General features: G+C 52.1%; 61 protein-coding genes and 1 other annotated feature (2 of these 62 only partly in view). Of the genes, 42 read left to right on the top strand and 19 right to left on the bottom strand.

All coding sequences use genetic code 11. The features are described from left to right. From Q0Y65_RS07630 to Q0Y65_RS07605, 6 genes are all read right to left on the bottom strand, one after another. Positions 1-370: the 5' end (the start) of an ABC transporter ATP-binding protein gene (locus tag Q0Y65_RS07630; protein WP_297958611.1), read on the bottom strand. Its footprint begins 872 nt before the window's first position; only the first 370 of its 1242 coding nucleotides appear in the window; its start codon is at positions 368-370; the stop codon falls past the left edge of the window. Continuing rightward, complete coding sequence (locus Q0Y65_RS07625; protein ID WP_297958610.1) at positions 370-1146, bottom strand: ABC transporter permease; 777 nt, start codon at positions 1144-1146, stop codon at positions 370-372. The genes Q0Y65_RS07630 and Q0Y65_RS07625 overlap by 1 nt, the downstream gene beginning before the upstream one ends. Positions 1147-1307: 161 nt before the next feature. Then, entirely contained in the window at positions 1308-1781 is a 474-nt protein-coding gene (locus tag Q0Y65_RS07620) for a 23S rRNA (pseudouridine(1915)-N(3))-methyltransferase RlmH (protein ID WP_297958609.1), read from the bottom strand. Next, positions 1781-2566 carry an MBL fold metallo-hydrolase gene (locus tag Q0Y65_RS07615; protein WP_297958608.1) on the bottom strand — a complete coding sequence of 262 codons (786 nt, stop codon included), beginning with the start codon at positions 2564-2566 and terminating at the stop codon, positions 1781-1783. Before Q0Y65_RS07615 ends, Q0Y65_RS07620 begins: the two co-directional genes overlap by 1 nt. A gap of 34 nt (positions 2567-2600) precedes the next feature. After that, a complete protein-coding gene (gene cysS, locus Q0Y65_RS07610; RefSeq protein WP_297958607.1) occupies positions 2601-4016 on the bottom strand; it encodes a cysteine--tRNA ligase in 1416 nt (471 codons plus the stop codon). Between the two features lie 138 nt (positions 4017-4154). Next, on the bottom strand, positions 4155-4532 hold the full coding sequence (locus tag Q0Y65_RS07605) for a hypothetical protein (protein WP_297958606.1): 378 nt from the start codon (positions 4530-4532) through the stop codon (positions 4155-4157). 440 nt (positions 4533-4972) lie between these two features. Between Q0Y65_RS07605 and htpG the strand changes: the two genes are divergently transcribed. Next, positions 4973-6874, top strand: a complete 1902-nt coding sequence (gene htpG, locus Q0Y65_RS07600; RefSeq protein ID WP_297958605.1) for a molecular chaperone HtpG — start codon at positions 4973-4975, stop codon at positions 6872-6874. Positions 6875-6957: 83 nt separating this feature from the next. Here htpG and Q0Y65_RS07595 read toward each other — a convergent pair whose 3' ends face one another. The 12 genes from Q0Y65_RS07595 to Q0Y65_RS07540 form a co-directional block, all read right to left on the bottom strand. Next, positions 6958-7692 (bottom strand): dockerin type I domain-containing protein, encoded by a 735-nt coding sequence (locus tag Q0Y65_RS07595; RefSeq protein WP_297958604.1) that lies wholly within the window; start codon positions 7690-7692, stop codon positions 6958-6960. Between the two features lie 333 nt (positions 7693-8025). Continuing rightward, complete coding sequence (locus tag Q0Y65_RS07590) at positions 8026-8409, bottom strand: metal-dependent transcriptional regulator (protein ID WP_297958603.1); 384 nt, start codon at positions 8407-8409, stop codon at positions 8026-8028. Positions 8410-8456: 47 nt separating this feature from the next. Continuing rightward, a complete protein-coding gene (gene pgsA / locus Q0Y65_RS07585) occupies positions 8457-9041 on the bottom strand; it encodes a CDP-diacylglycerol--glycerol-3-phosphate 3-phosphatidyltransferase (RefSeq protein WP_297958602.1) in 585 nt (194 codons plus the stop codon). Continuing rightward, entirely contained in the window at positions 9038-10369 is a 1332-nt protein-coding gene (rimO, locus tag Q0Y65_RS07580; protein WP_297958601.1) for a 30S ribosomal protein S12 methylthiotransferase RimO, read from the bottom strand. The genes pgsA and rimO overlap by 4 nt, the downstream gene beginning before the upstream one ends. Position 10370: 1 nt before the next feature. Then, on the bottom strand, positions 10371-11012 hold the full coding sequence (locus Q0Y65_RS07575; protein ID WP_297958600.1) for a regulatory protein RecX: 642 nt from the start codon (positions 11010-11012) through the stop codon (positions 10371-10373). Beyond that, on the bottom strand, positions 11012-12193 hold the full coding sequence (gene recA, locus Q0Y65_RS07570) for a recombinase RecA (protein WP_297958599.1): 1182 nt from the start codon (positions 12191-12193) through the stop codon (positions 11012-11014). The genes Q0Y65_RS07575 and recA overlap by 1 nt, the downstream gene beginning before the upstream one ends. 71 nt (positions 12194-12264) lie before the next feature. After that, positions 12265-13119 (bottom strand): peptide chain release factor N(5)-glutamine methyltransferase, encoded by an 855-nt coding sequence (gene prmC, locus Q0Y65_RS07565; protein ID WP_297958598.1) that lies wholly within the window; start codon positions 13117-13119, stop codon positions 12265-12267. Next, the gene (locus Q0Y65_RS07560; protein ID WP_297958597.1) at positions 13113-14150 is read right to left on the bottom strand and encodes a DUF1385 domain-containing protein; all 1038 of its coding nucleotides are present in this window, start codon (positions 14148-14150) and stop codon (positions 13113-13115) included. Before Q0Y65_RS07560 ends, prmC begins: the two co-directional genes overlap by 7 nt. A 34-nt stretch (positions 14151-14184) precedes the next feature. Beyond that, complete coding sequence (locus Q0Y65_RS07555; RefSeq protein ID WP_297958596.1) at positions 14185-15588, bottom strand: ATP-binding protein; 1404 nt, start codon at positions 15586-15588, stop codon at positions 14185-14187. Then, complete coding sequence (locus Q0Y65_RS07550) at positions 15588-16289, bottom strand: response regulator transcription factor (RefSeq protein ID WP_297958595.1); 702 nt, start codon at positions 16287-16289, stop codon at positions 15588-15590. The genes Q0Y65_RS07555 and Q0Y65_RS07550 overlap by 1 nt, the downstream gene beginning before the upstream one ends. Before the next feature lie 59 nt (positions 16290-16348). Beyond that, a complete protein-coding gene (locus Q0Y65_RS07545) occupies positions 16349-17671 on the bottom strand; it encodes a hypothetical protein (protein WP_297958594.1) in 1323 nt (440 codons plus the stop codon). Between the two features lie 11 nt (positions 17672-17682). After that, a complete protein-coding gene (locus Q0Y65_RS07540; RefSeq protein ID WP_297958699.1) occupies positions 17683-19041 on the bottom strand; it encodes a citrate synthase in 1359 nt (452 codons plus the stop codon). Between the two features lie 132 nt (positions 19042-19173). Between Q0Y65_RS07540 and spoIID the strand changes: the two genes are divergently transcribed. The 33 genes from spoIID to Q0Y65_RS07375 all read left to right on the top strand — a co-directional run bounded on the left by spoIID (position 19174) and on the right by Q0Y65_RS07375 (position 47955). Then, complete coding sequence (gene spoIID, locus Q0Y65_RS07535) at positions 19174-20196, top strand: stage II sporulation protein D (protein ID WP_297958593.1); 1023 nt, start codon at positions 19174-19176, stop codon at positions 20194-20196. Positions 20197-20364: 168 nt separating this feature from the next. Beyond that, a complete protein-coding gene (locus Q0Y65_RS07530; RefSeq protein ID WP_297958592.1) occupies positions 20365-21753 on the top strand; it encodes a sugar transferase in 1389 nt (462 codons plus the stop codon). Next, entirely contained in the window at positions 21750-22814 is a 1065-nt protein-coding gene (locus Q0Y65_RS07525) for a mannose-1-phosphate guanylyltransferase (RefSeq protein ID WP_297958591.1), read from the top strand. The genes Q0Y65_RS07530 and Q0Y65_RS07525 overlap by 4 nt, the downstream gene beginning before the upstream one ends. Before the next feature lie 40 nt (positions 22815-22854). Beyond that, positions 22855-23892, top strand: coding sequence for a GDP-mannose 4,6-dehydratase (gmd, locus tag Q0Y65_RS07520; RefSeq protein WP_297958590.1), 1038 nt, complete (start codon positions 22855-22857; stop codon positions 23890-23892). Positions 23893-23919: 27 nt separating this feature from the next. Next, positions 23920-24192 (top strand): hypothetical protein, encoded by a 273-nt coding sequence (locus Q0Y65_RS07515; protein WP_297958589.1) that lies wholly within the window; start codon positions 23920-23922, stop codon positions 24190-24192. A gap of 22 nt (positions 24193-24214) precedes the next feature. Then, positions 24215-24727 carry a hypothetical protein gene (locus Q0Y65_RS07510; RefSeq protein WP_297958588.1) on the top strand — a complete coding sequence of 171 codons (513 nt, stop codon included), beginning with the start codon at positions 24215-24217 and terminating at the stop codon, positions 24725-24727. Positions 24728-24750: 23 nt separating this feature from the next. Then, complete coding sequence (locus Q0Y65_RS07505; protein ID WP_297958587.1) at positions 24751-25902, top strand: glycosyltransferase family 1 protein; 1152 nt, start codon at positions 24751-24753, stop codon at positions 25900-25902. Further along, complete coding sequence (locus tag Q0Y65_RS07500; protein WP_297958586.1) at positions 25895-27019, top strand: glycosyltransferase; 1125 nt, start codon at positions 25895-25897, stop codon at positions 27017-27019. Before Q0Y65_RS07505 ends, Q0Y65_RS07500 begins: the two co-directional genes overlap by 8 nt. A gap of 12 nt (positions 27020-27031) precedes the next feature. Continuing rightward, positions 27032-27982 carry a GDP-mannose 4,6-dehydratase gene (locus tag Q0Y65_RS07495; protein ID WP_297958585.1) on the top strand — a complete coding sequence of 317 codons (951 nt, stop codon included), beginning with the start codon at positions 27032-27034 and terminating at the stop codon, positions 27980-27982. A gap of 34 nt (positions 27983-28016) precedes the next feature. Beyond that, the gene (locus Q0Y65_RS07490; protein ID WP_297958697.1) at positions 28017-28343 is read left to right on the top strand and encodes a hypothetical protein; all 327 of its coding nucleotides are present in this window, start codon (positions 28017-28019) and stop codon (positions 28341-28343) included. A 215-nt stretch (positions 28344-28558) separates the two neighbouring features. Then, positions 28559-29281, top strand: a complete 723-nt coding sequence (locus tag Q0Y65_RS07485) for a F0F1 ATP synthase subunit A (protein WP_297958584.1) — start codon at positions 28559-28561, stop codon at positions 29279-29281. Positions 29282-29283: 2 nt separating this feature from the next. Beyond that, complete coding sequence (gene atpE / locus Q0Y65_RS07480) at positions 29284-29511, top strand: ATP synthase F0 subunit C (RefSeq protein ID WP_297958583.1); 228 nt, start codon at positions 29284-29286, stop codon at positions 29509-29511. Positions 29512-29541: 30 nt separating this feature from the next. Then, positions 29542-29769 (top strand): ATP synthase F0 subunit C, encoded by a 228-nt coding sequence (gene atpE, locus Q0Y65_RS07475; protein ID WP_297958583.1) that lies wholly within the window; start codon positions 29542-29544, stop codon positions 29767-29769. Positions 29770-29801: 32 nt separating this feature from the next. After that, complete coding sequence (gene atpF, locus Q0Y65_RS07470; RefSeq protein WP_297958582.1) at positions 29802-30290, top strand: F0F1 ATP synthase subunit B; 489 nt, start codon at positions 29802-29804, stop codon at positions 30288-30290. Continuing rightward, positions 30287-32317 (top strand): F0F1 ATP synthase subunit alpha, encoded by a 2031-nt coding sequence (gene atpA, locus Q0Y65_RS07465; protein ID WP_297958581.1) that lies wholly within the window; start codon positions 30287-30289, stop codon positions 32315-32317. The genes atpF and atpA overlap by 4 nt, the downstream gene beginning before the upstream one ends. Positions 32318-32331: 14 nt before the next feature. Continuing rightward, positions 32332-33243, top strand: coding sequence for an ATP synthase F1 subunit gamma (atpG, locus tag Q0Y65_RS07460; RefSeq protein ID WP_297958580.1), 912 nt, complete (start codon positions 32332-32334; stop codon positions 33241-33243). A 72-nt stretch (positions 33244-33315) separates the two neighbouring features. Then, positions 33316-34710, top strand: a complete 1395-nt coding sequence (gene atpD / locus Q0Y65_RS07455; protein WP_297958579.1) for a F0F1 ATP synthase subunit beta — start codon at positions 33316-33318, stop codon at positions 34708-34710. A gap of 15 nt (positions 34711-34725) precedes the next feature. After that, entirely contained in the window at positions 34726-35136 is a 411-nt protein-coding gene (atpC, locus tag Q0Y65_RS07450; protein WP_297958578.1) for an ATP synthase F1 subunit epsilon, read from the top strand. 258 nt (positions 35137-35394) lie between these two features. Beyond that, positions 35395-36807, top strand: a complete 1413-nt coding sequence (locus tag Q0Y65_RS07445) for a preprotein translocase subunit SecD (RefSeq protein WP_297958577.1) — start codon at positions 35395-35397, stop codon at positions 36805-36807. Further along, complete coding sequence (gene secF, locus Q0Y65_RS07440) at positions 36804-37793, top strand: protein translocase subunit SecF (protein ID WP_297958576.1); 990 nt, start codon at positions 36804-36806, stop codon at positions 37791-37793. Before Q0Y65_RS07445 ends, secF begins: the two co-directional genes overlap by 4 nt. Before the next feature lie 130 nt (positions 37794-37923). Beyond that, entirely contained in the window at positions 37924-39051 is a 1128-nt protein-coding gene (locus Q0Y65_RS07435; protein WP_297958575.1) for an FHA domain-containing protein, read from the top strand. Positions 39052-39072: 21 nt separating this feature from the next. Further along, entirely contained in the window at positions 39073-39840 is a 768-nt protein-coding gene (locus Q0Y65_RS07430; RefSeq protein WP_297958574.1) for a PP2C family serine/threonine-protein phosphatase, read from the top strand. A gap of 18 nt (positions 39841-39858) precedes the next feature. Then, entirely contained in the window at positions 39859-40092 is a 234-nt protein-coding gene (locus tag Q0Y65_RS07425; protein ID WP_297958573.1) for a hypothetical protein, read from the top strand. A gap of 68 nt (positions 40093-40160) precedes the next feature. After that, entirely contained in the window at positions 40161-40532 is a 372-nt protein-coding gene (locus Q0Y65_RS07420; protein WP_297958572.1) for a hypothetical protein, read from the top strand. Positions 40533-40559: 27 nt separating this feature from the next. Continuing rightward, positions 40560-41222 (top strand): hypothetical protein, encoded by a 663-nt coding sequence (locus Q0Y65_RS07415; protein ID WP_297958571.1) that lies wholly within the window; start codon positions 40560-40562, stop codon positions 41220-41222. 164 nt (positions 41223-41386) lie between these two features. Beyond that, complete coding sequence (gene purB, locus Q0Y65_RS07410; protein ID WP_297958570.1) at positions 41387-42826, top strand: adenylosuccinate lyase; 1440 nt, start codon at positions 41387-41389, stop codon at positions 42824-42826. A 419-nt stretch (positions 42827-43245) separates the two neighbouring features. Then, positions 43246-43851 (top strand): helix-turn-helix domain-containing protein, encoded by a 606-nt coding sequence (locus Q0Y65_RS07405; protein ID WP_297958568.1) that lies wholly within the window; start codon positions 43246-43248, stop codon positions 43849-43851. Positions 43852-43887: 36 nt separating this feature from the next. After that, the gene (locus Q0Y65_RS07400) at positions 43888-44646 is read left to right on the top strand and encodes a hypothetical protein (RefSeq protein WP_297958567.1); all 759 of its coding nucleotides are present in this window, start codon (positions 43888-43890) and stop codon (positions 44644-44646) included. Positions 44647-44659: 13 nt separating this feature from the next. After that, positions 44660-45163: a ribosome maturation factor RimM gene (rimM, locus tag Q0Y65_RS07395; protein ID WP_297958565.1), complete on the top strand. Its 504-nt coding sequence runs from the start codon at positions 44660-44662 to the stop codon at positions 45161-45163. Position 45164: 1 nt separating this feature from the next. Beyond that, positions 45165-45755, top strand: a complete 591-nt coding sequence (locus Q0Y65_RS07390) for a hypothetical protein (protein ID WP_297958563.1) — start codon at positions 45165-45167, stop codon at positions 45753-45755. Between the two features lie 56 nt (positions 45756-45811). Beyond that, positions 45812-46534: a hypothetical protein gene (locus tag Q0Y65_RS07385; protein ID WP_297958561.1), complete on the top strand. Its 723-nt coding sequence runs from the start codon at positions 45812-45814 to the stop codon at positions 46532-46534. A gap of 85 nt (positions 46535-46619) precedes the next feature. Beyond that, positions 46620-47318, top strand: a complete 699-nt coding sequence (gene trmD, locus Q0Y65_RS07380; protein WP_297958559.1) for a tRNA (guanosine(37)-N1)-methyltransferase TrmD — start codon at positions 46620-46622, stop codon at positions 47316-47318. A 364-nt stretch (positions 47319-47682) separates the two neighbouring features. Further along, positions 47683-47955 (top strand): HPr family phosphocarrier protein, encoded by a 273-nt coding sequence (locus tag Q0Y65_RS07375; protein WP_019679940.1) that lies wholly within the window; start codon positions 47683-47685, stop codon positions 47953-47955. Between the two features lie 58 nt (positions 47956-48013). Here Q0Y65_RS07375 and spoIVB read toward each other — a convergent pair whose 3' ends face one another. Beyond that, complete coding sequence (gene spoIVB / locus Q0Y65_RS07370) at positions 48014-49240, bottom strand: SpoIVB peptidase (RefSeq protein WP_297958556.1); 1227 nt, start codon at positions 49238-49240, stop codon at positions 48014-48016. A gap of 108 nt (positions 49241-49348) precedes the next feature. On the opposite strand from spoIVB, the gene Q0Y65_RS07365 reads away from it, so the two are divergent. The 8 genes from Q0Y65_RS07365 to Q0Y65_RS07330 form a co-directional block, all read left to right on the top strand. Continuing rightward, positions 49349-49867, top strand: a complete 519-nt coding sequence (locus Q0Y65_RS07365; RefSeq protein ID WP_297958555.1) for a hypothetical protein — start codon at positions 49349-49351, stop codon at positions 49865-49867. Positions 49868-50022: 155 nt separating this feature from the next. After that, a complete protein-coding gene (locus Q0Y65_RS07360; protein ID WP_297958554.1) occupies positions 50023-51006 on the top strand; it encodes a biotin--[acetyl-CoA-carboxylase] ligase in 984 nt (327 codons plus the stop codon). 54 nt (positions 51007-51060) lie between these two features. Beyond that, on the top strand, positions 51061-51735 hold the full coding sequence (locus Q0Y65_RS07355; RefSeq protein ID WP_297958552.1) for a TIGR00266 family protein: 675 nt from the start codon (positions 51061-51063) through the stop codon (positions 51733-51735). Continuing rightward, the gene (locus tag Q0Y65_RS07350; protein WP_177243939.1) at positions 51735-51878 is read left to right on the top strand and encodes a WxxxWxxW domain-containing protein; all 144 of its coding nucleotides are present in this window, start codon (positions 51735-51737) and stop codon (positions 51876-51878) included. Before Q0Y65_RS07355 ends, Q0Y65_RS07350 begins: the two co-directional genes overlap by 1 nt. Before the next feature lie 10 nt (positions 51879-51888). Then, positions 51889-52146 carry a hypothetical protein gene (locus Q0Y65_RS07345; protein ID WP_297958549.1) on the top strand — a complete coding sequence of 86 codons (258 nt, stop codon included), beginning with the start codon at positions 51889-51891 and terminating at the stop codon, positions 52144-52146. A gap of 64 nt (positions 52147-52210) precedes the next feature. Beyond that, positions 52211-52460 (top strand) — a binding site (T-box leader). A 75-nt stretch (positions 52461-52535) separates the two neighbouring features. Next, the gene (locus Q0Y65_RS07340) at positions 52536-54200 is read left to right on the top strand and encodes a 2-isopropylmalate synthase (RefSeq protein WP_297958547.1); all 1665 of its coding nucleotides are present in this window, start codon (positions 52536-52538) and stop codon (positions 54198-54200) included. Between the two features lie 254 nt (positions 54201-54454). Further along, positions 54455-56137, top strand: a complete 1683-nt coding sequence (ilvB, locus tag Q0Y65_RS07335; protein ID WP_297958545.1) for a biosynthetic-type acetolactate synthase large subunit — start codon at positions 54455-54457, stop codon at positions 56135-56137. 172 nt (positions 56138-56309) lie between these two features. Next, positions 56310-56683: the 5' portion of a CPBP family intramembrane glutamic endopeptidase gene (locus Q0Y65_RS07330; RefSeq protein ID WP_297958543.1), read on the top strand. It continues 556 nt past the right edge of the window; only the first 374 of its 930 coding nucleotides appear in the window; the start codon lies at positions 56310-56312; its stop codon lies off the right edge, out of view.

The following is a 56683-nucleotide window of genomic DNA, read 5'->3' as shown; positions in this document are numbered from 1 at the left end:
TCTTGTTAAGTCCGAATATAGCGGCGTTGGTGTAGATGTTCTCCCTGCCGCTCATATCGGGGTGGAAGCCCGCTCCCAGCTCGATGAGGCTGGACACTCTTCCCTTCAGCTTTATGGTACCCGAATCGGGATACATTATCCTTGTGAGGAGCTTCAGCGTAGTGCTCTTGCCGCAGCCGTTATGGCCGATAAGGCCGATGGCCTCGCCCTTCTTTACCGTGAAGCTTATGCCGCGGAGCACCTTGCGCTCCTCATAGCGGCTCCTCTTGCGGAAAAGCAGTCTTTCCTTCAGCTGCGAGCCCTTGTCCAGGTACACCTTGAAGCTCTTGGTGATATCCCTGACCTCTATTGCAATTTCATTTTCAGCCATTACAGTTCCTCCGCAAAATGCTTCTGGAGCCTGTTGAATACCAGAGCTCCGACTATAAGGAAAAATACTCCCAGACCTGCCGCCCACAGAAGTGTGGTAAGGTCGGGTACCCGCTTGTCGTACAGTACCGTCCTGTAGCAGTCGATTATATGGGTCATGGGGTTGAGATTGAACAGGGGCAGGTACCTTTCGGGAACGATGGACTTGGAGTAAACTACGGGAGTAAGATACATCCACGCCATTGCAACGATGCCCAGAATATGCTCTAAGTCCCTGAAATAGACCGTTATGGCAGAGGTCATCATGGCCATGCCCAGTGCCAGCACATACTCAACTATCATTATGATCGGCAGAGTGAGCACAGCAAGGAAGTTTATGCCTGCTCCCGTCACTATTATCACCGCGAATATGACTATGAAGCACAGCAGCATATTCACAAAACAGCTGGTCACATAGGATATGGGGATGACCATTCTGGGGAAGTATATCTTCTTGATGAGATCCTTCTGCGCCACGATAGAGGCTGCGCCCACGGTTATGGACGAGGAGAAGAATATCCAGGGTATCAGCGCCACGAAAAGATAGAGGTAATACCTTGGTATATCGTTGCGAAGTATCTTCGAGAAAACTATCGTGTAGACTATCAGCTGGAAAAGAGGGTTTATGAACGTCCACAGGAAGCCCAGGACAGAGCCCTTGTAGCGTCCTCTCAGGTCTTTCTTCACAAGGCTGAATATCATCTGCCTGTAATCGTAAAGCTCTTTGATCGTACTCATTTAATGCTCCTTGAAAGGCGCCTCGGATGGTGTTATCCGCCGTCAGCGCATAAAAATCCATAGTATCATTTAATTATATCACAAGCCGTTTTTGCTGTCAAGTAAAATACTGCTTATTCGGCGGTATAATGCAAAAAACGGACCTTTTCGGTCCGTTTTTGTCACTTATGGTATTTTCCGCCCTCCGCTATCTGGAATGCGCGGTAGATCTGCTCCAGCAGCATTACCCTTGCCAGCTGGTGGGGGAAGGTCATTTTGGACATGGAAAGCTTCAGGCTGCCCATGGACTTTATCCCGGGATCGAGGCCGTAGGAGCTGCCTATTATGAAGGTGACGGTGCTCTGACCGTTTACCCCTGCCTCTGTGATCTTCTCCGAGAGCTCGGGACTTGTCAGCTGCCTGCCCTCTATGCACATGGGGATTATCATGCCCTTTGCATAGCGCTTTATCTGCTCTGCCTCCTTTTTCAGCGCCGCAGCTATCTCCTTGTCGGAGGGATCATCGCCGAGGCGGCACTCGTCCAGCTCATGCAGCTCAAAGGTACAGTACCTTCCCAGCCGCTTTATGTACTCTGCGCAGGCGCTGCGGAGGTATTCCTCCTTCAGCCTGCCTATTACGATAAGATTGATATTCATCAGAAAACCACTGCTCCTCCCCTTGTCTCCACGGGAGCCACTCCCAGAAGGTAGTCGCGCCCTCTTGAATAGCGTTCAAGGCTGCGCTGCACCGTACTGTCGGCAGTCTGAGGACGGTTGTTGTCCTGACTGAGATGTCCCAGCAGGAAATGGGTAGTTCCCCGCTCTATGAGCCGCCCCACCTGCAATGCGCAGTCGTCGTTGGAAAGGTGGCCGTTCTGCGAGAGTATCCTCTCCTTCAGATAAAGGGGATAGGGACCCGTGCGCAGCATATTCTCGTCATAGTTGGCCTCGATGAGCACCATGCGGCAGCCCGTGAGCGCCTGATCCACCTCGGGCGTTACATGGCCCAGGTCCGTGCATACGGCGCAGTATTTGTCATCGGAGGTATGTATCCTGTAGCCGCAGCTCTGTATGGTGTCATGGGGCGTATCAAAGCAGCTGACCTCGCTGCCGCCGCAGCTTATGGTCTTGCCCGTGATATCTATGACATGGGAGGAAACGGCTATCCTGCCGCTGTCGCAGAGCCTTTGCAGGGTGCGCTTCTGACCGTATACGGGCATACCCGTCTTTTTGGTCAGCATAGCCAGTCCTGCGATATGATCCGAGTGCTCATGGGTAATGAACACTCCCTGCACTGCACTCAGGGGGATATTATTTGCCTCAAGAGCGGCGCACAGCCTCTTCATGCTGACTCCGCAGTCTATAAGTATCCCACCCTTTTCAGTTCCTATGAATGTGGAGTTGCCCTTGCTGGAGCTGAAAAGCGGATAAAGTCTTGCCATTGGATATTCTCCGTTCCGTTTATTTAGTTCACAATCAGAGTTTATTTATCTCCGTGCCCTGTCTTGTTTCCTTTATCTCGTAGCCCAGAGCTGCTATCTTGTCGCGGAGCTCGTCTGCAAGCGCGAAATTCTTGTCCTTGCGGGCTGCCTTGCGCTGCTCTGCCAGCTCCATGACCTCAGCAGGTATATCCGCAGAAGCTGCACCTGCATTTTCTGCAAGCTCCTTTGCATTGGCGATAAGGTCAAGTCCCAGCACCTCGTCAAACTTCGCAATAAGCGCCAGCTTTGTTGCGGCATTTGCCTTGGACTTCATAACGTCATATACCACGGTAATAGCCATGGCTGTGTTGATATCGTTGTCCAGAGCCTCCCTGAAAGCGGTCATAAGGCGGTCGTACTCAGCCCGGTCGATATCGCCGCTCTCCTTAGTGAGGGGAGCTATCTTCTCAATGAGCTTGTTGTAGGCAACTACTGCGTTGTCAAGGTTCTCCCATGTGAATACCAGGGACTTCCTGTAGTGGGACTGCAAGCAGAAGAAACGGTATACCACGGGCTTGTAGCCCTTTTCCTCCAGGAGAGAAACGGTGAGGAACTCGCCCTTGCTCTTGCTCATCTTGCCGCTGTTGGTGTTGAGATGGAGCACATGGAACCAGTAATTGCACCACTTATGGCCTAAATAAGCCTCGGACTGCGCTATCTCGTTGGTGTGGTGGGGGAAGGCGTTGTCGATGCCGCCGCAGTGTATATCCAGGTACTCGCCGTTGTTCTTCATGCTAATGCATGAGCACTCGATGTGCCAGCCGGGATAGCCTATGCCCCAGGGACTGTCCCATTTGAGCTCCTGATCGTCAAACTTGGACTTGGTAAACCAGAGCACGAAATCCGCCTTGTTGCGCTTGTTCTCGTCTGCCTCAACGCCCTCGCGGACGCCTACGGCAAGGTCCTCCTCGTTGAAGTCGTTGAAAACATAGTATTTCTCCAGCTTAGAGGTGTCGAAGTAGATGTTTCCGCCCGCCTCGTAAGCGTAGCCCTTGTCCATGAGCACGCTGATAACACGGATAAACTCGTCAATGTAGGTAGTTGCGGGAACAACGGTCTCCGGCTTCTTTATATTGAGCTTTTCGCAGTCGCCGAAGAAGGCGTCCGTGTAGAACTTCGCTATCTCCATGACAGTCTTGTGCTCGCGCTTTGCGCCCTTGAGCATCTTGTCGTCGCCTGTGTCACCGTCGCTGGTGAGGTGTCCCACATCGGTGATGTTCATGACGCGGTTAACGTCGTAGCCCTCAAAGCGGAGAGCCTTTTCCAGTATATCCTCCATGATGTAGCTGCGCAGATTGCCGATATGTGCGTAATGGTACACGGTAGGACCGCAGGTGTACATATTTACCCTGCCCTCCTCATGGGGCACGAACTCTTCCTTTTTGTGTGAAAGCGAATTGTATAACTGCATTTTTATTCCTCCTGTTTGAATTTGAAAGTTGTCTGTAAGGGCGCACAGTGTGCGCCCGCAGGTCTATTGCGAATTTATCGGGCGGATAATATCCGCCACTGCAAAGCTAACGGCTTTCGGGACGCCGTCCCCTGCATATCAGAATTCCCATATCTCGGGCGGCGGGTTCTTTATCTTCAGCTTTGAGAAGTACCCCAGCATTACCAGAAACTCGGGTATCAGCCTAAGTCCGTCGCGGTAATAGGCGCCCATGCGCTCCTTATCGTCCGCGATTCCTCTGTAGCTTTTGGGACATGAGAAGGTCCACTCGGCGGTGATACTGTCGAAGCTGAGCCTGAAGAAGCCCGAGGGATTCTCCTCTCCGACCGCTTCAAGAAGGGCTATATGGTCGCCCGCAGTCTCCGCAGCGGCCGCATAGGCGGTACTGCCGTCAAGACTCACCGCTCCGAGAAAACGGCTGTCGGCCTTCATGGCCTCGTCAAAAGCCTCGTCCGAGGGATATTTCAATATATTCATTTCTGCCCTCCTTTAATATCATACGAAATAACAAAAGCCTCCGAGGGTATACCTCGGAGGCGCATATGCTCGTTTCCACTCCGTCTTGAACTCGTCTTATCCTTAACGCGGACGATACGCCGCGGGATACACACGCATACACGCTTCCCCCACGGAGCTGACAGCCGCACTTCACTTATCCCGACCGTGTGCTCGCACCGACCGCACACTCTCTGAAGATCCGCAGAAAAGCTACTCTGACTGCTATGCCTTTTAAATATCATAACTAAGAATAATTATATACCATTGTATGGCGTTTTGTCAAGGCTATTGGTCAAACTGCAAATATGAACAAATTGTAAACATTTCTGCCTGCCCTTGACTTTACTGCGGTAAAAGTTATATACTATGTTTAGCACTCTAAGAGATAGAGTGCTAATTCTACTACGGAGATGTTACAAATGGAAACCAAACAGTTCAAAGCAGAGTCCAAAAGACTTCTCGATATGATGATCCACTCGATCTATACTCACAAGGAGATATTCCTCCGCGAGCTTATCTCTAACGCCAGCGACGCTATTGACAAGCTTTACTTCAGATCCCTTACCGATGATCAGGTCGGCCTGAACAAGGACGACTTCGCTATATGGATATCCGCCGACAAGGACAGCCGTACCCTGAAGATCACCGATAACGGTATCGGCATGACCGCAGAGGAGCTTGAAAACAACCTGGGTACTATCGCAAACAGCGGCTCATTCAAGTTCAAGAACGAGAACAAGCTGGAGGAGGACAACCAGATAATCGGCCAGTTCGGTGTGGGCTTCTACTCGGCGTTCATGGTAGCCAAGAAGGTCACCGTTATCTCAAAGGCCTACGGCAGCGACAAGGCCTATCAGTGGGAGTCCGAGGGCGTTGACGGCTACACCATTACCGAAGCCGACAAGAAGTCCGCAGGTACCGAGATAATCCTGGAAATGCTTGACGACACCGACGACGAGAACTACAGCGAGTTCCTCGACCAGTACAGGATAAAGTCCCTCATTTCCAAGTATTCCGATTATATCCGCTTCCCCATCAAGATGGAGGTATCACACAGCCGTCCCAAGGAGCAGTCCGAGGAGGACAAGGCTGCAAACAAGCCCCTTGAATACGAGGACTACATCGAGGTGGAGACCCTCAACAGCATGGTTCCCCTGTGGAAGAAGAACAGGAACGAGCTCAAGGAGGAGGACTACAAGCACTTCTACACCGAGAAGTTCTTCGATTACAACGAGCCCCTGAAGTATTCTCACATCAGCAACGAGATGCCTTCATACAACGCTCTGCTCTATATCCCCTCAAAGGCTCCCTTTGACTACTACTCAAAGGAGTACGAAAAGGGACTCCAGCTCTACTCAAACGGCGTCCTCATCATGGACAAGTGCGCAGACCTGCTCCCCGATTATTTCAGCTTCGTGAAGGGCCTTGTTGACAGCGAGGATCTGTCGCTGAATATCTCCCGTGAGATGCTCCAGCACGACAGACAGCTGAAGGTCATCGCAAAGAGCATTGAAAAGACCATAAGCAACGAGCTGAAGAAAATGCTCAAAAACGAGCGTGAGAAGTACGAGGAGTTCTGGAAGGCCTTCGGCTTGCAGCTGAAATACGGTATCTACAGCGACTTCGGAATGAACAAGGAGAAGCTCCAGGATCTTCTCATGTTCACCTCGTCAAACGAGCAGAAGCTGGTAACTCTTGACGAGTACGTTACAGCTATGCGCGAGGATCAGAAGTACATCTACTACGCAACAGGCGAGAGCGCTGCCCGTATCGAGCAGCTCCCCCAGACAGAGCTGGTAAAGGACAACGGCTTCGAGATACTCTATCTTACAGATAATATCGACGAATTCGCAATAAAGTCCATAATGAAGTACAAGGACAAGGAGTTCAAGTCGGTATCCGCCGACGACCTCGGTCTTGACACTCCCGAAAAGAAGGAGGAGCTCAAGGCAAAGGAGGAGGAGAGCGCAGATCTGCTCAAGGAGCTCCAGGAAGCTCTGAACGGCAAGGTAACAAAGGTTGCCCTCTCACAGAGACTGAAATCCCACCCTGTATGCCTCACCAGCGAGGGCGAGATATCACTGGAAATGGAAAAGGTGCTCAACTCCATGCCCACCGACCAGAAGGTACACGCACAGCGCGTTCTCGAGATCAATCCCGACCATGAGATATTCGGCAAACTCAAGTCACTCAGCGACAGCGGCGACAAGGAAAAGCTGGGCAAATACGCAGCTCTCCTCTACGATCAGGCTCTCCTCATCGAGGGCATGAGCATTGAGAATCCCGTAGAGTTCTCAAACCTCATCTGCGAGCTCATGTAAGCAGACGTCATATGAAATTAAATTCCCCCTTTGCAGTAAAACCGCAAAGGGGGATGTTTTTATATATTCAGTTGTAAAAATGATTATCTCCAGATGAAGCAGCGATTACTGATATAATCCATCAGTATCTGAAGATCCTGAGAATCTATGTTGCCGTTGAGGTTAAGGTCAGCTCTTCTGCGACCTGCATCATTTATGTGTGCAGTTCTGTCCTCGGCGAGAAATCTGAATAAAACCATCTGGTCAGCGATATCTACAGAACCGTCATCTGTAACATCGCCCCAGTTTACATAGAGGCTGTTGATACGGCCCAGATCATAACGTGAGATGAGAACATGGTCGAATGTATTTATAACACCGTCGCCGTTAACGTCTGCTGCGATAAGGTTGATGTTGTCTGCACCCAGTCCTGAGCCCAGTTCACCGTGAACATAATCGTATACTGTATAAGCATCGTTCATGTCAACGTCACCGTCATTATCAGCGTCGCCGTACAGATCATTCTGTGCAACAACGTTAGTAACATAGTATTCAAGAGTAAGCTGTGCGTCAGCCTGTGTGATAACGCCGTCAGCGTCTACATCTGCACGGATCTTATCAGCACTGCTTAAATTTGCTCCGTTGTTCTGAGCTGCTCTGAGGATCAGTGTAGCGTCCCAGGCTGAGATCTGCTTGTTATGATCCAGATCGCCAAAGAAGAACTTGGGATCGTCGTAGCCGGCGGGAGCTGCATTTGCTGTAAGTGAACCTGCCATAGGGATTGCTGCGATAGCAGCTGTTGCGAGAATTGCTGTGATCTTTTTCATTGCCTTTTTCATTTTTATTCATTTCCTTTATTGTGTTTTGTAGTATAGTGTTGAGAGTGCGCAATCTCTGCTTTGGATTATACATCACAACTCACATTTTGGGATAAATGTTGCACATGGTTAACTGAATTTTGTGCATAAAGTCAAAACAAGCAGGAACTTGTTGTGAAAACTGCTGCAACAGCAGAATATTCTTTTTACGTTATTTTGGTAATTATTTACATAAGGCCGACAATACAATAAACAAGGTTGCATTAAAAATATAATTTTCCTTCATAGGACAGTGGTATTGCCCCGAAATATCAGCAAAAAAGCGGCACACCCAAGTGTACCGCTCATATGTCATTATTCCTTGCGCTTCAGAGTCCTCCTTACCACGGCCTTCAGTCTCTCGCAGGTGTCCTGCGGAAAGTCGGTGATGAACTTTATTGCCTGCTCGTGAGCTGCTTCGTCCGAAAGCTTCAGGAAGTTATGGAAGAAGGTGTACACCTCATTGAAGGTGCCGAATATCTGGTCTACGGCCTTCTCTCCGTCGGGAGTGAGCACAACGCTGTTGCAGAAGTCCTCGTAAACATACCCGCAGTTTGCCAGACAGCGCAGCATTTTGCTCACGCTTGGGCGGGATACTCCCAGGTGTCGGGATATGTTGACGCAGCGTACATACTCCTCGGTTTCGGTCAGCTCCTTTATTGCTACCAGGTATCTTACCTGGCCGGGACAGTGTTTCATATAGTGCTCCTTTCGATGTCAGATCTGTTGTCTGTTTTGATTTCAGTTTATTTGTCTGAGTCTATCAGGTGCCAGTAGCCCTTGAGGTAAACGGCTCCCGATATGATAGTGAGAATAGTTGATATCCATATAAGAACGGGAACGAGGATATTATCCACGGCGTTCCTGAACGCCTCGGGGAAGTCTATGCTCAGATCAGAGCATAGGAACAGCCAGAATAGTATGGCCACTACAGCCACCATGGTAAAGGCTGTTTTCAGCTTGCCCCAGATGCCTGCGGCAACGACCACGCCGCTGTTTGCGGCAAGAAGTCTCAGTCCCGAGACCATGAACTCTCTTGCTGTTATGATTATAAGGGGAATGGCGCTCATGTTCACCTCTTTCAGCTCCACAAAGACGCTGAGAGCGGCTATTACAAGCACCTTATCAGCCAGAGGATCAAGGAATTTGCCGAAATTCGTTACCAGGTTCCGTGCCCTTGCGATCTTTCCGTCCAGTGCGTCCGTTATGGAGGCTGCACCGAATATCACCAGCGCTATGGCATAGTGGAAGGGGATGTCAACATACATGAAGAACAGGAAAAACGGAATCAGTACGACTCTCAGCAGAGTAAGTTTATTTGGCAGGTTCATTGACTTATCACCTCTCCTATCAGGTCGTAATCAAGGGTGTCGGTGATCCTTATTGTGACATAATCACCGATCTCCAGCGGCTTTTCCGACGTAAAGAATACCTTTCCGTCTATATCGGGAGCGTCGTTTGATGTTCTTCCGAACCAGCATTCGCCGAATCTGTCGAAGCCCTCCACAACAGCGGTGAGCTCCGCTCCCATGAGCTTTTCGTTATTCTCGCAGCTTATTAGCATCTGCTGATCCATGATAATATCGGCGCGGTGAGCCGCTGTCTCCTCGTCGATCTGGTCGGGGAAGCTGTAGGCCTTTGTGCCCTCCTCGCGGGAATATGCAAAGCAGCCCAGCCTGTCGAAGCGTACCCTCCTGACGAACTCCGCCAGCTCCTCGAACTGCTCCACGGTCTCGCCGGGGAAGCCTGTGATAAGGGTGGTCCTGAGTATAACTCCCGGTATCTTCTCGCGGATATGGGCGAACAGCGCTTCAAGCTTCTCCGTATCGCCCCAGCGGTTCATGCGGCTGAGGATATCGCCGTTGCAGTGCTGTATGGGTATCTCAAGGTACTTCACCAGCTTTTCCTCTCTTGCGATAACGTCGAGCAGCTCGTCGGTAATGCGCTCGGGATAGCAGTAAAGGGTGCGTATCCAGCGGAGGCCGTCTATTTTGCAGAGCTCTGTGAGAAGCTCCGCCAGCTTTGGCTCGCCGTAGAGGTCGCTGCCGTACTGTGCAGTATCCTGAGCTATGACTACCAGCTCGGTCACGCCGTTTTCCGCAAGATAACGCGCCTCGGAGAGCACGTCCTCCATGGGTACGCTGCGGAATTTGCCCCTTATCATGGGGATAGCGCAGTAGGTGCAGCAGTTTGAGCAGCCCTCGGCTACCTTCAGATATGTGAAGAATGGCAGAGTGGATATCAGTCTGCCGCCGCTGAGCTCCGCGTCAAGCTTGGGCGAGAAGTGTATTACTCTCTCGTCCGCCATGACTCTGTCCAGTATATCTACTATGTCCTTGGTATCGCCTATGCCGATAACGGCGTCGGCCTCGGGGAACTGCTCGGCAGTCTCCTCCTTGTATCTTTCCACAAGGCAGCCCGTAACGATTATCTTTTTAAGGGTGCCCTCCTCCTTGAGCTTTCCCAGCTCGAGTATGGTCTCTATAGCCTCCTCCTTTGCCGACTTTATGAAGCCGCAGGTGTTGACTACAGCCACATCGGCAAGTCCGGGCTCGGTCACCAGCTTGTAGCCGTGGCTTTTCAGCTTGTAGAGCATACGCTCGGAATCAACAAGGTTCTTTGAACAGCCAAGAGAAACCATTCCCACCTTGATAGCCATATCAGTTTTCCTCCTCAATATCATCTGCGTTCCCGAAGTATTCCTTCACGGCGCGGTTTATCTCTGTATAATCATAGCCGTACCGCACAAGAGCGCTTTTGACCTTTTCTATGGATCTTCTGTCCTCACTGTCTGTCAGATATCTTGAATGCTTTGTGCGCAGGAGCTCCGCAAGGTTTTCCGCAAATACGTCCTCATAGGGCGCAAGTGCGTCCTCGGCCATGAAGCGGCTTATGCCCTTCTGCATCAGCTCCCTCAGCGAGCGCCTGAAGCCGTAGTGCTTTGACTCCACCAGCTTTCTCGCCATGCGCTCGGCATATCTTTCGTCGTCTATGAAGCCGTGCTCCGTCAGTCTTTTCATGACCGCGGTGCACAGGGGCTCGCTCTTGTAGTTGTCGATGAGCTTCTTCAGCATTTCCGAGTAGGTATAGTCCCTGTAGTCCAGCAGATACAGCGCACGCTGATAGGCTCTGCGGAAGTTGGAGGCATATATTATCCTTCTCAGGGTATCGCGGTCGGTGTCCATGCCGGGAGTTATGCCGAAATCGGCGATAATATCCGCATGGAGATAGAGCTTCCGCCCGTCGTCCAGCTCGGCCTCGAAGGTCGAGCCCTTATATCGTTTGACAGAGGTTATCTTCATTATTCCTCGGCGGGAGTGAATTCCTCAAAGTTCTCGTCGAAGCTTGCAAGAACATCTTCGTTCTCTGCCTCTCCGCCGCCGGCTTCAGCTGCTGCGGGAGCGGCCGCTGCCTTATCCTTCTTTCCCTTTTTGGGAGCAGCCTCGGCAAGCTCGTCCCTGCGGGCAAGTATCTGCTCCTCGATCTCCTTCATGAGAGCCTCGTCGTTCTGAAGGAGCTCCTTGACGTTGTCGCGTCCCTGTCCCAGCTTCTGATCCTTGTAGCTGAACCATGAGCCGCCCTTCTTGATGATGTCAAGATCAACGGCAAGATCAAGCACCTCGCCTGTACGGGAGATACCGCTGCCGTACATAAGGTCGAATTCGCACTCCTTGAAGGGAGGCGCCACCTTGTTCTTTACTATCTTGCAGCGTGTGCAGGCGCCTATAACGTCAGTGCCCGACTTTATCACCTCGCCCTTTCTCACCTCGATACGCACCGATGAATAGAACTTCAGAGCGCGTCCGCCGGGAGTGGTCTCGGGATTGCCGTACATAACGCCGATCTTCTCACGGATCTGGTTGATGAATATAGCCACGCAGTTTGACTTTGATATAGCTGCGGTCAGCTTTCTCATAGCCTGTGACATAAGTCTTGCCAGCTGTCCCACATGGAGATCGCCCATTTCGCCGTCGATCTCGGCACGGGTAGTCATAGCAGCGATAGAGTCCAGTACAATAACGTCGATAGCGCCCGAGCGTATAAGAGCCTCTGCTATTTCCAGAGCCTGCTCGCCGCTGTCGGGCTGCGATACCAGAAGGTCGTCGGTGTTTACGCCGAGAGCCTTTGCGTATACGGGGTCGAGAGCGTGCTCAACGTCGATGAATGCGGCCTCGCCGCCTGCCTTCTGAGCCTGGGCCACGATGGACAGTGCAACGGTGGTCTTACCGGAGCTCTCGGGACCGTATATCTCCACGATACGTCCTCTGGGGACGCCGCCTATTCCCAGCGCCATATCCAGCGTCATGGAGCCTGTGGGTATAGCGTCGACGTTAAGGGTCTTGGTCTGACCCAGACGCATTACAGCTCCTGCGCCGTACTTTTTTTCTATCTGCTTGAGAGCACCTTCAAGGGCGGTCTTCTTGTCCTCCTTGGTGGTAACTCTTACAACAGTCGGCTTTTTAGCAAGTTCCTTCTTTGCCATTGGTTTTTCCTCCATATTGTATTATACTGTATTTACCTTTAAATATCCTGAATAAGATTCGTAATTCCCGATCAACGATCCTTTTTTACAGCGGCTGCTGTTCTTATTATACCGCCGCCGTCCCGTCTCAGCTCCACATCGGTGAAGCCGTTATCCTCAAGGATCCTCTTTACGTCACCGTGCTGTCCCATGCCGAATTCATAGGCTATGAAGCCGCCTTCCCTCAGCGAGGGCTTCCACAGCTCCGTAAGTGCGCGGTAGAAGTCAAGGCCGTCATCGCCGCCGAAAAGCGCCTCGGCAGGCTCGTGTCTCACCTCTGTCATGAGCTCGCTCATATCCTGCGACGTAAGGTAGGGGGGATTGCTCACGAGGATATCAAGTCCCCTTATCTCACGGGCGGAGTCCTCATTCAGCACGTCTCCCTGTATTATACGGATATCGCAGCCGTTGAGCTGCGCGTTCTGTCTCAGGTACGTCAGCGCCTTATCCGAAAGCTCCACCGCATACACCTCGGCGGCGGGGAGCTCCTTTTTCAGAGCCACGGCTATACAGCCGCTGCCGCTGCACAGATCGGCTATTTTAGGTGCTGTCATCTTCTCCCTGCGGCAGATATCAATCACCTGCTCCACAAGGGTCTCGGTATCGGGACGGGGTATGAGTACGCCCTCTCCCACCTTGAAATTGCAGCCCCAGAACTCCCACTGTCCCAGCAGATACTGAAGGGGATAGCCCTCCGAGCGCCTCTGCGCAAGGGAGAGTATCTCCTGCGCCTTGTCATCGGGGACGGGAAGCATCGGTGCGAACATGGGGTTGCGCTCTCCCAGAAGGTCCTGAAAGATGCAGCCCGTATCGAATTCGGCAGTCTCCTCATCACGCTGTGCGATGAGTTCCCTGCACTGTGTGAAAAGCTCCCTGCGGCTTACCACCTGTCCTCCTCCTTGTCCTCGGGGATACAGGGCTTCATGGCCGCAATGGCTATCTCTATCATGCTGTCGTCGGGCTCGCGGGTGGTTATGCGCTGCATGGCCAGTCCGGGAGCGGACAGTATCCTTGTGAAAAGGTTATCGTTGTTTCCTGCAAGTCTTATGCACTCGTATGACAGTCCCACCACTACGGGGAGGAGCGCCAGCGAGGCAACTATGCGCTGCCATGTTACCGTAAAGGGCACAAGGCACATTACAAGTATGCTGATTATCAGGACTATGAATATGAAGCTGGTGCCGCAGCGCTTATGGAAGCGCGTCTGCCTGCGGACATTCTCCACTGTGAGGGGAAGCTCCGCCTCATGGCAGGCAATGGTCTTATGCTCCGCACCGTGGTACATATACTGCCTGCGTATATCCTTGGTCAGGCTGACCAGGTACATATACAGCACGAAAAGCACTATCTTGACTATGCCCTCCAGCAGGGAGCGCAGTATGCGGTGCTCCTTGACGGCCGGGATAAGTCCCACCAGCCACTTGGGCAGGAACACGAAAAGTCCGATAGCGATGGCGACTCCCACGAATATGCCGATATACATGAATATATCGAAGGCAGAGCCCTCCTTTTTCTTGCTTGCGGCAGCATCGGCTCCCTCAGCATCGGCTGTAACGGCCTCCGCCGCCTCAGTGACCGCCTCAGCGGCAGTTTCCGTACCGGCCTTCTTTTTGTCCTTCTTGTCCTTTTCTTCCTCCTCGTCCTCGGGTATCTGCTTTTCCGCAGACTTCATCATATATTTGTAGCCCTTGACCAGTGATGTAACGAAATTGGTGCAGCCTCTCACCAGAGGAGTCTTTTTGTACCACGGAGCGTTCTTTCCGTTGTTCTCCTCCCATGTTTCAAGGTCTATGGTGCCGTCGGGGAGCCTGCAGGCCATTGCGCCCGTGGTAGGTCCCAGCATCATTATGCCCTCGATAAGAGCCTGTCCGCCTATCTTTGATTTGAATTTTTCCTGTGATGTGTTGTTCTTTCCCATTTTTTCACCTTGTCGGTCTGTCTATGATATACGCCTACTGCTTTACGGCAGGCAGGGTTATGGTGACCTTTGTACCCTTGCCCTCGCCCTCGCTGTCTATATCCAGCGAGCCGCCGTGCATACTGATTATTTCGTCTGCAACGGCAAGACCTATGCCGGAGCCGCGGCGCGTGTGGTTAGCCTTGTAGAATTTCGTCTTTACCTTGGCAAGGTCGGTCTGCTTTATGCCGCAGCCCGTATCCTTCACGGAAACTATGACGTTCCCGCCCTTTTCGTAAGCCTTTATGGTGACCGTATCCCCGTCCGAGGAATACTTCACCGCGTTGTCTATAACATTGATGAAGACCTGTCTGATGCGGTTCTTGTCTCCGTATACGAAGGGCAGCATCTCCGGCTCATCGTAGATTATCTCCTTGTTCTCGCGCCTTGCCTTGTCGCTGTATATGAGCACGGCGTCGCCCAGCTCCGCAAGAATGTCCATATTGGCATTCTGAAGAGTGAAATGGCCGTTCTGCATACGGGAGAAGTCAAGGAGCTCCTCAACCATCTGTGAAAGACGCTCGGTCTCGTTGACAATAACGCCTACGCCCTTCTTCATGGTGTCGGGACTGCCTCCGCCGTCTATCATGAGGGTCTCCGCCCAGCCCTTGATTGCAGTGAGAGGAGTTCTAAGCTCATGGGACACAGAGGAGATGAATTCGTTCTTCATGGCCTCGGCGGTGGAGAGCTCGTCCGCCATATTGTTTATAGCGGTGCAGAGGTCGCCTATCTCGTCGTCGCTGTCGTTGTCGATACGGGTGGTAAAGTCGCCCATGGCGTACTTCCTGGCGATACCGCTTATCTGCCTTATGGGGCGGACGATGGAGCCTGCGAAGTAAAGTCCCGTTATGACGATGATGAGTATGATTATAAGGCATACTATGGTAACAGCCGCCGTATAGCTCTTGATGGTATTGTCTATCTCCGTAAGGGAGGTGACCATTCTTACCGCGCTGTAATCGTTGCTCATGGAGTTTATGGGCACCGACACTGCCAGCACCTTTTCGCCGCCGCCCAGCCTGTACACATGGGAGCCCTCGTTCTTTTCAAGAGCCTCCTGATAGTCGGGCATGGGGTCGTTCTCGTCGGGTGAGAATCCCGAGGAGGTAAGCACCACGCGGCCTTTTGAGTTTATGGCCATCAGCTCTATCTTGTCCTTCTCGTTGAAGTTCTCGAGGGTGTTCCTCATCTCAGCGGAGAAGTTGGCGGAGCTGTCCTGGGAATGCATACTCAGCACGCTGGTGACAGCGTTTATCTTGGACACCAGGTACTGCTTTGCAGAGCTGTAGAAATAGTTCTGTATCGCATAGACTATGGCCATATCTATTACAAGCAGCGCCAGCACGACAACGCCCAGATTGTTGAATATCCAGCGCTTTGTGATACTCTTTTTAGCCATTACTGCATATCATTCCATTTATAGCCGTAGCCCCAGATAGTAATGATGTACTTGGGGTTTGAGGGCTCTTCCTCTATTTTCATGCGGATACGTCTGATATTGACATCGACGATCTTATCGTCGCCGTAGTAGCTCTCGCCCCATATATGGTTGAGTATGCTTGCGCGGTCGAGGGCTGTGTTCTTGTTGTTCATGAAGAACTCAAGTATCTGGTATTCCACCTGCGTCAGCTCGATGGGCTCGCCGTTTTTGGTGACGGTGCGGCTCTTGAGGTTCAGAACGAAGGGGCCGCTCTCGATGACGGACTGCTTCTCGTTCTTGATGAAGCTCATGCACACACGGCGGTAGATAGCGTCCACGCGGGCGGTGAGCTCCGAGGGCGAGAAGGGCTTGGTGATATAGTCGTCGGCGCCTATCATAAGGCCGCTGACCTTGTCCATCTCCTGAGTCCTTGCGGTGAGCATTATGATGCCGATGGTAGAGCTTTTCTCGCGTATCTTCTTGCATACGGTAAAGCCGTCTATGCCGGGCATCATTATATCCAGCAGGACGATATCGAAGTTGCCGTGCTCGGCCTCGAAGGTCTTGAGCGCTGCCTCTCCGCAGTTGACGTCCACAACGTCGTAGCCTGCTCTCTTGAGGTTTATGACCACGAATTCGCGGATAGTGTCCTCGTCCTCGCATATGAGTATACGTTTCATCTGGTTCCACTCCTTTATTTGTGAGTTTCCTGTTATATCCACAGCCTTGCGGCTGACGTTCAGTCTCTGTATCTGAATCCTGCTGCGACGTCCCCTGCGCTTATGGAGAGCCCGTCCCCGGCGTTATCGGGATCCGGCGGGACAAAGGCGAGATAGGAGGATTCTCCCTTGGTGTGCATAAGCATATAGCCGCCTGTCAGCCTGTCCTCACGGGAGGGCTGATCCTCGGCGCAGAATATGCGCAGGAGCTCCCTGCCCATGCCGTTTTCGCCGTAGGTGCAGAATACTATCTCATCGTTTACGATATCGCGCCTTACGGTGACCTTTCCCTCCCACTTCTCGGGGAACAGGAAGATATATCCGTCGTTGACGCTGTAATAGGAAGTATAGTGCTTCTCCAGCATATAGGAATCGTTTATCTTCATCCAGTCTGTGAGCCTCAGCTGTGAGGACTCCTCCGACACCTCATAGCCCGGAGCTATGACCTGTACCGGTATCTCGGGACTTCCGTCCCTGTCAACGTCAAAGCAGGTACAGCCTGCGGGGCGTATGGTGGCCTCGGACTCTCCCGGAGCGCCGAAGACCTTCTTCATGGCTCCGCTGTCCATATATACCACATCGGTCTGTATGGAGCCCGTACCCGATACGGCGTCGATATACAGTCCCGTACCGTTGCTGCCCACTCTGCCGTAGCTTATATTGTCAAACTCGGTAAACGCAGCGCTCAGAGGCTGAACCACCTTGTGGTATTCCCCGTTGGCGTACACCTTATAGGCCTCCGCCACAGCGTCCTCGCCTCCCGAGGCGCCTGTGAGCCTGAGAAACTCCAGCTCGCCGTCCATATCCAGGTCCATTACGTCGATAAAGGCGTATGAAGCTGAAAAAGTGGGCTCCTGCAGCACTCCGTCCACATAGTTGTATATGGTGACGTTCTTCTCGGAACGGTTCACCATGCTGGTGCCGATGATGAGGTTGATCCTGTCGCTGGCGCCCAGCTTTGAGATCATGACCTTTTCTATCTCGCTGCCCTCGGCGGCCGTATCGAACACCGACTGCCAGCTTTCGCCGTTCTTGTCGAGAATATTGATCCTGAGCGGGTTCTCATCGGCGGCGTGATTGTTCCTCTCGTAGAACACCAGCGCCTCGTTGCCGCCGTCGCCGTCGATATCCTCGATTATGAAGGCCGAGAGATATTTTCCCGACTTGGGGTATTTAAGGCTTATAGAGCCGCCCAGCGAGTCGGTAAGAGCAGTATATATCTGTTCCTGCTCGAGGCTGAGCTTCGGCGGAGCCATCAGTGTATCTATGGTGGCGCCGAAGGTGCAGCCCGTAAGCGCAGCCCCCGCGGAGAGGGCTGTGAAAAAAGCTGATATTTTTTTCATATCCGTAAGCTTCAGCCGCGGTCGGCGAGCCTGATGTATTCCTTTTCCTTTGCGATAGCCTTGTAAGCGGGACGGATTATCCTTCCGCCCGTGAGTATCTCCTCCATGCGGTGAGCCGCCCAGCCTGCCATACGCGCAACGGCGAACAGAGGTGTGAAGAGCTCGTCGGGTATGCCCAGCATCCTGTAAACAAGTCCCGAATACATATCCACATTGGCGCACATGGTCTTGGTGCTGCCCTTCATTTCCAGGAATATCTCGGGAGTAAGCTTCTCTATGGTCTCGAGGAGGCGGAACTCGGCCTCTATCTCCCTGCCCTTAGCCAGCTCGAAGGCCTTCTTTTTCAGTATGACCGCACGGGGGTCGGAGATGGTATATACCGCATGGCCCATGCCGTAAATAAGACCCGAATGGTCGTTTGTCTCCTTGCGGAGGGTCTTGCGCATATAGTCCGCGACCTCGCCCTCGTTCTCCCAGTTCTTTATGTGCTCCTTGAAGTCGTCAAGCATATGTATCACCTGGAGGTTGGCGCCGCCGTGGCGGGGACCCTTCAGCGAGCATATAGCCGATGAGTATGCGGAATAGGGATCCGTGCCCGAGGAAGTCAGCACTCGGCAGGTAAAGGTGGAGTTGTTTCCGCCGCCGTGCTCTGCCTGGAGCATGAGCAGGCGGTCAAGCATCTGTGCCTCTGCCTTGGTGTACTTCCTGTCGGGACGCAGCAGCGAGAGTATGCACTGGGCGGTGTTCTCCTCATAGTTTATGGGGTGCATTATCATGCTCTGGTTGTCGAATACCCTGCGCTTTACCTGATAGGCGTTTGCCATGATGACGGGCATTTTTGCGATAAGGCTGACGGCTGTGCGCATCTCGTTCTCAAGTCCCTTGTTCTCGCACTCGTCGTCATAGGAATACAGAGCCAGCACGGAACGGGCCAGCTTGTTCATGATATTCTTTGACGGAGCTTTGAGTATCATATCCTCAACGAAGCCGTTGGGGAGGTCTCTTTTTACTGAGATATAGGAGCTGAAGGTCTTGAGCTCCTTTTCGTCGGGGAGATGCCCGAAGAGCAGCAGGAAGGCTGTCTCCTCATAGCCGTAGCGGTCGTCCGCCTCAACGTTCTCCACCATATCGTTTATATTATATCCTCTGTATATGAGCTGTCCGGGGATAGGCTCCCTTTCGCCCTCGTTCATGACGTATCCGTGTACGTTGCAGATATTGGTTATACCTGCCATAACGCCTGTGCCGTCGCTGTTGCGAAGTCCTCTCTTGACATGATATTTTTCGTAAAGCGAGGTATCTATTGCGGTATCATCCGCAAGTCTCCCGCATAAATCTGTAATATTGGCGCCTGAAATGTATGACGGCATCATGATCACACTCCTAAAACATATTCATTATTAATTATACACCATATTCCGTTTAATGTCAAATGTTATTTACAATATAAAGAGGACTCGCAAAACAAATGTTCTTGTATATTGTGCCGAAAGGAGAAGCATATGAAAAGATCGATACTCACCGCATTGCTGCTTATCGCCTCAATAGCCCTTATCCCTGCCCTGCCCGCGGTCACGGGGAAAGGCTCCGCAGACAGCGGCGCAAATACCTGTACACAGCCTTTGCCGCACAGCATAAGCAGCGAAAAAAAGTCCGGTTACACCGCCCTTTCGCAGAAGCCCTACAAGGTGCTCGACACGGACAGCGGACAGGTCACGGAGGTGCCCGTCCGCGATTACGTCATCGGAGCAGTCTGCGCGGAGATGCCCGCCTCCTTCGGGGAGGAAGCTCTGAAGGCTCAGGCCGTGGCTGCCCATACCTACGCCGAAAGGCAGCGGCTGCGCTCGGAGGAATCCCCCGACCCCGGCCTGAAGGGCGCCGATTTCTCCGACGATACCTCCAGATATCAGGGCTTTTTCACAAAGGAGGAGATAAAGCAGGCCTTCGGCGACAGATTTGAAAGAGACTACGCAAAGGTGGCCTCCGCCGTAGACGATGTCCTCCCCTACATCATCACCTACGGCGACGAGCCTATTATCGCCGCATTCCACTCCATGTCCCCCGGCTTCACCGAAAGCGCCGAGAACGCCTGGGGAGCTCCTGTGGACTATCTCGTGGAGGTGGACAGCCGCTCCGACCTTACCGCCCCCCATTTCCGCGATGAGAAGCGCTTCACGGCGGCGGAGCTGAAAGCCGCTCTTGAAGCGGCTTTCAACGCTGCGGTCCCCGGGGAGGATATGTCGGAATGGCTGAAAATACTCACGGTATCCGACTCGGGCACGGTGCTGAAAGCTTCCGTCGGGGACCGCAGCGTCACGGGAGGTCAGGTGCGAGACGCACTTGACCTCCGCTCCGCCGCCTTCGATATCAGGTATGAGGGCGGAGAGGCGGTGGTTACCACAAAGGGCTTCGGCCACGGAGTGGGAATGAGCCAGTACGGCGCCGACGCAATGGCGGCGGAAGGCAGCAGCTGGCGCGATATACTCGCCCATTACTACCCCGGCTGCACCGTGACCGAAAGCTAATACCGCAATAAAAGCTGTTCATTTATTGCCCTTTTCCATCAATCCGTATTGACATAATCATAACGATTTGTTATAATAACTCTGTACCGCTTCTTGCGGCTGAGATATAAGAAACAAAACAAAAAGGACTAAAGGAGACTGTGTCCGTCACGGTAACGGATAAGGATTATGAACAAAAACAGAGACCTGTACAAAAGATTTGTCACCTTTATCTCCAGTATGTTCCTGCTCGCCATGATAACGGGCATATTCGCCTTCGTATGGTACAGGAACTACAGCGAGGAGATAATCCTGCCCTACTACAGGCGCGGAAACTGGGTGCTCATTGCGATCTACTGCCTGCTGGTATGGCTGTTTTTCAGAGCCTACGGCGGCTTCAAGCTGGGCTATCTGAAAAAGACGGATATGCTGTATTCGCAGATGATATCCATGATATGCGTGAATACGGTATCCTATTTTCTCATCAGCCTTATCGGACGCCATTTCATGGCGGTTTCCCCGATAATCGTAATGTCCTGCGCGGATATGGGCGTCATCGCCCTGTGGACCCTGCTTGCAGGAAAGCTTTACTTCATGATATACCCGCCGAGAAAGCTGGTAATAATCTACGGAAGCCATCAGGCGGCGGCTCTGGTGCTGAAAATGAGCCAGCGCGTGGACAAGTACATGATATGCGAGTCTATCAGCATAGACGAGCCTGCGGAGAAGATACGCGAGCTCATCATGAAATACGAGGGCGCTATCGTCTGCGATATCCCCGCCGAGCAGAGAAACGACTACCTGAAATTCTGCTTCGAGCACTCGAAACGCGCGTATATTGCCCCGAAGATATCAGATATTATAATAAGAGGAGCCGACGATATACGCCTTTTCGACACTCCCCTCATGCTGTGCCGCAACTACGGTCTGGATTTCGAGCAGCAGCTCATCAAGCGCACCTTCGACATCATTTTCTCACTGATAGCGCTGATACCTGCCGCACCCTTCATGATAATAGCGGCTATAGCGGTGAAGCTCTACGACCGCGGACCCGTTTTCTACAAGCAGAAGCGCCTTACCCTCAACGGCAGGGAGTTCTACGTATACAAGTTCCGCAGCATGATAGTTGACGCGGAAAAGGACGGCAAGGCGCGTCTCGCCACCGAGGAGGACGAACGCATAACTCCCGTGGGAAAGATACTGAGAAAGTTCAGGGTGGACGAATTTCCACAGCTCCTCAACATTCTCAAGGGCGATATGTCCGTAGTAGGACCGCGCCCCGAGCGCCCCGAGCTTACCGAGGAGTACAAGAAGGAAATGCCGGAATTCGGCTTCAGGCTCAAGGTCAAGGCAGGCCTCACGGGCTATGCCCAGGTAACGGGAGCCTATGACACCACCCCCTACGACAAGCTCAAAATGGACCTGATGTATATCGAGAACTACTCGATACGTCTGGACCTTCAGATAATACTCATGACACTGAAGACAATGTTCTTCCCGCCAAAGAACAACGCGGAAATAGACGAAAGCGTACTGGCGCCGAAGATCGCAGATGAAAAGAAGGAGAACAGCAGATGAAGATCACAGCAGTTATCATGGCAGGCGGCAGAGGAGAGCGTTTCTGGCCGAAAAGCCGCAACGCAACACCAAAGCAGTTCCTTTCCCTCACAAAGGACGGCATGACCATGATACAGAAAACGGTGAAGAGGCTCCGCCCCATAGTCGAGGCAGAGGACATATTCATCGTCACCAACGCAGCATACACCGAGCTGGTGCTCGATCAGCTCCCCGATATCCCAAGGGAAAACATACTGGCAGAGCCCTGCGCAAGGAACACGGCTCCCTGCATCGCCTTTGCGGCGGCAGTCATAGGCAGGAAGTACGAGGACGCGATCATGCTGGTGCTTCCCTCGGATCACCTCATCGGCTATGAGGACATATATATCAACACCCTCAAAAAGGCCATAAAGTCGGCTGAAAAAGGCAAGCGCCTCGTCACCATAGGCATAACTCCCGAATATCCCGAAACAGGCTACGGCTACATCAATTTCGGCGAGGAAAAGGGCGATGTCTACGCTGTTGAGCGCTTCGTGGAAAAGCCCGACCTCCCCACCGCCAAGGAGTACCTTGCCTCGGGCAGATATCTCTGGAACAGCGGTATGTTCGTATGGAAGGTATCCTCCATCATGCTCAACATGAAGGAGCTCATGCCCGATATCTACGAGGGCGCCATGCGCATAGGCGAGGCCTTCGGCACCGGGGATTTCAACGAGGTGCTGGCGAAGGAGTTCACCGCCTTCCGCAGCGAGTCCGTGGACTTCGGCATAATGGAAAAGGCAAAGCACATCTACACTATCCCCGGAAGCTTCGGCTGGGACGACGTGGGAAGCTGGCTGGCAGTAGAGCGCATCAACGAAACCGACGATGACAACAACTACATCGACGGCGACGTTATCACCATAGACTCAAAGCGCACTACCGTATGCGGCGGAAAGCGTCTCATAGCCGCAGTAGGCACAAGGGACATCATAATCGTTGACACCGACGACGTTCTGCTGGTATGCTCAAAGAACAACACCCAGGACGTAAAGAAGGTCATTGCTCAGCTGAAAGAGCAGGAAAGAACAGAATTTATCTGATGTATTAAGGATTATTAATTAATTGTAAGGAGTTAATATAATGAAAAACGCACTTATCACAGGTATCACAGGACAGGACGGCTCTTACCTCGCAGAACTTCTGCTGGAAAAGGGCTACAATGTATACGGCATATGGAGAAGAAAGGCTACCGTTGACTACGGAAACATCGCTCACCTCAAGGACAAGGTACACCTTATCTACGCAGATATGACAGACCCCGTGTCCCTCATCTCAGCAATGAAGATCTCTCAGGCTGACGAGGTATACAACCTTGCCGCACAGTCCTTCGTTGCCACAAGCTGGGACACCCCTCTCGGCACAGCAGATATAGACGCTCTCGGCGTTACCAATATGCTTGAGGCTATCCGCATAGTAAAGCCCGAGGCTCGCTTCTATCAGGCTTCCACATCGGAGATGTTCGGTCTGGTACAGGAGATCCCCCAGAAGGAGACTACTCCCTTCTACCCCAGAAGCCCCTACGGAGTTGCAAAGCTCTACGGCCACTGGATAACCAAGAACTACCGCGAGAGCTACGGTCTTTTCGCCTGCTCGGGAATACTCTTCAACCATGAGTCCGAGAGACGCGGAATAGAGTTCGTCACAAGAAAGATCACAGACGCCGCAGTCCGCATAAAGCTGGGCGTTCAGGAATATATGGAGCTTGGCAATATGGACTCCAAGCGCGACTGGGGACACTCCAAGGACTATGTACGCGCTATGTGGCTCATGCTCCAGCAGGACAAGCCCGACGACTACGTTATCGCCACAAACGAGACAAGAACCGTCCGCGAATTCGTTGAGACCGCCTTCAGACACCTTGATATCGAGGTAGAGTGGCAGGGCAGCGGCGTTGACGAGATCGGTATCAACAAGGCAAACGGCAAGACCATCGTCAAGGTAAACAAGAAGTTCTTCCGCCCCGCAGAGGTTGATATTCTCCTGGGCGATCCCTCAAAGGCAGAAAAGGTGCTGGGCTGGAAGCGCGAGATAGACTTCTCACAGCTTGTTGAGCGCATGGTAAAGAACGACCTGGAGCTTGTACAGAACGAGATAAAGGTAAAAGAGATAATCGGCTGACAGACTGCTCCATAAAGGATAAGTGATATGGGAAACGACGTACTCAGACAGGAGAAGGGCGGCTATAATAAGGCCTCCGTTCTCGCAAAATTAGACGCATACAACATTCTGCTCATGATGGCAGAGGAGGGCGTAAGCAGTTCAAAGCTGATACCCGAGCTGGAAAAGGCGCGCGCTCTGCCCCTTGACAGAGTAAAAAGCGGATTTTTCGGCCAGTACGGCTTTTCGACGGAGGATACGGACAATTGCATTGCCGATCTTGAAGAAAAGATCGCTGCCGCAATGGCGGCAGCCCGATAAAAGCATCAAAGGGTAAACGGCTATGGATGAACGCAGGATACTGTTCAGGGTGGGACACGGCTATGACAGAGAAGCCTTTTATGAAAGGTTCCACGAATACCGCGATCTTCTCGCAGGTCTGAGATATGACGGCCTTACCGGGGAAGAGGTGCGGAAAAGGGTGGAGGAACTGAAGGCCGCGCCTCTGCCCGAAAGCGTCAACGGCTTTGAGATGGATAAGGTGGATTTTCTCCTTGACGAATGGGAGACCAGGCTCACCATGTACAGAGCCGGGGATTTCGCCAAGCTTGACCGCGTGAGATCAGGCTATGACTGCGAGAGCGTAGAGACTAAGGTATTCGCCTACAACAAGGTGACAGCCGCCTTCAATGACGGAATGAACAGGAGCCTTGCAATGGACGAGCTGGAAAAAGCAAGACAGCTTCCTCTGCGGAAAGCAAAATTCCACCTGCTCTGGAAGACAGGCTATGACCGCGGCCGGGTCGACGCTTTTATCGCCGATCTTGACGCCCATGTTTACGATACTATACGATAAATACCAAAGGTGGAGAGTTGGATTTGAAAATAACCTTCGACGCTGTCCCCATATGCAGCGATAAGATAACGGGAATAGGCTGGTGCGAGGTGGGACAGACACAGGCACTGGCGGAGCTTTTCCCCGAAAACAAGTACGAATACAGCTTCTTCACAAGCGGCGACAAGGAGAGAGTAAAGAGAGTGGAGCAATTTGCGGGAAAGCGCATAAAGTTGAACACCTCGGGCTTTTCGGGCTATCTCTACCGTGCCGCCAGCACATTCCTGCCCGTACCCTATTCGTTTTTCTTCGGCAGGAAGTCAGATATAACCCATTTCTTCAACTATATCGTCCCACCGTTCGTACACGGAAAGAAGGTTGTCACCGTCCACGACATGGTGTACAAGGCCTTTCCCGAGACCGTGCGGGGCAGAACGAGATTCATGCTTGAAATGGGACTGAAGCGCTCCATGAGGAGAGCTGACATAATAGTTACCGACTCCGAATTCTCAAGATCTGAGATAATAAAATATTTTCCTCAGCATGAGGGCAAGATAAGAGTAGTCCCCTGCGGCGTGGATCCCGAAAGGTTCCACCCCTGCACGGAGCCTCAGCGCATACCCGAGGTGAAGAAGTCCCTTGAGATAGAGGGCGATTACTTCCTGTACCTGGGTACCATCGAGCCCCGCAAGAACCTTGAACGCCTTATCACCGCCTACGGAGCCTTCGTGAAGAAGGCCGGCGGCAATGCGCCAAAGCTGGTGCTGGCAGGCGGAAAGGGCTGGCTGGATCACGGCATATACGACCGCGTGGAAAAGCTTGGTCTCACAGACAAGGTGATATTCACAAAATATGTCCCCTCTGAGGATATGAACCCCCTGATGTGCGGCGCACTGGCATTCGTGTTCCCGTCACTGTACGAGGGCTTCGGTATGCCGCCCCTTGAGGCCATGGCCTGCGGCGTGCCCGTACTGACGTCGGGAGAGGCATCTCTCCCCGAGGTAACAGGCGACTGCGCCGTGATATGCGACGCTTACGACCCTAAGAGTATAGCTCAGGGACTTTACAGGCTGTACAGCGACGGAGCCCTCCGTCAGGAGCTGGGCAGAAAGGGCATGGAAAGAGCAAAGAGCTTCACCTGGAAGCGCTCTGCGGAAATGCTCATGGACGTATACAGGGAGCTGAAAAATGAGTAAAAAGCTTGAGATACTTGAAGTCAACAAGGCTTATTATCCGCATATAGGCGGCATAGAGACCATAATACGCCAGTATTCACAGGAGCTGGGAAAGACGGGCGGCGCTCATGTGAGAGTCCTTGTCTGCCGCGACGGCAGAGGCAGGACTATCCGCGAAAAGATGCACGGAGTGGATATCACCCGCGCAGGCAGCTTCGGCACATATTTCTCATGTCCCCTGTCGCTGTCGTTTATAGCACATTTCCGCAGAATGGCAAAAAAGGCCGATGTGGTACACATACACGTTCCCTTCCCCCTTGCGGACGCAGCACTGCTGCTTTCGGGCTACAAGGGCAAGGTTGTAGTCTCATGGCACAGCGACATCGTGAAGCAGAAGAAGCTCATGGTGTTCTACAAGCCCTTCATGCGCTATCTGCTGAAAAGAGCGGACGTCATACTCACCGCAACCGAGGGCCATGTGAAGCATTCGCTGTATCTCCCCGAATTCAGGGACAAATGCAGGGTGCTGCCCTACGGCATCATACCCGATGATTACCTTTCCGTACCGAGACGCCCCGTACTGGCAGAAAGAGCCACGGACAGGCGCTGCGTAAAGGTCTTTTTCACGGGAAGATTGGTATACTACAAGGGCGTTGACGTTCTCCTGAAGGCCTTCACAAGAGTGAAGGGCTGCGAGCTGTTCATCGCAGGCACGGGAGAACTTGGAGAGAAGCTGAAAAAGTATGTCTCCGCCCATGTCATGGAATCAAAGGTGCATTTCCTCGGCTTTCTCCCCGATGAGGAGCTGAGACAGGCTTACGCAGACTGCGATATATTCGTGCTGCCCTCCGTAGCGCCCAGCGAGGCCTTCGGGATAGTACAGCTGGAGGCCATGGTCTACGGCAAACCCGTGATAAATACGGCTCTCCCCTCCGGAGTGCCCTACGTCAGCCTTGACGGCGTGACGGGACTGACAGTTGAACCGAACTCGCCGAAAGCTCTGGCAGAGGCCATAAACCGCCTTGCCGGAGACAGAGAGCTCCGCGAGAAGTACGGCAGGGCCGCCGCTCTCCGTGTGAAGGAGGAGTTCAGCGAGGAAGGCATACTGAAAAGACTTTACGATATACTGAGCGAATAAGGAGGCGGACTTTTGAGAGCATTGATAATCGGCGCGGCAGGCTTTGTGGGAGGATACCTCATCAGGGAGCTGAAAAACAGCGGCTGGGACGTCCACGCTACCTGTCTGCCTGCTGAGACCGTGAACGAGGACGTCCCCGTTCACAGCCTCGATATACTGAAAAAAGAAGATATAACGCCTCTCCTTGACGAAGTTGAGCCCGACGTCATCTACCATCTGGCGGCGCAGAGCTCCGTTGCGGTATCATGGAAAAAGCCGCATCTCACCGCCGAGATCAACGTAGTGGGCACAATAAACGTGCTGGAAGCCATGCGTGAAGCCAAAAAGCAGGACTCAAGGATCATACTCATAGGCTCGGGAGAGGAATACGGCTATATCCGCGAGGGTGCCTGTCCGCTGACAGAGGCGGAGCCCCTCAATCCCGGCAATATCTACGCCGCAACAAAGGCCTGTCAGGGTATGCTGGGCGAGATATACGCAAGAGCCTATAAAATGGATATCATCATGGTACGCGCCTTCAACCACTCGGGTCCCGCACAGAGCGAGATATTCGTCATATCCGACTTCTGCCGCCAGATCGCGGAGATAGAAAAGGGTATGAGAGAGCCTGTGATGAAGGTGGGCAACCTTTCGGCAAGGCGTGATTTCACCGACGTCCGCGACGTTGTGAGAGCCTACAGGCTGCTGGGCGAAAAGGGCGTCAGCGGAGCTGTCTACAACGTGGGCAGAGGCAGAGCCGTGGATATTCGGTTCATACTGGATACGGCGCTGTCCTTCGCAAACCGCTCGATAGAGGTCACTCAGGATCCCGCAAGGATGAGAGCCTCGGATATCCCCCTCATAGAGCCCGACGTTTCGCGCATAGCCGCAGATACGGGCTGGTCGGCGGAGATATCCATGGAGCAGACCATAGAGGATACGCTGAACTACTGGCGGAAGAAGCTCATGTCCGCAGATATGTGACACACTGACAGAAGGAGTGATGGAATTGTCCGATATGAAGCTTACAAAGGAAAAAATGCTGACCTTTACGGGTCACGAGAAGGTAGGCACCTTCAAGGCAGGCGAAAAGCTGATGGATTTCGGCGAAAAGCAGAACGCCGCCAACGAGGCTCTTGCCGCAAATCTGAACGACCTTATCAAGAGAGTATGCGCTCTGGAGGACAAACAGCTCCAGAACGAGGATATCATGCGCCGCATAGCCAACGAGCTTGCAGGCCTGAAGAAAGAGCTGGACAGAGTAAGGCTCACGGAGAAACTCAACTCGGGAGCCATAGAGCGTCTCGACCGTGCTATAAAACTGGCCGAGGGCGACGGAAAATAATGAGATTTTTCCTGTGAAATTTTTCTCAAAGTCTTGACAATAAGTCATTTTTGTTATATTATATAAAAGTGTGGACAGGGTATGCCCCGCAGCTTGAAAAAGTCCGTCGGACCCATATCTGTGCCTCATCAAGACTGGATCAACGGAGATTTGTGTAATTGCAGTCTCCGTTTTATTATTATGGCGTAAAAGCCCTGCTGAAAGAAGGTGTTATCATGGCAGAAGAGCTTATGGAACAGCTGGATAATCATACCGCCTTTACGATACCTATATTCGGAGGTATTCCCGTTCCGGATTCCTGTGTGGTAACTTGGATAATCATAGCGGTCCTGGTACTGCTTTCCATCATATTTACAAGGAAGCTGAAAAGAGTCCCCACGGGTTCGCAGTGTATACTGGAATCCTTCATGGACTTCCTGGATAACTTCTTTACCGGGATACTCGGCGAAAAGGGAAGGAAATACATCCCCATACTCGAAACCTTCATCATCTACATAGGCGTGTCGAATATCATCGGTGTATTCGGCTTCGTGCCGCCCACAAAGGATATAAACGTGACCGCTGCCCTGGCAGGCATGGCCATCATACTTGTACAGGCGTCCTTCATAATCGAAAAGGGACCCCTGAAATGGGCCAAGAGCTTCCTCAACCCCATAAACCTGCTTGACCTTGTGACAAGGCCGCTGTCGCTGTGTATGCGACTTTTCGGCAACGTCCTTGGCGCTTTCGTAGTCATGGAGCTCATCAAGCACGTTGTCCCCGGAGGCGTCCCCGTTATCGCAAGCGCATACTTTGATCTCTTCGACGGACTGCTCCAGGCCTACGTTTTCGCATTCCTCACCTCGCTGTATATGGCCGAGGCCCTTGAGGAAGAAGAGCATGAGGGCAAAAAAGTAAAAAAAGCTAAAAAAAGACCACAGCTTCACGGAGGTAAATAAACATGGGAATGATCGCATTAGGCGCTGCTGTTGCCGTTCTTACAGGCGCAGGCGCAGGTATCGGTATAGGTCTGGCAACTGCAAAGGCTACAGAGTCTATCGCAAGACAGCCCGAGGCTAAGGGCGATATAAGAACAGCGCTCCTGCTGGGCTGTGCCCTGGCAGAGGCTACCGCTATCTACGGCTTCGTTATAGCGCTCCTTATAATCCTTTCACTTGGCAGCAAGTAAGCAGAAACATCTACACGGAGGTATATTAAAATGGGAATGATCGCATTAGGCGCCGCTGTTGCCGTTCTTACAGGCGCAGGCGCAGGTATCGGTATAGGTCTGGCAACTGCAAAGGCTACAGAGTCTATCGCAAGACAGCCCGAGGCTAAGGGCGATATAAGAACAGCGCTCCTGCTGGGCTGTGCCCTGGCAGAGGCTACCGCTATCTACGGCTTCGTTATAGCGCTCCTTATAATCCTTTCACTTGGCAGCAAATAAGCCGCTGAAAAAACACCTAAGGAGGGCATAGAATGCTTAAATTTGAATTCTGGAGCATTTTCTGGGCTGTTTTCAACACGCTGCTGCTGTTCGTGCTGCTCAGGATATTCCTTTTCAAACCTATAAATAAAATGAAAGAGGACCGTACACGCACCATACAGGACAACCTCGACTCCGCAGAAAAGGCCAGAACAGAGGCAGAGGAGCTCCGTCAGCAGTATGAGGACTCTATCAGCGAGGCCAGAGAAAAGGCCAACGAGATCATGATAAAGGCTCACGAGGACGCAGAGAACGAACGCGCCGCCATCATCAGGAAGTCCCAGGAGGAGGCCGACAGGATCGTTGCCGACGCCGACAAGACTATCGAAAACGAAAGAAAGCGCGTTCTCCGTCAGGCTCAGTCGCAGATAGCAGATCTGGCTATCGAGGCCGCTTCCAAGATCATCGGCGAGAACGTGGACGACGAAAAGAACCGCCGTCTTGTGGATAAGTTCCTCTCCGAAGAGGAGGGCGGCAAATGAGAGATACAGACAGAGAGTTCCTGAAGGAGCTTGTCCGTCTGGACGTTCCCCAGACAGACTGCACCGCCGTAAGAAAGGTGCTGGAGACCTGCTCCGACGTGGGAGACACCCTCGCCAACCCTCTTGTCACCTATGACGAGAAGCGCGGGATAATCAGCAAGCTCTTCCCCGAGTCGGTACAGAAATTCCTCATGAACGTTGTACGCGGCGGAGCTATCGGCCGCATTGAAGAGATACTTGACGAATACGAGGAACTGCTGCTGGACAGACAGGGCAGCATAAAGGCGGTAGTCCGCTATGTAACGCCCCTTACCGAGGCTCAGCAGGCTGACCTCCGTCAGTTCATCATGGACAAATTCGTCAAGGAGGACGTTGACATAGAGTACAAGCATGACCCCGACATCATCGGCGGCTTCATACTCAATGCAGGCGACCTTGAATACGACAAGAGCTACCGCACAGGCCTGAGACTCATGAAGGACAGCCTCCAGACAAAGGCTGCGGAGTTCGTTGACGGCGATAAAAGCGAAAATACAGGAAAGAACAGCGATATCATATCCGTCCTCAAGACTGAGGTACGCGATTTCGAGGTCAAGTCCGGAGCTACCGAGACAGGCTTCGTAACACGACTCGGCGACGGTATCGCAAGAGTATACGGCATGAACTCCGTCATGTACGGCGAACTGGTAGAGTTCGAGACGGGCATCAGAGGCATCGTCCAGAACCTTGAGGAAAAGTCGGTGGGAGTAGTTCTTCTGGGCGACGACCACGGACTTACAGAGGGCTCTTCCGTTATCAGAACGGGCAAGAGAGCCGGTATCGGCGTAAGCGACGAGCTTCTCGGACGTGTAGTTGACGCTCTGGGCTCACCTATCGACGGACAGGGACAGATCAAGGCCGAGGATTACTTCCCCATAGAGCGCGAGGCTCCCGGCGTTATCGAGCGTAAGCCCGTAAGCGTGCCCCTTCAGACGGGCATACTTGCCATAGACTCCATGTTCCCTATCGGCAGAGGTCAGCGTGAGCTCATCATCGGCGACCGCCAGACAGGCAAGACCTCAATTGCCGTTGATACCATCATCAACCAGAAGAGCCAGGACGTTATCTGCATCTATGTTGCCATAGGCCAGAAGTCCTCCACCGTTGCCCAGATAGTGAACACCCTTAAAAAGTACGGCGCAATGGATTATACCGTTGTGGTATGCGCTTCGGCCAGCGATCCCGCGCCCTTCCAGTATATAGCCCCCTATTCGGGCACTGCCATCGCAGAATACTTCATGTCAAAGGGCAGGGACGTCCTCATAGTATACGACGATCTTTCAAAGCACGCCGTAGCCTACAGAGCCATGTCCCTTCTGCTCCACCGTCCTCCCGGACGTGAGGCATACCCCGGCGACGTTTTCTACCTGCATTCGAGACTTCTCGAACGCTCCAGCCGTCTTGATGACGAGCACGGCGGCGGTTCACTGACGGCTCTCCCCATTATCGAGACCCTTGCAGGCGATATCTCCGCATATATCCCCACCAATGTAATATCCATCACCGACGGCCAGATATTCCTGGAGAGCGAGCTCTTCAACTCGGGTCTGCGTCCTGCGGTGAACTACGGTCTGTCCGTATCCCGTGTAGGCGGTGCCGCACAGACAAAGGCCATGAAGAAGGCTTCGGGCAATCTCCGTATCGACCTTGCACAGTTCAAGGAAATGGAGATATTCACCCAGTTCTCATCAGAGCTGGATCAGTCCACCACGGATCTCCTTGCTCACGGCCATATGCTGACAGAGCTGCTGAAGCAGCCCCTGTACAATCCCCTGCCCCACTATGAGCAGGTAATACTCCTCTATGCAGCTCAGCACGACTTCTTCAAGGGTATCCCTCTTGACGAGCTGAGAGAGTACCGCACCGACCTGATGACCTACATCAGGAGCTACGGTCAGGACATCATCTCCGAGATCGAGGAGAAAAAGGTGCTCACAGACGACCTTGCAGACCGTATCGAGAAGATACTTACAGCCTTCGAGGAATAAGGCGGTGATACTCTATGCCTAATATGAGAGAGATCCGCGAAAGGATCGGAAGCATACAGCAGATACTCAAGATAACCAACGCAATGTACCTCATGTCGTCCTCAAAGCTGAAAAAGGCAAGAGCGTCGCTTGAATGTACAGAGCCTTACTTCTACAAGCTCCAGTCCACTATCGAGAGCGTTCTGGAGCACACTCCCCATACACGCCAGCTCTACTTCGACAGGCGTGAGGATATCCCCGAGAACAAGCGTAAGAAGGGATATATCGTCATCACAGGCGATAAGGGACTCTGCGGAAGCTACAACCACAATGTGCTCAAATACACCGAGCAGAAGCTGAAGGAGGCCGCCGATATCGACAACTGCTACCTCTTCGTCATGGGTCAGGTGGGAAGAATGTTCTTCCAGCGCCGTATCCAGAACGATAAGAAGGGCTACGTTGACGGCGAGTTCCTCTATACCACCCAGAACCCCACCCTTTACAGAGCCAGCGAGATAGCCGAATCGGTGCTGGCAAAGTTTGAAAAGCGCGAGCTGGACGAGGTATGTGTAATATACACCGATATGGTGAATTCAAGCCTTCAGGAGCCGCGGACCCTGCGGCTGCTGCCCTTCGAGAGAAAGCATTTCGGAAAGGCGGCGGACGGTACCATGAAAAAGCTGCCCAAGGCTTCGTTCATGCCCTCTCCCGAGGAGGTTATGAACTACCTTATCCCCCAGTACGCAAAGGGTATAATCTACGGCGCCATGGTAGAGGCCTTCTGCTGCGAGCAGCAGGCGCGAATGACCGCAATGGACGCTGCCACCAACAGCGCAAAGGACATGATAAAGGATCTTTCCCTCATGTACAACCGCGCAAGACAGGCAGCTATCACTCAGGAGATAACCGAGGTCTGCGGCGGCGCCGCTTCTATCAACCAAGAGTAATGCAGGGGACAACGTCCCGAAAACAGACGGCCATAGGCCGTCCCTACAAGTTCTCTTAAAAAGGAGAAGAAAATGGAAAAAGGCAGGATCACACAGGTCATCGGACCTGTTATAGACGTTGAATTCGGCGCAGGAAAGCTCCCTATGATAAGGGACGCCCTCACCGTCGAGGTAGACGGCAAAAAGCGCGTAATGGAGGTAGCTCAGCATATGGGCAACCACATCGTGCGCTGCATCATGCTGGCGTCCAGTGAGGGACTCAGCAAGAATATGGAGGTCACCTCCACAGGCGCGTGCATAAAGGTGCCCGTAGGCGAGCAGACCCTCGGACGTATGTTCAACGTCCTCGGCGAGCCCATAGACAAGAAGGGCGATGTGGACACCGAGGAGAGATGGGAGATACACCGCAAGGCTCCCACCTTCCAGGATCAGAGCCCTGTTGTTGAGGTGCTGGAAACAGGCATCAAGGTCATCGACCTTATCGCGCCCTATGCAAAGGGCGGTAAGATAGGCCTTTTCGGAGGCGCAGGCGTCGGCAAGACCGTTCTCATTCAGGAGCTTATCAGAAATATCGCCACCGAGCACGGCGGCTATTCCATATTCACAGGCGTAGGCGAGCGTTCCCGTGAGGGCAACGACCTCTGGAACGAAATGCAGGAGTCGGGAGTTATCTCCAAGACCGCACTTGTATTCGGTCAGATGAACGAGCCCCCCGGATCCCGTATGAGAGTGGCTCAGACAGGCCTCACCATGGCCGAGTACTTCCGCGACTGCGAGCATAAGGACGTTCTCCTGTTCATCGACAACATCTTCCGTTATGTACAGGCAGGCTCCGAGGTATCGGCACTTCTCGGCCGTATGCCCTCTGCCGTCGGATACCAGCCTACTCTGGCCAACGAGGTGGGCGAGCTCCAGGAGCGTATCACCTCCACAAAGAACGGCTCCATCACATCGGTACAGGCTGTATACGTCCCTGCGGACGACCTTACAGACCCTGCTCCTGCCGTTACCTTCGCACATCTTGACGCTACCACCGTTCTCTCCCGTAAGATAGTCGAGCAGGGTATCTACCCAGCTGTAGATCCTCTTGAGTCCAATTCCCGTATCCTCGAACCCGAGATCGTGGGACAGGAGCACTACACCATAGCAAGACGCACTCAGGAGATACTCCAGAAATACAAGGAGCTTCAGGACATCATCGCCATCCTCGGCATGGAGGAGCTTGGCGAGGAGGACAAGCTGACGGTATACCGCGCAAGAAAGATACAGAAGTTCCTTTCACAGCCCTTCAACGTTGCCGAGAACTTCACAGGCCTCAAGGGCAAGTACGTTCCCCTGAAGGACACAATAGAGGGCTTCAAGGCCATTATCGACGGCGACATGGACAAGTACCCCGAGGCTGCCTTCCTCATGGCAGGCACCATCGAGGACGTTATCATGAAGGCTCGTCAGATAGACGAGGACTAAAGGAGGCGGCGCCATATGGCTAAGACCTTTCACCTTGAGATAATCGCCACCGACCGCATATTCTTCAGCGGAGAGGTGGAGCACCTTGTTATAACCGCTATAGACGGACTTCTCGGTATCATGGCAGGCCATGAGCCCCTTGTCACCTGTCTGCCCACAGGCGAGCTGAAATACCTTGTGGACGGCGAGTGGAAATATGCCGCAATATCCGAGGGCTTCATACAGGTAATGCCCGATTCTTCAATAATTCTGGCGGATACCTGCGAGCTCCCCGAGGAGATAGACATAAAAAGAGCTCAGGAGGCAAAGGAACGCGCCGAGGAGCTCCTCAGACAGAAACAGAGCATAAGGGAATACTACGAGACACAGGCCGCGCTGAACCGCGCAATGAACCGCCTGAAGGTATCCCAGAAACACTTCAAATAAGATAAGAAGGCACTCCTTATACGGAGTGCCTTTTTCAGCCTTGGGTATAATGACTCTATTCGTCAATAACTCCGAATTTTGAGCTGCGTAATTGTGCATATTCTTGAAATGGTAATATTTTCGGCTCATACACTTGACTTTTTTATAAAAATATAGTACAATAATTGTAATTGTCAAAGAGACAGGAAATATGGGCTCACGGCTTATCCGCGTACACGCGTATAAATGAAAAGAAGCCCGAAAATAGGAGGCATGACTGTGAAAAAGACAGGCAAAAAAACTTTCTTCATTGTCGTTGCTTTTATCGCACTGTTCGCTGTTTCGGCTGTGTTTGGTATTGACAAGCTCTTCGCCGATAAGAGAACTACCTACGTCAAGGGCGTTGACGATATCCGCCTTGGTATAGACATCAAGGGCGGCGTTGACGTTACTTTTGGTCCTGCCGACGACTTCGACGCTGACAAGTCTCAGCTCGACGCCGCTACTGCGATCATCAAGACAAGACTTTCGTCTCTCGGTATCACCGATAACGAAGTGTACAGCGATGAAAAAAGCGACAGAATTATCGTCCGCTTCCCATGGCAGGTCGGCGAGACAGACTTCGATCCCGAAACGGCTGTAAAGGAACTCGGTGAAATGGCTGAGCTCACTTTCCGCAAGGGCACCGATGCCGACACCGATGAGGACGGAAACGCTATCCCCACAGGTGAGATCGTTCTCGTGGGCGATGACGTTGCAAAGGCTTCAAGACAGCTTCAGCCCGACAGCGACGGCAAGAACTACGAGTATGTAGTTGCTCTCGAACTCAACGAAGACGGTACAAAGAAATTTGCTGCCGCTACCGCAGAGCTTTCGGGTTCAGAGACTCCCATCTCTATCTGGATGGATAATACAATGATATCTGCTCCCTCTGTAAAAAGCACTATCACAGACGGACACGCTGTCATCTCGGGAAGCTTCGACGCTGACTCTTCCAAGAAACTGGCAGATCAGATCAACTCGGGTGCTCTCCCCTTCAAAATGGAGACCAAGAGCTTCAGGACAATATCTCCTACAATGGGCGAAGGCTCACTGGATGCTATCCTTCTTGCAGCTCTCATAGCTTTCATATTCATAGCTGTATACATGGTATTCCTCTACAGGCTCCCCGGCTTCGTGGCTGTTATCGCTCTCTGCGGACAGGTTGCAGGCTCTATCGCCGCTATCACAGGCTGGTTCGGCTTCATGAACGGCTCTACCCTGACAATTCCCGGTATCGCAGGTATCATACTTGCAGTAGGTATGGGTGTTGACGCAAACATCATCACAGGCGAGCGTATCAAGGAGGAGCTCAGAACAGGAAAGTCTCTCGACGCCGCTATCAAGATAGCTTACAAGAGAGCGTTCTCAGCTATCCTCGACGGTAACATCACAAATGTTATCATCGCCGTTATCCTCATGGGAGCTTTCGGTGTGCCCGACAGCTTCTTCTCGAAGATCCTCAACAAGACTATCTTCTTCGCATTCGGCGCTACTGCTGAGGGCGTTGTTTACTCCTTCGGATTTACCCTGCTCGCAGGCGTTATCTGCAACTTCATCTTCGGAGTATTTGCTTCAAGACTTATGGTAACATCACTCTCCAAGTTCAAGTGCTTCAAAAACAGAAAGCTTTACGGAGGTGACGAGAAATGAGTAAGAAGACAACTCAGAAGGAGACCGTAACACTTCCCAAGAAGGTATACAACTTCTGTTCAAAGAAAAAGCTTATCCTCGGCGTTGTGATAGCCGTACTCGTGGTATTCGTCGCAGGCGCTATAATAAGAGGCATTCACCTGGCTATCGAGTTCAAGGGCGGTACTCTTATCACCTATACTTACCAGGGCGACATCAACACCAACGACGTTGCTTCCAACGTAAAGGACATCGTGGGCTCATCCGTTGTTGTAAGAAAGGGCGAAAGCCTTGACTCCGGCGGAAAGCAGATCACCATCTCCTTCACCTCAGAGGAGGGACTCACTGCCGACAGACAGACAGAGCTCACCTCGACTCTCAGAGAGAAGTTCCCCGATAACGCTCTTGAGATCTACGATTCAAACGATGTAAGCCCCACTTCGGGACATGAGTTCCTGCTAAAGTGCCTCATCGCAGTGCTCTTTGCAGCCCTCATCGTTATCATCTACATCGCTATCCGCTTCAGAAACATCGGAGGCTGGTCCGCAGGCGTATGCTCCATCTTCGCACTCTGCCTCGACCTGCTGGTAGCGTTCACAACTACCGTTGTATGCGGTTTCAGCATCGACTCAAACATCGTTGCCGTATTCCTTACGATACTCGGTTATTCTATCAATAACACCATCGTTATCTACGACAGAATCAGAGAGAACCGCAAGCTCATGCCCAAGGCTTCTCTTAACGAGCTTATCAATGTAAGCTGCACACAGTCGCTTACACGTTCTATCAGAACATCGGTAACAACTATCGGCACAATGCTCATCGTTACTATCGTAGTTCTGGTAACAGGATATGATTCGCTTCTCAGCTTCTCAGTACCGCTTATGATGGGTCTTATCTCCGGTACCTTCTCCTCACTCTTCGTTGCACCTGTTACATGGTCATGGTGGAAGAACAAGAAGGCAAAGAAGACAAAGAGCTCAAAGGAATCAAAGAGCAGCAAATAATACTGACAGACCGTCCCTTACGGGGCGGTCTTTTTTGTGCTTGTGTTTTGGCCGCGGAAGTCCCTTCTGTCTTGACTTTGGCCGCATTATATTGTATAATATTATCAAATGAGCAGAAAGGAGCGGTAACGTGGCTAAGCTTAAATTCACCGAGAAAAACAACGGAGTATGTATAATATGCAGGTTCACAGGCAATGAGACCCTCAACGAGGCCGAATACAGATACTTTACGGATAACCGTATCCGCGGCTGGCTCACGCCCCATGCTGCCGCCGTTGACAAGCTGGAATATACGGGCGCTCAGGGCGTCCCCCTGACAAATGTGCTCAGGCACGGCGTCGACAAGCAGCTCTATTACCATATAGTCGCACAGCTGCTCACCGTACTGGACACCGCCGCGACCTGCGGCTTCAATATGCCCAATATCGTTCTCGATCCCGACTACATAACCTACGATACCGACAGCCGTGAGCTGTGGCTCTTCTATCTGCCACTGTGGTACAACGAGAGCACCAACGACGGCATCGTAAACTGCCTGCGCAGGATCTCAACCTTTGCGGAGTACAGATCCAAAGAGGATTTCAGCAGCGTTGACGGCTTCATGAACTTCGTCTGCCGCGCAGACGGCTTCACCGTAGGGGAGGCTATGGAGTATATCCGCAGGGAGGCTCCCGATGCTGTACCTGCCCCGAAAAGAACTGCCGCACCTGCTTCCGCCCCTGCAAGGCCGCAGGTCAGCAGACCCGAACCCACAAGGATCCCCGAGCCCGTCAGGCAGCGTCAGCCCGATCCGCAGGATATGGTTCAGGCCATAATCAACGGCATAAACGAGGGCTCAAGAGAGTTTATGCAGACGGAGGAGCCCAGACTCCCCGAGCCGAAGATAATCCCCTCGCTCAGCGAGGAGAAACACCCCACCGTGCCTGAGCTGAAAAAGAGGGATATCCCCAGACCTGAGGTGAAATATCCCACCCTTACCAGAAGGGCTACGGGCGTGACTGTAAATATCGACAAGCCTGTGTTCAGGATAGGCAAGGAACGCGACAAGGTGGACTTCTGCGTCACCGAGAACAGGACCGTCAGCCGTCTCCACGCCACTATATATTCAAGGAACGGCTCCTGCTTCGTGGAGGACAACAACTCCACCAACAGGACATACATAAACGGCACTCCCGTTCTTCCCGACAGAGAGATCAAGCTGAAAAGCGGCGACGTGCTGAAGCTTTCCGACGAGGAATTCGATTTTATCGACGGTTAATACCGCCCTATGGGGGTAATTATGGATTACATCACTGCCTGTGATACCGATATCGGTATCACAAAGAAAATAAATCAGGACAGCGTCTGCATAAAGACCGCAAAGACTGCTACGGGCAAGGCGGCTCTGGTACTGGTCTGCGACGGCATGGGCGGACTCTCAAAGGGAGAGCTTGCCAGTGCAGAGGTGGTCCGCAGCTTCGCCGAATGGTTCGACGCAGAGCTGCCCTTCGAGCTGCCCGAATGGGACTGGAAGACAGCCGCAAGAAACGTCATCAGCCGCCTGAGACGTCTCAACGCCGTTCTCATGGACTACGGCGCCCATAACCGCCTACAGCTGGGCACCACCGCTACGGGACTCATAGCCGTCAACAAGGGCTTCATGACCTTCCATGTGGGCGACAGCCGTATCTACAGGATATCAGACAAGCTCAGCCAGATAACCGACGACCATACCTTCGTCAACAGAGCCGTAAAAATGGGAAAGATGACTCCCGAGGAGGCTCTCACCGACCCCCGCAGGAACGCTCTGGTGCAGTGCATAGGCGTTACGGGAGAGGTAGCTCCCGAGGTAAGACTGGGCACATTTGAAAATAATACCAACTTCATGATCTGCTCCGACGGCTTCCGCCATGTTCTCACGGACAAGGAGATCTTCGAGGAGCTGTCTCCCGAAAAAACGCCCGACAGATCAGCAATGAAAAAACAGCTCCGCAAACTCATCGAGACAGTAAAAAGCAGGAACGAAAACGACAATATAACCGCCGCATTGTTCCGCGCAGAGCTGTAACGGCAAAGGAGTGATCCTATGACAAGAGACGAGCTGCTCGTTATCGCAGCAGCCGCTGCGGTTTTCGTCATTATCAATATAATAATGTGGACTATCATAATAAGGAAGGAGCGCAGGGCAAGAGGTAAGGCCGCTGCGCAGGAGAGCTCTGCCGCCGAGGCTATCAGCAGTGTTCCCGATTCCGCCGTTGCAGAGGGCTTCGAGCTCATAGACAATATCGTCATAGTCCACACCGCCGACAGGATAATATAGGGTATCACTGCTTTCCGTCACGGAGGGCAGATATCATAAAACCTTTTCATGATATAGGAGGAAACAACATGAAAACACTATTCAAGGTACTGACTATCTTTATACTGGTAGTCAACACCATCGCAGGTGTCATCGGCATACTCGGTCTCTCTGCCGCCAACAAGGTCACTGAGGGCAAGACAGGCGGAGAAGCAGCCCTCGGAGGAGTAGCCGTTCTGGTCATCCTGTTCTCGCTCATCCCCATTGCAGTCACTATATTCATGGCCATATGCGGACTCAGAGGCAAGTACAATACCTGCTTCAAGATATCCTTCGTGCTCATGGTAGTGAACATAGTTTCATTCGTGCTGTCCGACAACAAGGCAGGCGCAGTATTCTCACTGGCTCTTTCCATATTCTACTGCTTCCTTGCAAAGAAAATGGACGACGGAGCATATTGATAAAAACCATATCAAGGAGATGATAGCATGACTTCACCGGAAGAGCTTTACCGCAACAGAAACGTCAGATCAATGGAATTCGCAAAAAACCTGTCTTTACTCAACAGATGCAAGAAAAGATATTCCTTTATGGGCATAGTCTATATCGTCCCCATGTTCATGTACTTCATAGTCACCCTTATATACGGTATGCTGACGGGCTCGTTCTCGGCTTTCCTCGTGGCCATATTTGAATGTCCCCTGCTGGCCTTCCTGGCCTACAAAAGCTTCTATCATCAGAAGGACCTTGCAGCCATGCTCATCATCGCCATCCTGCTTCTGGTGCAGGGACTGCTCCATGTGCTCTCCAAGTACGAACCCGAGGGCGTGTTGAATTTCGGCATCGCAGGAAAATGCTTCTGGATACATCTTGTTTTCGCCCTTATAGTAGGCGGTATGGCGGCGCTCAACCTGACCACTAACTTCACCTATCACAAGCTGGAGGAGGCCGACGGCTTCCCCCACTTCAACGAGCGCTTCTTCGAGCAGGAAATGGACAGACAGCAGTTCGGCATAAAAAATCCCTTCCAGCAGGAAATGGAAAGGCGCATGAAGACCGCCTCGGACTCCATGTCGGATATCGGCATGAGCGGAAAGAGTATGGAAAAATACACCGAGGTGCATAAGCCTTCGGAAATGGAAGAGCTCTGACATATTATTGCAATGTGTAATTTTCACAGAAAAAGAGGAAAATTTTCTGTAAAGAAAGGCGGCTGTATACCGCCTTTTTTTATTGACATGAGAGAAGTATGATGATATAATTAAATTGATGTTTTATGCAAAAACGCAAATTGATCCAAAGGAGAAATTTTCAGATGAGCGGTAATATAAACAGCTACGAAAGCCCCTTCTGCACACGCTATGCCAGCGAGGAGATGCAGTATGTATTCTCGGCAGACAAGAAGTTCACCACATGGAGAAAGCTCTGGGTGGCTCTTGCAAGAGCTGAGATGAAGCTGGGTCTCCCCGTTACAGAGGCTCAGGTAAAGCAGCTTGAGGAGCATATCAACGACGTTGACTACGAAATGGCTGCCGAGCGTGAGAAGATCACACGCCACGACGTTATGGCGCACGTTTTCACCTACGGTCAGGCCTGCCCCGACGCAGCAGGTATCATACATCTTGGCGCCACATCATGCTATGTAGGCGACAACACCGACGTCATCATCATGCGCGACGCTCTTAAAATAGTACGCAGGAAGCTCATAAACGTTATGAACAACCTGGCAAAGTTCGCAGAGGAGTACAAATCTCTCCCCTGCCTGGCTTATACCCACCTTCAGCCCGCACAGCTCACAACCGTAGGCAAGAGAGCTACTCTCTGGCTCAACGAGCTCCTCATGGACTTCCAGGATCTGGAATACCGTATGTCCACACTGAAGCTCCTGGGCTCAAAGGGCACAACAGGCACTCAGGCTTCATTCATGGAGCTCTTTGAGGGCGATACAGACAAGATCAAGAAACTGGAGCAGATGATCGCCGAGGAAATGGGCTTTGACGCCGTAGTTCCCGTATCAGGCCAGACCTACTCACGCAAGGTGGATTCAAAGGTGCTGGAGCTCCTCAGCGATATAGCGCAGACAGCCAGCAAATTCTCCAACGATATGCGTATCCTCCAGTCCTTCAAGGAGATGGAGGAGCCCCGCGAGAAGAAGCAGATCGGCTCTTCCGCTATGGCCTACAAGCGCAACCCCATGCGCTGCGAGAGAATAACCTCCCTCGCACGCTATGTGATGATAGACAGCCTCAATCCTGCATTCACAGCAGGTACACAGTGGTTCGAGAGAACTCTGGACGACTCCGCCAACAAGCGTATCAGCGTGGCCGAGGCCTTCCTGGGCGTTGACGCTATCCTCAATATCATGATGAACGTCACCAACGGCATCGTGGTATACCCCGAGATGATACGCCGCCGCGTTATGGCAGAGCTCCCCTTCATGGCCAGCGAGAACATCATGATGGACGCTGTAAAGAAGGGCGGAAACCGTCAGGAGCTCCACGATCGTATCATGGATTACTCCATGGAGGCGGGCGCTAACGTAAAGGTAAGAGGTCTGGACAACAACCTCTGCGAGCTCATCGAAGCCGATCCCATGTTCATGGTAACAAAGGAGGAGCTGGACGCTGTTCTCAAGCCCGAGAACTACACGGGCAGAAGCTCACAGCAGGTGGACGAGTTCCTTGCCGAGTGCATAAAGCCTATCCTGGAAGCCAACAAGGATATCCTGGGCGAGAGCTTTGAAATGAAAAACTGATCGTAACTCAACAGGTACTTGAACAATGTTTCACTCTTTCTTCCTTACCTCCTTACTTTTTGTTTATTGCCGATAGTTTTATACTCAAAGTAACAGTGCAAGGGAGAAAGGGAGAAAGGGAGAATATGTGTTTGATTTTCTCTTGAATCATGGCATTTCATTCCTGATGTAAAGTTTATTTCTTTCTTCCTTTACATCTTGCTTATGTATGCAATATACTTTATCAATTTAAATCATTCAAAATAGAAAGACAGAAAGAAATTAAGTGTTTATCGGTTAATGCCTGAGGGCCATCGGCAAATGGCTTAAAACCGCACTCTACGAAGCGTAGACTCCGCTTGATACCGTAATTCTACGACTCATGGGTGTACTTTTTCTCCGCAGCATGATACACTTTTCTCAGAAGGGAGGACACATGAATGGATCAGGTAAAGATCGGCAAATTCATATCTCAGATGAGAAAAGAAAAAGGACTTACACAGAAACAGCTTGGCGAAGAACTCCTTATCAGTGATAAGACAGTTTCCAAGTGGGAGACAGGCAAGGGTATGCCCGAGGTGTCCCTTATGCTCCCCCTCTGTGAAAAGTTAGGTATCAATGTAAACGAGCTCCTCACGGGCGAGCGTATCCCCGACGAGGACTACAAGAAGAAAGCGGAGGAAAATATTATGAATATCATGCGTGAAAAAGAAGAAAGCATCAGAAAGATCGTCATTTCAGTAGCTGTATGCGCTGTTACGCTGCTTGCAGGGGTCACTCTCATAGTAGTTGCAGGCACACTTGAAATGGAGACATGGCTGAGGATAGTTCTGTCGGCAATAGGCGCATTCGTCCTTATCGGCGGTATCGCAGTTGCTGCAATGGAGGATATGAGTGCAGGCACCTACGAGTGCAAAAACTGCGGAACTCGCTTCGTACCGTCTGCAGCGAGCTATCTCTTCGGTGTTCATACTATAACAAGGAGAAGGCTCACCTGCCCCAAGTGCGGCAAGCGTTCATACTGCAAGCGCAGACTTACACATTAACCACGATATATCCGTCCCTATGACCAAGGAGATAAAATGAAAAAAGCACTCACCATCGGCGGCGCCGTGCTGGGCGTCCTGCTGGCAGCTGCACTTGTTATATTTATATTCTTCCCGGGACTTCCCACATATTTAAAGGTAAAGCATAAATATGAGCATATCGACGACAGGGTCGCCGTATTCAAAACCGTATCCGCAGATGCGGATCTCGGAAGCTTTACTTTAAACGGCGTAAAGCTCAAAGCTCCCGCCGACTGGGAACCGAATACGACCGGTCACGGTCTTAGATCGTCAAGTGACAAATCGTCGCTGATGGTAATAAAAAACGATTATCAGAGCTATGAGAAAGCTCTCAGCGATCTGGAAGCTCTCGGGTCCGAATACGATCTCGATCCATGGAGCGGCTATAAATATACCGAAGAGGATTACAGGCATTTCTACAGCACTATCGGCATTGAGCCCCCTCAGTACGGCTTGAATCTCCGTATGCTGTGGTATATGCGTGACGATGTCACTGCAAAGGACTGCCTAAGGCTCCGCGGCAAAGACAGGAAGGTATTCCTTGAGGTAGCCGAGAGCAAGGAGGAATCCGTAAAGATCGAAAATATGTGGAAAATAAAGGGCAGCGGCTTCCTGGCTTATGTAGGACAGATAATGTACCCGGGCTTTGACGGGAACACATGGACGGTGAACATTTTTCCCGACGGAAATGAAAACGAACACTATACCGTGACCGTAAAATGCTCGGACGAAGCCCTGACAAAACAGATAATAAGCTCCATAGAGCTTGAATAACAGAGGAAAACCAATGAAAAAGGAATATCTCGAAGCGGGCAAGATAGTCACCACCCACGGTATACGGGGCGAAGTGAAGATAATGCCCTACACCGACAGCCCCGACCTCCTTGCGGAGTTCGACAGGCTCTTTATGGGCAAAGACCATGAGGAAGTGTTCATCGAGCGCTCCCGCGTGTTCAAGAATACAGTCATCGCCAAGATAGAGGGAGTTGATACTCCCGAGGCGGCGGAAAAGCTCCGCAACAAGGTACTGTATATGCACCGCGACGACCTTGAGCTGGACGATGACACCTACTTCATACAGGACCTCATCGGTCTCGAAGTCCGCGACGCCGATACCGACAAGATATACGGCAAGATAGCCGACGTCATGCAGACAGGCGCCAACGACGTATATGTCATAAAGGGCGACGGCAAGGAATACCTTGTGCCTGCTATCGCAGATGTTGTGGTCTCCACCGATATCGACGGCGGCGTCATGACGATCCGTCCCCTTGACGGACTGTTCGACTGATATGAAAAAGAGCAACGCCCTCGCTCTGACAGCTCTTGCAGCTGCATTCGCAGGGATAGCCGCATGGTCGTGCATGACCTGCGGAGATATAGTGCAGCGCTATCTGAAGCCGCCTAAGTGGGGAGTTTCGGTGACAGGCATAGTCTTTCTGATTATGCTGTTCGTTCCCAATATAATATGGAGCAGGAAACAGCCCGAAGGCTACAGTGAAGCCTCGCAGCGCGAGAACAAAGTGCTCCTCGCCCTTGAACGGGCAGGCGAGGCACTTGTCAGCACATTTGTGCTCATCGACCGCAGACTTGACAGGTTTTCCCTCTCGCCGCGGCTTGGCTACCTGATCCTTGCAGTTATACTCATGATACTTTACGAGCTCTACTGGCGGAAATATTTCCGAAGCAGCCGTACCCTCGGGGATATGTACTCCGATTACTGCGGCTTCCCGCTGGCAGGAGCTTCGCTGCCTGTATTCGCCGTATTCCTTCTGGGAGTATACGCCTGCAATATCTTTCTCATTGCGGCGTCGGTGATACTCGGCATCGGCCATACAGGCATACATCTCATGCACAGAAAAGATATAGAAAAAAAGATATAAAAAGAACAAAGAACAAAAGAAAAAAGGCGTAACAACGCCAAAAGGAGGCACTCACCATGAAAAAATTCTTAGGCATACTGTTTTTACTCATCGTTATCGCTGTAGGAGTCTGCGTATTCTTCTTCCCCGGTATACCCTATTATTATAAGTGTACCCATGAGTTCGGGCTCCTTGAAAATACTGTGTCGGAGCTGCCTGCGGGCTCTGTGCTTCCCGATGACTATGCGGATTACTCCAATCTGGGAGTCCGCGTGACCGCCTGGGGAGACATGGAGGCTCAGCGCACCGACGACAAGAATCAGGGACTGTGGGAGAACAAGGACGGTTCCCATGTCATCTCGGTACATGCGGAAAATCTGGGAGATAATTACGATTTTCTCGACAGGACAGGCATATCCCACGAGGCTCTTGACCGCTACTGCAAGGCAGTGAAAAAGGCCACTCCCGAAACCCCCTACGATTTCATGAAGCTGGTAGGCTCCGTAACCATGGAGGACTTCGATATCCACGACAGCAAGAACGCCAAGACCTTCTACAGAATTATGAGCATGAAAAATGATCTGTACACGGGCGAGGATCATCCTGTTGAACTGTACAGCGTTGACGGCGTGGGCTATCACGGGTACATGGTCATCGCAGAGGCTCCAGAAAACCATACGGAGACCATTATCAACATTTATCCCGAAAAAAACAAGCACAGAAGATACATCATAAGCCTGAGCTTTACCGACAGGGACGATATCCTTGCCATTGCAGAACATATAAAGCTCACAGAATAAGATCTACCCGCGGGGCGATGTCAGCATCGCCCCTTACACTTCAGGACCGCTTCTGCGGTCCTGTATTCTTGAAAAGGAGAAAAATATGCATATCGAGATAGCCACACTCTTTCCCGAGATGTGCGAGGCCGTAATGGGCGAGAGCATTGTGGGACGGGCACGAAAAGCAGGAAAGCTCAGCCTGCACTGCCGCCAGATAAGGGAATACACACAGGATAAGCACCGCCGCGTGGACGACACTCCCTACGGCGGAGGAATGGGCATGGTCATGCAGTGCGAACCCATATACAACTGCTACAAGGCAGTATGCGAGGAGCTTGGCACAAAGCCCCATACCATATATATGTCCCCCAAGGGCAGGATATTTGACCAGAAACGCGCCGTGGAGCTGTCGAAAATGGACAATATCCTTATCATATGCGGCCACTACGAGGGCGTGGATCAGCGCGTCATAGACAAGATAGTGGACGAGGAGCTTTCCATAGGCGACTATGTACTCACAGGCGGAGAGCTGCCTGCAATGGTGGTGGCTGACGCCGTGGCCCGTATGTGTGATGGCGTCCTCTCAGACGAGGTGTGCTTCACCGACGAGAGCATATACAGCGGCCTCCTTGAATACCCTCAGTACACCCGTCCCGAGGTCTGGGAGGGAGAGGCCGTTCCCCCTGTGCTGCTTTCGGGTCATCATAAAAACATCGAGGCCTGGCGCCGTGAACAGAGCATAAAACTGACAGCCGAAAGACGTCCCGATCTTTTAGCTAAATTTAACTCAGAAAATGACTGACCGAAAATTGCGCCGCTCTGAAAAGCTGTATAATTATTGCTGTTCCACACATTAACTGGCTGTATATACAAAAAAACATTCTCCGCTTAGAAAAATTCAACATATTCCTATGTTGAAAAATATGCACTTTCAACAATTACTGTCAACAATTTTTTGTGGTGATAATAAACAAGCAAGCTGATAAAATTTCATTCACATTTAATCTAAATGTAGAATTTAATGAAATCAGGGGTCATAATCGCAAAAATCCGTTGACGAGGTGACAAAATGATTGTATAATGATATCAGCAAGTGAATCAATTTGCAAACGGCAACACAGTCCTGTTGAGAGGGGCTGTAATTACAGAGAATAGGAGAGTTGTGTATGTTTGTAAGAGAAGTAATGGTGAAGAATCAGGTTGGACTTCATGCAAGACCTGCAACCTTCTTTATTCAGAAGGCTAATGAGTTCAAGTCCTCAATCTGGATCGAAAAAGAAGAACGCAGAGTAAACGCTAAGAGCTTACTCGGAATTCTGTCACTGGGTATCGTAGGCGGTACAAACGTAAAGGTTATCGCTGACGGTGCAGATGAGAAGGCAGCAGTTGACGCTCTTATCGAACTCGTTGACAGCGGTTTCAGCGAAGAAAACAGATAATCTAAGAAAAAAACTTGGGGCGTTACTTTTGTAACGCCCGCTTTTATTGCCGGAAAAACTATCTCAGGTCTTCCGCCATGTTTTCCGCGAATATACCGTAGCCCTGAGCAGGATCGGCTACAAAAACATGAGTCACGGCTCCCGCAAGCTTGCCGTTCTGGATTATGGGACTGCCGCTCATGCCCTGCACTATGCCGCCTGAAAGCTCAAGAAGCCTCTCATCGGTTATGCGTATCACCATATTCTTGGAGGTCCCGCTGCTGCCGTAGTCAACGCTGACTATCTCGGCAGAATATCTTTCGGGAATACCGCCCTCCACCGTGGCATATATCTCCGCTGCGCCTGTGCAGACCTCCTGCCGGCGTGCCATCGTGAGCTCCTCACAGTCCTGCGAGAGCCGGTCCAGCGCCTCATTTGAGAGCTGTCCGTATATGCCGCTGACCTTGTTATGATCGAGTATGCCGTAGCTTCCGCTCTGTGCGAAGCTGCCGCGGAGCTCTCCGGGGAGACCTCTTGCACCGCGCTTTACTTCGGTGATGTCAACAGGAACAGCCTCGCCGCTGTGAACGGGAACTATACCGCCCGTGTCGGAATCGCATATGGGGTGCCCAAGTCCGACAAAACGTCCTGTTGCCTTGTCAAAGAAGGTCATGGTGCCTATGCCCGCAATACTGTCGCGGACCCACATACCGCCCTTCCAGCCGCCGCTCCGCCGCGAGAGGACAGGCTGAAGACAAGCGGTGAATTCCTTTCCGTCACGCTCTGCGGAGAGCTCTATGGCCTTTCCGCAGGACGACGAGATCAGCTCCTGAAGCTGATCGTTGGAGGTAAGCTCCTCGCCGTCTGCACGGCGTATGACGTCGCCCTTGCGTATGCCCGCCTCTTCGGCAGGACAGGAACAGCTTCCGTCAGCTCCCTCCACATCGCCCAGACCCGTTACCATAACCCCCTCCATGAGGAGCTTTATGCCGAAGGGTCTGCCGCCAACTGCAAAAACAGGAGCCTGCGCTCTGTGGACCTCAACATTCTTAACGGGAATAGCCCCGAAAAGCGAAAAAGTCACACGTTCCGCACCCGAACAGGTCTGTGCGGCAGGAATTGCCGTATCTGCCGGGGGCGAACAGCTCAGCTCGGGAAATCCCGCTATTTTTATATCCTCGTAGCTCTCTGCGGTCAACACATCGGGAAGCCGCGAGGAATAATATCCTGCTGTGCCGAATAATCCTAAAAAAGCCGCAGATAATAATGCCGCAGCAGTTTTTATAAGCTTTCTTTTAAACAACATTTTTTCTTTTCCTTTCGTGTTCCCGGGGGAACATATATATTATGCTTCGGCGGTGCGGGATTATGATTGAGAATCAGTCACAGCCGAAAAATACATATGGAGTCAGAAATGAACACAAAAAATATGAAAAAGCTTCCGCGGAAAAGATCTCCGCTGCTTACGGCCGCAAAAGCCGTCATGCTCGTGCTGAGTCTGTGGTTTTCCTGCGCAATGCCTGCCCTCACGGGAGCGGGACTCATCTCCAACCGCGCAAGCTACGGCGAAGAAATGGAAAAAACAGGCATTTTTTTCATAGCAGCCGCTGCTCTTATGACCGCGGGAGCCTTCCTGTGCCTTATACGCAGGGATCTTCCCGATATACTTGCGATAGCTTTTTCCCTAAGCGGACTTGCCCTGTGCATGGTCATGCTGAAGAAGCTCGCCGACCACGCCGACCGCAGCGGCTGGACGGACAAATATACCCTGCTGCCCATAAGCGAGATGTATACCTCAAGGATAATGCCCTGTATCATACCTGCCTTGCTGTGTGCGGTTCTGGCGGCAGTACAGCTGTGCTCATACGGACAGAGGGAGCAGCGCCGCAGGAAAAAGGCGGAGAAGGACGCTCCTGCACCGCCGATCATATGAGGCCGACAGCTCAATTATACATCGGAAAAGACGGGAAAACCGTCTTTTTTTGTTGCCTGTCAGCTTATTTTTATAACTTTTTCTGTTTATATCTTGCATTATCTCTTTTTTTGTGGTAAAATATTGTTAATATTACCGAAAGGAACATCCGTAACATGAACGTCAAGTCCGAACTGCTCTCTACCCTCGCCGAGGCTAACGGCGAATTCATTTCGGGCGCCGCTCTTGCAGAAAAGCTGGGCGTAAGCCGCAACGCTGTCTGGAAGGCCGTTAAATCTCTCGAAGCAGAGGGCTTCTCAATAACATCAGTGACCTCAAAAGGATACAAACTCAATCACGACAACAACATTCTTTCGGAAAACCTCATCTCCCCCTATCTCAATACCCGTAAGATAGGCAAGGTGCTGAAGGTGTTCGGTACCGTCGATTCCACCAATAACATCGCCCGTGAGCTGGAGACCGAAAAGTCCCCCCACGGCACTGCGGTGGTAGCTGACAGACAGACGGCAGGAAGGGGTAGGATAGGTCGGAAATTCGAGTCTCCGTCGGGTACGGGGCTCTATGTCAGCATACTGGTGCGACCCCATTTCGATCTCAGCTTTGCGCCCATGATAACCGCCGCAGCCGCCTGTGCGGCAGCCGAGGCCGTCGAGACCTTCTGCGGGAACCATGTCATGATAAAATGGGTCAACGACCTGTATATGAACGGCAAGAAGATATGCGGCATACTCACCGAGGCCTCTCTCGGCCTGGAAATGCGCGTTCTGGACTGCGCCGTTATCGGTATAGGCATAAATGTCAGGAGCATAAAGGACTGCTTCGACAGCGAGCTGAAAAAGAAAGCCACCTCCATCGAGGACGAAACAGGCCTTGTCATCAACAGGAACAGGCTGTGCGCGGAGCTTCTCAACAAGCTGGAGGTATACCTGGGCATGATCGAGGACAGGAGCTTCCTCATAAAATACAGGGAGCGCGAAATGCTCACAGGCAATATAATCACCGCCAATATCGGCACCGAGGCCATTATAGGCGAAGCTCTCGGCATCGACGACAATGCCAACCTCATCGTAAGGCTCCCCTCGGGGGAAATAAGGGAGCTTAGCTCGGGAGAGGCGAATCTGTGCAGGATAAAAGCGTAAAGGCTACCGCGCCTTCGCTTTAATATAATTTTTATGTAAGGAGGGTATGTCCGTATGAGATATACTATAATCGGTCAGACAGTTCCCGCTGTTGAATGTGAACTCAATGCAGGAGAATCAATGTTTACACAGTCAGGCGGTATGATCTGGCAGACACAGGGCATCAAGATGTCGACAAACGCAAGGGGAGGACTCGGCAGAAGCCTTGGAAGAATGTTCACAGGCGAATCGATATTCATGGCCAACTACACCGCCGAGGTGGCAGGAGCAAAGATAGCTTTCGGCTCCACAGTGCCCGGCTCGGTAGTTCCCGTTAATATAACACAGGGCGGTCTTATCTGCCAGAAGGGCGCTTTCCTCTGCGCAGAGCAGACTGTAGACCTGAAAGCAGTATTCACAAAGAAATTCACAGCAGGCCTTTTCGGCGGCGAGGGCTTCATCCTTCAGCAGCTCTTCGGCCAGGGCATGGCTTTCCTTGAAGTTGACGGCGATATGGTAGAGCGCACTCTTGCTCCCGGCGAGATACTCAAGGTAGATACAGGCAACGTCGTTGCCTTCGAGCCCACTGTTCAGTACGAGATCGAGACCGTAAAGGGCCTCAGCAATATATTCCTCGGCGGAGAGGGACTCTTCCTCACACGCCTTACAGGTCCCGGAAAGGTAATACTCCAGACCCAGAACTTCAACGACTTCGCAGGCAAGATCCTCGCACTGGCTCCCAAGCGCTGATGAAACACTGGCTCATAGCCGCAGCCGTTGCCGCGGTATACCTGCTTTTCAGCGTATTTACGGGACTGTGGGCTATATCATGGATAATCTGGGTGTTCTACGGTATATACAGGATAGCCGACTATATAAAGTCACAGCAGTGAGGTGTAGCTTATGTTTATCTACGGTTTTCCCGTTATGGGACTTCAGTATATGACAAGAGCCGACGAGCTCTTCCGCATGGCTGCCGACAACAGACAGCCCCGCGTATGGAACGGCGATAAATGGCTGTGCCTGTGCGGTATGGAGAACAGCACCAATTTCTGTCCCGAGTGCGGAGCAAAGGCTCCTCCAAAACCCTGGAAATGCTCCTGCGGCAGGGACTGCAATACCAATTTCTGCCCGGACTGCGGCAGTAAAGCTCCCGTTTGACTACTTGGACATAAATCGGAAACGGGTCTTGACAAATGCACTTTTATGCGGTATAATACAAATAATAAATGCGATGAAGGGAATAAAAGCTTGTATGGGTCTTCACAGAGAGCCGGCGGCAGGTGAAAGCCGGCAGACAGGTACAGGTCATAACTCCTCCCCGAGCAGCCGACCAAAAGAAGCACGCTTCAAGTAGGCTCGGACGGGCGCTCCCGTTACAGAGATATGCGTTGATCCGACGCAGATGAGTGGGTGTAGCTTTTTACATCAAGAAGAGTGGTACCACGGAGTGCTGAAGTAACTTCGTCTCTTCCATGCCAATGCATGGAGGAGACTTTTTTATTACCCTCCTGCTGACAGGCAGTACGGATCGGAATGGAGGTAATCATATGAAAAACGTCAACAAGTACACAAGACAATTCTTTGAAGCGCCGAAAACCGCGATGAAATGGACTCAGAGATCCTATATCGACAAGGCGCCCATATGGTGCAGCGTGGATCTCCGCGACGGAAATCAGGCACTCATAATCCCCATGAGCCTTGGGGAGAAGCTGGAATTCTTCCAGATGCTGGTGGATATCGGCTTCAAGGAGATCGAGATAGGCTTCCCTGCCGCCTCGGAGACCGAGTACGACTTCTGCCGCACCCTCATCGAGCAGGATCTCATTCCCGACGACGTGACCATACAGGTGCTGACCCAGTCGAGGGAGCATATAATCGAAAAGACCTTCGAGGCGCTGAAGGGCTGCAAAAGGGCAATAGTACACCTGTACAACTCCACATCGAAGGCTCAGCGCGAGCAGGTTTTCCGCAAAAGCAGGGAGGAGATAAAGGAAATAGCCGTCAGCGGCGCTGAGCTCTGCAAGGAGTACCGCGAGAGATACGAGGGCTGCTACAGCTTTGAGTATTCCCCCGAGAGCTTCACAGGTACTGAGCCCGAATTCGCCCTGGAGGTCTGTAACGCCGTTCTGGACGTATGGCAGCCAACTCCTGAAGACAAGGTCATAATCAATCTCCCCGTAACGGTGCAGCTCTCAATGCCCCATGTCTACGCAAACCAGATAGAGTATATGTGCGAAAACCTGAAATACCGCGAAAACGTAATAGTTTCACTCCACCCCCACAACGACCGCGGCTGTGCCGTGGCGGATACGGAGATGGGACTCCTGGCAGGCGCCGACCGCGTTGAGGGAACTCTCTTCGGCAACGGCGAGCGCACGGGAAACGTGGATATAGTAACACTGGCTATGAATATGTACTCCCAGGGCGTTGATCCGCAGCTGGAGCTGAATGATATCCCCTCCGTATCGGAGCTGTTCACAAGAGTCACTCGCATGGGCATATACGAGCGCCAGCCCTATTCGGGAAAGCTGGTATTCGCAGCCTTCAGCGGCTCACATCAGGACGCTATCGCCAAGGGCATGAAATGGCGGGAGGAAAAGGGCGAGACCATCTGGAACGTACCCTATCTGCCGCTGGATCCCACGGATATCGGCAGAGAGTACGAATCCGACGTTATCCGCATCAACAGCCAGTCAGGCAAGGGCGGTATCGGCTATATACTGGAAACGCGCTTCGGCTACGATCTTCCCAGGAAGATGCGCGAGAGTGTGGGATATCTCGTCAAGGGCATATCCGACCGCAAGCACAAGGAGCTCCTCCCCGACGAGGTATACGAGATATTCAAGACGAACTATGTGGATATAGTATCGCCCATAAAAATTACCGAGACCCACTTCGTACAGCGCAACGGTATCGAAGCCACTATCAGCTTCATCTATAACGGCAGGAACGTCACCGTCACCGATACAGGAAACGGACGTCTGGACGCTGTCAGCAATGCCATACGCTCCTACACGAACGCGGATTACAGCCTCAACTCCTACACCGAGCACGCTCTCGAGGTAGGTTCTGCTTCAAAGGCTGTGTCCTATGTGGAGATAGTCACGGGCGCAGGAAAGAGCTTCTGGGGCACGGGTATCGACAACGATATCATAACCTCCTCGGTAAAGGCTCTGGTCAGCGCAGTGAACAATATGCTCAGTGCAGGCTGATTGCACAAATACAGGTGCGTTCATGCGTGTATATTGCCTAAAAAAACGTCTGACTATTGATTTTAGCGCCGTAAAATGTTACTATTAAATCGTAAATTTGCGCAGCAGCGCAAGATCAGTTGAAAGTTGAGAGTTCCCGTTTGCGGTTTCGCCTTACGGTGATAGCTTTAAATTATGTGAGCGGAGCAAACACATTAACTCTCAACTCTTGATTCTAAACTCTCATCTACATCAAAGTAAAGGATACTGATGCTATGAAAATATCAGGTGCAAAGATAGTTGTCGAGACCCTTATCGAACAGGGCTGCGACACCGTTTTCGGCTACCCGGGCGGCCAGGTCATCGACCTGTTTGACGAGCTGTACAGCGCCCGCGACCGCATAAAACAGATAATCACCGCCCACGAACAGGGCGCCGCTCATGCGGCCGACGGCTACGCAAGAGCTACGGGCAAGGTGGGCGTTGTCATCGCCACATCAGGCCCCGGAGCCACAAATCTCGTAACGGGCATAGCTACGGCATACCTGGATTCCGTTCCCATGGTGGCTGTCACGGGAAATGTCTCATGCAGCATGATAGGCAGCGACAGCTTCCAGGAGGTGGACATCGTCGGCATTACCATGCCCATCACCAAGCACAACTTCATAGTCAAGGATATAGGCGAGCTTGCGGATACCCTCCGCACCGCCTTCAAGATAGCAAAATCGGGACGTCCGGGACCTGTTCTCGTTGATATCCCCAAGGACGTGCAGACCGCTCTGTACGAATTCGAGGCCAACGCCCAGCCCGTCATCCCCTATCCCCTCAGCTTCGCCCCGGAGGAAAAGCTGAAAAAGGCCGCGGATATGATTAACAGCGCTGAAAGGCCTTATATCTACTTCGGCGGCGGCATTATCAGCGGAAAAGCCTCGGCGCAGCTGCTTGCCCTGGCCGATAAGACAGACGCGCCCATGGGAAGCTCCCTTATGGGACTCTCGGCCGTACCCTCCGATCACCCGAAATTCCTGGGTATGCAGGGTATGCACGGCCACTATGCCTCCACTATGGCGGGAGCCGAGGCAGACCTTATCATCGCGCTGGGAGTGCGCTTCAGCAACAGAGCTACGGGCAGCAGCTCTCCCCGTGATAAGGGCGCCCGTATAATCCACATAGATATCGACGGAGCGGAGCTCCATAAGAATATAGCCGCCGATCTGGCCATAAAGGGCGATATCACCGACGCGGCAGAACGTCTCATATCCATGGTGGAGGAGAAAAAACACCCTCAGTGGGCGGAGCGCATAGCGGAGCTCAGGGCCGAGGAGGCTCTCCGAACTGAGGAAAACCGCAGAAATGCGGCGGATACCATTGATCCCTATGATATTATAGATATCGTCAGCTCCTTCGCCGACGAGAACACTATCATCACTACGGACGTAGGTCAGCATCAGATGTGGACGGCCCAGCGCTATCCCCTGAAAAGGCCCCGTTCCTTCATCACAAGCGGAGGTCTGGGCACTATGGGCTACGGCCTCGGAGCTGCCATAGGCGCCTGCGCCGCAACAGGCAGGAGAGCCGTGCTCTTCACCGGCGACGGCAGCTTCGGCATGAACCTGAACGAGCTGGCAACAGCGGTATCACAGAACACCCCCGTGGTTATAGTTATAATGAACAACGGCGTTCTCGGCATGGTCCGCCAGTGGCAGACCCTGTTCTTTGACAGACGCTATTCAAATACCACTCTCGGCAGAAGCACCGACTTCACAAAGCTGGCCGTGGCCTTCGGTGCAAAAGGCGGCCGCGCCGAGAACACCGATCAGCTGAAAAAGCTGGCCGCGGAAGCCTTCGCCTGCGAGGGTCCCTTCGTTATCGACTGCGCAGTTGACTGCGACAGGGCTGTGCTTCCGATGCTTCCCCCATGGGGTTCGGCAGAGGATCTTATCACAAAGATAGATTAAAACAGGCCTTGCCGATTTTTCCCGAAAAACAGGCAATGCAACGGACGTTAACGCAAATGTTAACCTCCGTTGACGGATTTCCTGCGCCGCTTGGTAGACTTTCAGGAGCCGGAAATGATACTATGGATTCATCAGAAAAACTATCGCTCAGCGATAGAAGGAGGAATCATTTATGAAGAAAAGTATCATTCACAAGCTCAGTCCGTTCAACAACGATACGGATATGTCATCGGGTCTGCTGGCGGTCAAGAAGCTGCTGGCATTCTTTCTGTGCTACGCGGCAGGTATGCTTGCAGGCAACCTTATCATCATTGGTATCATGGCCGCCTGCGGAAAGGATCTGTCACAGGGAGAGACCTTCGGCGACAGCGTTATGGAGCTGCTGGGACTGTACGGCATGATCGCAATGATCGCAGCCGCCGTCCTTTACCGCAAGCTTATAGAAAAGAAGAAGCCCTCGGAAACGGGCATCGCAAAAAATGCGGGCAGCTGGCTCATGGGCGCTGCTATGGGCGCAGGACTGCTGTTTGTCTGCATCGTTGTCAT

It is taken from the genome of uncultured Ruminococcus sp., assembly GCF_947301925.1.
Classification (GTDB): Bacteria; Bacillota; Clostridia; order Oscillospirales; family Ruminococcaceae; genus Ruminococcus.
This window is presented reverse-complemented; position numbering and strand designations above follow the sequence as displayed.

What these genes read in the sequence shown, in the direction of transcription:
- rimO (WP_297958601.1), bottom strand. Translation starts at nt 10,369, where the DNA reads ATGGCTATCAAGGTGGGAATGGTTTCTCTTGGCTGTTCAAAGAACCTT.
- gmd (WP_297958590.1), top strand. Translation starts at nt 22,855, where the DNA reads ATGAAAAACGCACTTATCACAGGTATCACAGGACAGGACGGCTCTTAC.
- Q0Y65_RS07545 (WP_297958594.1), bottom strand. Translation starts at nt 17,671, where the DNA reads ATGAAAAAAATATCAGCTTTTTTCACAGCCCTCTCCGCGGGGGCTGCG.
- atpC (WP_297958578.1), top strand. Translation starts at nt 34,726, where the DNA reads ATGGCTAAGACCTTTCACCTTGAGATAATCGCCACCGACCGCATATTC.
- Q0Y65_RS07550 (WP_297958595.1), bottom strand. Translation starts at nt 16,289, where the DNA reads ATGAAACGTATACTCATATGCGAGGACGAGGACACTATCCGCGAATTC.
- spoIID (WP_297958593.1), top strand. Translation starts at nt 19,174, where the DNA reads ATGAAAAGATCGATACTCACCGCATTGCTGCTTATCGCCTCAATAGCC.
- secF (WP_297958576.1), top strand. Translation starts at nt 36,804, where the DNA reads ATGAGTAAGAAGACAACTCAGAAGGAGACCGTAACACTTCCCAAGAAG.
- purB (WP_297958570.1), top strand. Translation starts at nt 41,387, where the DNA reads ATGAGCGGTAATATAAACAGCTACGAAAGCCCCTTCTGCACACGCTAT.
- Q0Y65_RS07560 (WP_297958597.1), bottom strand. Translation starts at nt 14,150, where the DNA reads ATGGGAAAGAACAACACATCACAGGAAAAATTCAAATCAAAGATAGGC.
- Q0Y65_RS07375 (WP_019679940.1), top strand. Translation starts at nt 47,683, where the DNA reads ATGTTTGTAAGAGAAGTAATGGTGAAGAATCAGGTTGGACTTCATGCA.
- Q0Y65_RS07430 (WP_297958574.1), top strand. Translation starts at nt 39,073, where the DNA reads ATGGATTACATCACTGCCTGTGATACCGATATCGGTATCACAAAGAAA.
- Q0Y65_RS07530 (WP_297958592.1), top strand. Translation starts at nt 20,365, where the DNA reads ATGAACAAAAACAGAGACCTGTACAAAAGATTTGTCACCTTTATCTCC.
- atpD (WP_297958579.1), top strand. Translation starts at nt 33,316, where the DNA reads ATGGAAAAAGGCAGGATCACACAGGTCATCGGACCTGTTATAGACGTT.
- Q0Y65_RS07400 (WP_297958567.1), top strand. Translation starts at nt 43,888, where the DNA reads ATGAAAAAAGCACTCACCATCGGCGGCGCCGTGCTGGGCGTCCTGCTG.
- Q0Y65_RS07525 (WP_297958591.1), top strand. Translation starts at nt 21,750, where the DNA reads ATGAAGATCACAGCAGTTATCATGGCAGGCGGCAGAGGAGAGCGTTTC.
- atpG (WP_297958580.1), top strand. Translation starts at nt 32,332, where the DNA reads ATGCCTAATATGAGAGAGATCCGCGAAAGGATCGGAAGCATACAGCAG.
- Q0Y65_RS07500 (WP_297958586.1), top strand. Translation starts at nt 25,895, where the DNA reads ATGAGTAAAAAGCTTGAGATACTTGAAGTCAACAAGGCTTATTATCCG.
- Q0Y65_RS07485 (WP_297958584.1), top strand. Translation starts at nt 28,559, where the DNA reads ATGGCAGAAGAGCTTATGGAACAGCTGGATAATCATACCGCCTTTACG.
- cysS (WP_297958607.1), bottom strand. Translation starts at nt 4,016, where the DNA reads ATGCAGTTATACAATTCGCTTTCACACAAAAAGGAAGAGTTCGTGCCC.
- atpA (WP_297958581.1), top strand. Translation starts at nt 30,287, where the DNA reads ATGAGAGATACAGACAGAGAGTTCCTGAAGGAGCTTGTCCGTCTGGAC.
- ilvB (WP_297958545.1), top strand. Translation starts at nt 54,455, where the DNA reads ATGAAAATATCAGGTGCAAAGATAGTTGTCGAGACCCTTATCGAACAG.
- Q0Y65_RS07615 (WP_297958608.1), bottom strand. Translation starts at nt 2,566, where the DNA reads ATGGCAAGACTTTATCCGCTTTTCAGCTCCAGCAAGGGCAACTCCACA.
- Q0Y65_RS07590 (WP_297958603.1), bottom strand. Translation starts at nt 8,409, where the DNA reads ATGAAACACTGTCCCGGCCAGGTAAGATACCTGGTAGCAATAAAGGAG.
- Q0Y65_RS07515 (WP_297958589.1), top strand. Translation starts at nt 23,920, where the DNA reads ATGGGAAACGACGTACTCAGACAGGAGAAGGGCGGCTATAATAAGGCC.
- recA (WP_297958599.1), bottom strand. Translation starts at nt 12,193, where the DNA reads ATGGCAAAGAAGGAACTTGCTAAAAAGCCGACTGTTGTAAGAGTTACC.
- Q0Y65_RS07625 (WP_297958610.1), bottom strand. Translation starts at nt 1,146, where the DNA reads ATGAGTACGATCAAAGAGCTTTACGATTACAGGCAGATGATATTCAGC.
- atpE (WP_297958583.1), top strand. Translation starts at nt 29,284, where the DNA reads ATGGGAATGATCGCATTAGGCGCTGCTGTTGCCGTTCTTACAGGCGCA.
- Q0Y65_RS07405 (WP_297958568.1), top strand. Translation starts at nt 43,246, where the DNA reads ATGGATCAGGTAAAGATCGGCAAATTCATATCTCAGATGAGAAAAGAA.
- Q0Y65_RS07555 (WP_297958596.1), bottom strand. Translation starts at nt 15,588, where the DNA reads ATGGCTAAAAAGAGTATCACAAAGCGCTGGATATTCAACAATCTGGGC.
- pgsA (WP_297958602.1), bottom strand. Translation starts at nt 9,041, where the DNA reads ATGAACCTGCCAAATAAACTTACTCTGCTGAGAGTCGTACTGATTCCG.
- Q0Y65_RS07350 (WP_177243939.1), top strand. Translation starts at nt 51,735, where the DNA reads ATGAAACACTGGCTCATAGCCGCAGCCGTTGCCGCGGTATACCTGCTT.
- Q0Y65_RS07620 (WP_297958609.1), bottom strand. Translation starts at nt 1,781, where the DNA reads ATGAATATCAATCTTATCGTAATAGGCAGGCTGAAGGAGGAATACCTC.
- atpE (WP_297958583.1), top strand. Translation starts at nt 29,542, where the DNA reads ATGGGAATGATCGCATTAGGCGCCGCTGTTGCCGTTCTTACAGGCGCA.
- Q0Y65_RS07390 (WP_297958563.1), top strand. Translation starts at nt 45,165, where the DNA reads ATGAAAAAGAGCAACGCCCTCGCTCTGACAGCTCTTGCAGCTGCATTC.
- Q0Y65_RS07510 (WP_297958588.1), top strand. Translation starts at nt 24,215, where the DNA reads ATGGATGAACGCAGGATACTGTTCAGGGTGGGACACGGCTATGACAGA.
- Q0Y65_RS07490 (WP_297958697.1), top strand. Translation starts at nt 28,017, where the DNA reads ATGAAGCTTACAAAGGAAAAAATGCTGACCTTTACGGGTCACGAGAAG.
- Q0Y65_RS07345 (WP_297958549.1), top strand. Translation starts at nt 51,889, where the DNA reads ATGTTTATCTACGGTTTTCCCGTTATGGGACTTCAGTATATGACAAGA.
- spoIVB (WP_297958556.1), bottom strand. Translation starts at nt 49,240, where the DNA reads ATGTTGTTTAAAAGAAAGCTTATAAAAACTGCTGCGGCATTATTATCT.
- Q0Y65_RS07415 (WP_297958571.1), top strand. Translation starts at nt 40,560, where the DNA reads ATGACTTCACCGGAAGAGCTTTACCGCAACAGAAACGTCAGATCAATG.
- rimM (WP_297958565.1), top strand. Translation starts at nt 44,660, where the DNA reads ATGAAAAAGGAATATCTCGAAGCGGGCAAGATAGTCACCACCCACGGT.
- Q0Y65_RS07385 (WP_297958561.1), top strand. Translation starts at nt 45,812, where the DNA reads ATGAAAAAATTCTTAGGCATACTGTTTTTACTCATCGTTATCGCTGTA.
- Q0Y65_RS07340 (WP_297958547.1), top strand. Translation starts at nt 52,536, where the DNA reads ATGAAAAACGTCAACAAGTACACAAGACAATTCTTTGAAGCGCCGAAA.
- Q0Y65_RS07575 (WP_297958600.1), bottom strand. Translation starts at nt 11,012, where the DNA reads ATGAAGATAACCTCTGTCAAACGATATAAGGGCTCGACCTTCGAGGCC.
- Q0Y65_RS07540 (WP_297958699.1), bottom strand. Translation starts at nt 19,041, where the DNA reads ATGCCGTCATACATTTCAGGCGCCAATATTACAGATTTATGCGGGAGA.
- Q0Y65_RS07420 (WP_297958572.1), top strand. Translation starts at nt 40,161, where the DNA reads ATGAAAACACTATTCAAGGTACTGACTATCTTTATACTGGTAGTCAAC.
- Q0Y65_RS07595 (WP_297958604.1), bottom strand. Translation starts at nt 7,692, where the DNA reads ATGAAAAAGGCAATGAAAAAGATCACAGCAATTCTCGCAACAGCTGCT.
- Q0Y65_RS07360 (WP_297958554.1), top strand. Translation starts at nt 50,023, where the DNA reads ATGAACGTCAAGTCCGAACTGCTCTCTACCCTCGCCGAGGCTAACGGC.
- Q0Y65_RS07425 (WP_297958573.1), top strand. Translation starts at nt 39,859, where the DNA reads ATGACAAGAGACGAGCTGCTCGTTATCGCAGCAGCCGCTGCGGTTTTC.
- Q0Y65_RS07605 (WP_297958606.1), bottom strand. Translation starts at nt 4,532, where the DNA reads ATGAATATATTGAAATATCCCTCGGACGAGGCTTTTGACGAGGCCATG.
- atpF (WP_297958582.1), top strand. Translation starts at nt 29,802, where the DNA reads ATGCTTAAATTTGAATTCTGGAGCATTTTCTGGGCTGTTTTCAACACG.
- Q0Y65_RS07355 (WP_297958552.1), top strand. Translation starts at nt 51,061, where the DNA reads ATGAGATATACTATAATCGGTCAGACAGTTCCCGCTGTTGAATGTGAA.
- htpG (WP_297958605.1), top strand. Translation starts at nt 4,973, where the DNA reads ATGGAAACCAAACAGTTCAAAGCAGAGTCCAAAAGACTTCTCGATATG.
- Q0Y65_RS07365 (WP_297958555.1), top strand. Translation starts at nt 49,349, where the DNA reads ATGAACACAAAAAATATGAAAAAGCTTCCGCGGAAAAGATCTCCGCTG.
- trmD (WP_297958559.1), top strand. Translation starts at nt 46,620, where the DNA reads ATGCATATCGAGATAGCCACACTCTTTCCCGAGATGTGCGAGGCCGTA.